This window comes from Pseudomonas sp. P7779 (assembly GCF_013386315.1).
Lineage (GTDB): Bacteria > Pseudomonadota > Gammaproteobacteria > Pseudomonadales > Pseudomonadaceae > Aquipseudomonas.
Genome location: NZ_JACARZ010000049.1, coordinates 1 through 47,353, shown reverse-complemented (window position 1 = coordinate 47,353; position 47,353 = coordinate 1). Strand labels below are relative to the sequence as shown.

Sequence of the window (47,353 nt, the reverse complement as noted above, 5' to 3'; positions counted from 1 at the left end):
CGCGTCCAGGCAAATGGCAGCACACCCTCCAACGAGCCATCCGTGAGGGTCAGCAGTTCCTCACCAGTAACCATCGAAACCGGGCAGCCATTGGTACAGGTATTCGCCGAACAGACCGAAGCATCACCATTGGGGGTTTTCGCCGAAGCCGGGGCATCATCCACATGTTCTTGCTTCACCAGCGCCGTGCGCGCCGCTTTAGGCTTTCGGACCAGCGCTGCCGGATTCGAAACCTCGTTTACACCGGCCTTCAACGGCACGGCCGCTGCCTTGATCGACACTGGGTCATTTTTAAGCGACACCGGCTTAAGCACACTGGGGTGCCAGTCCAGCCGTGGTGCCTCGCCCAACTTGGCCATCTGCTCGAGTAACACCCGTGCCCGGCCGGACCTGACCTTGCCCAGCACCTGCGGGCCCAAACGCACCGCCACACCCATGCCACCGGTAGCCCACAGCAACAGCAGGTTGAGCAGTACCTCGGAAGTCATTTCCCCCAGCAGCTCGTTCATGTCCGGCGGCGGAAGCAATTGCGCCCAACTGACCATCGCCGACAGATAGATGAACAACAGCGGTTCATCGCTCAGCACCAGAAGACCGTTGGCAATGGCCTCATTGCTGAGCTTCAACAGCTCTTCAAGCTCGCCTTGGGAGAGGTACTGCAGCAACTTTTCGCTATTGGGTTTGATGTCCGCCAGCCAGTCGTACAGGTTTGGAATACCGTCCCAAAGGCTGTACAGCGTGTTCGTAATCCCTCGCACAAACGCGGCGTCCATCAACTTGCGACGGTCGAGGGCGCTGGCGTTTGAGTACTGTTTCCACTGCTCTTCGAAGGTGCTCGTCCATTCACTGCGCAAGCTGCTTTCCAGTGAGCTGATCACCGACTGATAGGAGGCGTAGAGCGCCTTGACGTGATCCTTGGAAACATCGGGGTAGAAGCTGACCTGATACTGCTGGTCGCGCGTGCAGTCGGTGATTTCGAGGATGCCGCTGGGGCCGATGGTTTTATGAATGCGGGGACCGATCAGGCTGCCGTCCTCGGCGATGGCCTGGAGCATGACCGGCGTGTTGCCGATCGGCACAAACCGCTTGCTCTCAAACATATGCACCAGGGTCAGCGCACCATTGGGTTTGCACATTGCAACGGTGGTACTGGGGGCTCTAGAGGAAACAGGCGCGACCAGCGCGACCTCATCCCCAACCTTGAACACCTGCTCGACTTCCAGCGACGAAAAGCTCCAGAAGCTCTCAGCCCAATCGTCAAACGTGTTAAGGCACTCCCTGAAGTTACGAAAGACCGCTTCAACGTCCTTCGTCTCCACATCCATGGGAGCCAGGGCCAACCTGCCTATGGCGGGATTCAAGAGGCAGCCCCATCGGGCAGGGCATTAATCGAAAAAAACATCGGCGTTCCCTCGCGCTGTGTGATCAGGCGAGGGACTTTGCAGAGGTTTGTAAGAGAAAGAAGTCAGAGCTATCCACTGCTACTGATAGGACGTTTCGCCAAATCCCCGGCTAAACCGACCCGTTTTCGTAAGCCAAATCTCCGACAAAAATAAATCCCACAAAACCCACATACGCAACAAATCCAACTTGACAGCTTCCATTCCCTTGGCGTCTATTGACGTACCCGCTGGATCATTTCGCAGATGTCCCAGGATGCTCAATGAAGACTGATACCTCACTGACCCACATGCCCAGCGTCCTGCACGCAGCCGAAAGCATCCGCCAAGGCACACTGACCCCTGTGCAACTGGTCGAGCAAAGCCTCGAAGCCATCAAAACCCACAATCCCACACTGAATGCCTTCGGCGACGTCTACACCGAATCCGCGCGGGAGCAGGCTGAAATCCTGACCGCAGAAGCGCAGGCCAACCAATTTCGTGGCCCGCTCCACGGCATCCCCTTCGGCATCAAAGACCTGTTCTCCACCGCCAATCTGCGCACCACCCGCGGTTCGCTGACCGGCCTGGACAACGTCCCCACCCAGGACGCCCCGATCATCCGCCGCCTCAAGGAGGCCGGCGCGATCATCCTCGGCAAGACCGCCACCACCGAATTCGGCTGGACCGGCGCCAGCACCTCCCGGGTTTTCGGCAATGGCCGCAACCCCTGGAACCCCCAGCTCACCAGCGGAGGATCCAGTTCCGGCTCGGCCATTGCGGTGGCCGCACGCATGGTCCCGGCCACGCTGGGTTCCGACGGCGGCGGTTCGGTGCGCATTCCCGGCGCCTTTTGCGGTGCATTCGCTCTTAAAGGCTCTCTGGGGCGCATCCCCACCTGGCCCTGGTCCGCCACTGAAATGCTCAGCCACGCCGGCCCGATCACCCGTACCGTGCGCGACAGCGCGTTGCTCTTCGATATCCTCTCCGGGCCCGATCCGCTGGATCACCAGGCCTTGCCCGCGCCCACCGAGTCCTACCTGGCGCGCTGCGACCAACCGCTGGGCCCTGTGCGTGTGGCGTATTGCCCGACCTTGTTCGATACGCCGGTGGACCCGGTCATCGCCGCCACGGTCGAAGCGGCGGTGCATTACCTTGCGGATGAGCTGCCGGTCACCGTCACCACCCTGACCCTGGACTGGCAAGACCCGCTGGCCACCTTCGAAACCCTGTGGGTCGGCGGGCGCGGGATCGCCTATGGCAAATCCCTGGCCGATCGCCTCGACCAACTGGACCCGGGTTTCGCTGCGCTGATCAAGCGCTCCGCTGATTACGATCTGGCGGCCTACCTCAAGGCTGTGCAGCAACGTGCACTGTTCGCCAATCAGGTACACGCGCTGTTTAATGACTACGACGTACTGCTGATGCCGACGATGCCGATCCTGCCGTTCGCCGCCGACCGGGTTGCCCCCGAGGGCTGGCCGGGCGAGGAGGGCGCGGTGCCCTGGGCCCGCTGGACGCCGTTTACCTATCCGTTCAATATCACCGGCAACCCCGCTGCCAGCCTGCCCTGCGGCTTCAGCCCGAGCGGTTTGCCGATTGGCCTGCAGGTGATCGGCCCACGTTTTGCCGACGCCCAGGTGCTGCAATTCTGCGCGGCCGTCGAAGCCATCGCCCCCTGGGATCAGCACCTCCCCCCGATGCTGATGCCCTGATTGATTGCACCCGGAGTGGGCTCAAAAGAAGCCCGCCCGTGATAAACGCTTTGTGTTGTCCTGCCCTTTCACACCCTGATGAGTGAGAGGTACCCGTGACCCTGTCCATGGCTGTATTACGTTCTATGCTCCCCGCTGGACCGGCTCGCGCCGCGTTTCGCCGTGGGGCGCGCAATACCGGCCGCCTGAACCTGCCCTGGAATACCTCTTTTATGCTCAACCAGCCACGTCTCGACGAAATCATGCTCCTGCTCACCCAACACCAGCGCGTCAAGGCGTCGGACCTGGCGCAGGCGCTGTTCGTCTCCGAAGAAACCATCCGCCGCGACTTCAAGTACCTGGAAGAAGCCGGCAAGCTGCGGCGCATCCACGGCGGCGCGATCCTGCCGCGGCTCAACGAAGAACAGCCGCTGCAAGTGCGCAGCCGCATCAAGCCCCAGGCCAAGACGCGCATTGCAGTGTGTGCGGCGAAGCTGGTGAGCGAAGGTATGGTGCTGTTTCTCGACACCGGCACCTCGACCCTGGCCCTGGCCCAGCAACTGACCGCGTTCAGCCAGTTGCGCATCATCACCAACTCCCTGGACATCGCCCGCCTGATCACCGAACAAAGCGCCAACCAGGTGCTGGTGGTGCCTGGCGATGTGCGCCGCAACGACAACGCGCTGATTGGCGCCCACACCCTGGAATTCGTCCGACAGTTTCACTACGACATTGCCTTCATGGGTATCGGCGCTGTCGACCTGGAGCTGGGGTTCATGGACTACCAGGAGCCCGAGGCGCTGCTGCGCCGGGAACTGACCAAACACAGCCTGCGCAGCGTGATCCTGGCCGATGACGCCAAGTTCGGCCACCGCACCTTTATCAATACGCTGCCGTTCAGCGCCATCACGACCCTGGTCACCAATCGTGCGCCGTCCAACGACTTTGCGACCCGCCTGGAGCAAGCCCATGTCGATATCCTTTACCCCTGAGTTGCTGGTGCCCAGTGAACAGGACCTTGAAACCTTCGAGGCGCTGTTCCGCGACACCTCGGCCATCGGCGCGACCAAGGCCGGTGGGCTGCATCGCCTCGCCGCCTCGGCCGAAGACGGCGCCGTGCGCGACCTGTTCGCGGCCTGGCTGACTGAACGCGGTTTTGACGTGCGTGTGGATGCAGTGGGTAACATGTTCGGTTTGATCACCTTTAATCCAGAAGCGCCCTACGTGCTGTGTGGTTCGCATCTGGACAGCCAGCCGAGTGCCGGGCGTTTCGATGGGGTCTATGGCGTACTGGCCGGCGCAGTCGCGGTGGCCAGCCTGGCTCGCCAACTGCGCGAGCGCGGCGAAGTACCGGCGTGCAACCTGGCGGTGGTGAACTGGACCAACGAGGAGGGCGCGCGTTTCCAGCCCAGCCTGATCGGCAGCAGCGTGTTCACCGGTGACCTGGCCCTGCAGGACGCCTGGGCCTGCCGCGATGGCGATGGCATCAGCCTCAAGCATGCGCTGCAGCAGATTGGTTATCTGGGGGAGGGCCGCGTCGAGCTGGACGTCGCCGGTTATGTGGAAATCCACGTCGAACAAGGTGATGGCCTTGAGCGCGACGGGCTGGCCATCGGTGTGGTGCGCGACACCTGGGCCGCCCTCAAGCAACGGATTCGGTTCATCGGTGAACAGAACCACACCGGTCCTACACCCATGGCTGCACGCAAGGATGCCTTGCTGGCCGCCGCCCACGCGATCACTGCGGTGCGGGCCGAGGCCGACCTGCACGGCGTGCAACTGCACAGCTCGGTGGGGCGCCTGGAGATCTATCCCAATTCCCCCAACGTGGTGCCTTCCAGCGTGACGTTGCATGTCGAGTACCGCTCGCCCGACACCGAATTACTGGCCGCAGCCGGTGCGCGCCTGGACGCCAGCCTCAAGGCCACCGCCAGCGCCACGTCGACTGACTACAGCATCGAAAGCCGCGCCCTGCGTGAGCCGAGCCACCTGCATCACGGTTTTGCCGAGCTGGCCTACGGCGTCGGCCAGCAACTGCGCTTGCCCATCGGCAACAGCGTCACCGTGTCAGGCCACGACGCCATCAGCCTGAGCCGGCATTACCCGGTGTGCCTGCTGTTTATCCCGAGCAGCAATGGCGTGTCCCACAACGAAGCGGAATTCACCAGCGAACAGGACATGCGCAACGGCCTGCACATGCTGACCGCGTTGCTGCACCGCGCCTGTTCCACCCCCAACGCCTACCGATGAGGTCTGCCATGTCGAGTCGTTTGCAAGCAAAGTCACGGCTGCTGGGCGCCCTGGAGGCCGCCGGCTTGTCCGCCCATGTGGTGGTCGAAGAGGGCACCGCCGGGATTGCCTCGCCGGTACGCCTGGCCACCGAGTGGGCCGGTTTTACCGTCAGCGCACCGTGGGGCCAGTGTTACGCCAAAGTCTTGCATGACGACATGCGCGCGCTGATCGACATTGAACGCACTGCCCGCGCCACCCAACTGGCAGCTGATTGCGACGTGACGCCGGGTGTGCGCCTGGTGGATGCCACGGCCGGCGTGTTGCTGCTGGATGCGTTGCCCACCAGCGAGTGGCGTTGGGCCCGCCTCGACGAATTGATGCAGCCCCAGCGCCTGCAAGCGCTCTGGGCCCTGAAGAAACAATTGCACCAAGGCACCTCGCCGGGCTTCGCCCGCTCGCCGCTGCAAGACATCCAGCACCTGCGCGAATTATGCGTGCGCTACAGCGTGGCCTTGCCCATCGACCACGCCTGGATCAGTACCTGCATTGACCTGGCCTGGACCTCGCTGCAACTGAACGCCAGCGACTCGGTGCCGCTGCACGGCGACGGCGTGGCGAGCAACGTGATGATCGGCCCGGACGGCGCCTTGCAACTGATCGACTTCGATTACGCCGGCAGTGGTGATCCCTGGTACGACGTGGCCATCAGCCTTAATGAGTTGTACGTCTTCGAAAACGACTGGCGCGAAGGCATCCATGCCTGGGCCGGCGAGTGCCGTGAAAGCGACTATGCGCGCTGCCGCTTGTACGCCTTGATCAACGATTGGTACTGGACGCTCTGGGGCCTGTGGGTCGGCGCTACCTCGGCGCGGCCGCTGGAGTTTTCCAAGGTCGGGCAGTGGACGCTGTTGCGCTGCCGCCAAAGTCTGCAAGACCCGCGGTTTGAAGGTTGGCTACGTCAGGTACAGGAGGGGCAGGCATGAAAGCGTTAGGTGAGGCGTGTACGCCACAAGAGTGTCAGCTGGAAGCGGCGGTGCGCGGGGTTGCCAGTTGGGGCGGCACCGGCATTCGTTATGAACCGGTCAGCGGCGGGATTTCCAACACCAACTGGCGGGTGGAAGTGGCCGGGATCGACACTGCGTATTTCTTCAAGGTGCCGGGCGTGGGCACCGAGATGTTCATCGACCGCCGCACGGCCCACGACGCCAGCCTCAAGGCGGCGCAAACCGGCTATGGCGCGCCGGTGTTCGCATTCCTTGAAGAGTTCGGCGTGGAAGTCTTCGAGTTCATGGAGGGCTGGCGCGCCTCCTCCAACCACGACTTCCTCGACCGCGACGTGCGCCACAACGCGCTGCACGCCCTCAAGGCGTTCAACGACCAGCCGCCACTGGTGCAGACCAAGACCGTGTTCGACATGATTGCCGAGCACCAGCGGCAGGTGGAGCAACTCAACGGCTGCAAGCCCGCCGACGACGCCTGGCTGCGCCGCCAATGCGACCGCGCCCGGGGTGTGCTGCAAGCTTCCGGCATCGACCTGGCTCCCTGCATGAATGACACCCTGGCGGGTAATTTCATGCTCAACGACCGTCGGCAAATTCGTCTGGTGGACTTCGAATACGCCTCCAACAACGACCGGCATTACGAACTGGCGCTGTGGTTCGGCGAGATGTTTTTCACTGATGAAATGGAACTGGCCCTGATCGAGGATTACTTCGGCCAGGTCACCCCGCAGAACCTCGCGCGCATCAAGTTGCACAAGGCCCTGGCGGACATCAAATGGTCGACCTGGGCGATGGTGCAGCACGCGGTGTCGCAGCTGGATTTCGACTTCTATAAATACGGCACCTGGAAGCACATGCGTGCCCGCAGCATCATCAACGATTCGCAATGGGAAACCTGGCTAAGACAGGCTTGAGCCTGCGCCAGACAACAATAATGCATTGAATGAAGTCACTTGGGCGCTGATTGGTGCCTGCGTTTTCACTGCTTGATTTTTGTTTGATCACACAAAAAAACGATCCACAAATTCAAGGAGCACCCGACTCATGAAATCTGATAGCGCACCACCCGGACGCCTGAAAAGCCAACTCTTCGGCGTGTACTTTTTCCTGTTGCTGATGCTCGCCTTATTCCCGCCGTTCTATTTGAGCGTGAGCGGCAGTACCGCGTTGGTACTGGGCATACCGTTGCCGATCTTCTACTGGATCGCCATTGCAGTCCTCGCAGGCCTGGGCCTGTGGGCGTTGTACGTCGCCGAATTGAAGGCCGGCGAAATACCCGAAGAGGGGGATGCGCAATGATCAGCACCGCCAGCGATGCCAACCTCTTTATCACCTTCGGCGTCATCGGCCTGTTCCTGGCCGGGATGATCGCCGTGCTGTACGCCACCAACCGCGAGAGCACGAGTTTTTCCGATTACGCCGTAGGCGGGCGCTCCTATGGGCCGTGGTACATCGCCATGTGTTACACCAACTCGTGGTGGCCGGGCTCGACCTTTACCGCGTTTTTCGCCCTGACCATCGGCGGCGCCCTGGGCTTCTACGGCATGGTCTACGCCACCCTTGGCGTGACGGCAATGTACCTGATGGCCCGCCGCGCGTGGACCTGGGGCCAGCGTTTCAACCTGCGCACCCAGCCGGACTTGCTCGGCATGCGCTTCAACAGCCCGGTGGTCAAGCGCGTGGCCTCGATCATCGGCATCATCTCGGTATTCCCGTGGGTGGTGATGGGCATCCAGGCGTTGGCGATGTTGTTCCAGTTCGCCAGCTTCGGCCGCTGGGGCGTCACCACCTGCCTGGTCGCCGGCGTGGTGGTGGTGCTGGTACGCCAGTACTGGACCGTGAGCATGGGCATGCGCGGGCTGATCATGACCGACATGTTCCAGGGCCTGATCGCCTATGTCGTGTGTGCGGCGCTGTGTGTGTTCCTGCTGTTCGGCGACCAGGCGTCGTTCTCCAACCTGGCGCACCTGCCGGCGAAAATGTTGCTGATTCCCGGCGCCAGCGGCACCGGTTACGGCCCGCTGTACATGTTCAGCCTGATCTTCACCGGCGTGATCGGCTCGATGTGCTGGCCCATGAGCTTCCAGCGCATCTACACCGCCAGCGGCGTCAAGGCGGTGAAGAAAGGCACGCTGTACACGATCCTGTTGGTGGGTGGTTTCTACGGGATTCTGATGCTGTTTGCCGCGGCCATCAGTCAGGACCCGAACGTCATCGCGCACCCGCAACAAGGCTGGTTCCTCTCGCTGTTCGACATCGGCGGGCCGTGGATGCTGGCGCTGGCGATCGTCATCGTGCTGGCGGCGAGCATCGGCCACGTCGACGGCTGCGTGCAGGTCTGCGGCACCCAGTTCGCCAACGACCTTGCCACCTGGAACACCCCGCGTACCGACCGGCAACTGACGCTGCTGGCCAAGTCCGGGATGGTGGTGTTTATCGTTGCCGCCTCGGTGCTGGCATACCTGACCTTTGATTACGCGCGACTGCAATTGCTGGCGCAGATTTCCTACCAGGGGATTATCCAGTTGGCGGTGCCGCTGTTCTTCGGCATTTTCAGCCGCCGCGGCAACAAGGAAGGCGCGATTGCCGGGATGCTGGCGGGGATCGTGGTGGCGATTGTGCTGACGACGATGTACCCGGACGACATTCCCGGGCTGGGGTCGTTGACCAGCGGGATTGTGGGGCTGGTGGTCAATGCGGGGATTTTTGTGGCGTGTGCATGGGCGATCAAGCCGAGTGAGGAGGAGAGTGCTCGGGTGGAGCAGTTGTTTGAAATGGCGGCGCCAGGGCGCAAAGTGCCAATGGGGGCAAGGCCGGTCCTGAACTGAACCCACTTCTCAAACCCAATGTAGTTCCAATGTGGGAGCGGGCTTGCTCGCGAATGCAGACTGTCAGTTAAAGCATCAGCGACTGATACAGCGCATTCGCGAGCAAGCCCGCTCCCACATTTTTGATTGTGTTTCTACACAGAATTCCCGTTTTGTCGCAGGCGTTTGTAGAGGGTATTGCGGCTGACGCCAAGCTCTCTGGCCAGGTGAGAGATATTCCCGCCCACCGCCTTCAGTCGCTCATTCAGGTCCAGACTGTCATCCACTGCATCACACACCGGCACCACCCCATTCAAATCCACAAAAAAATCATCCGGCAAATGTTCCGCCCGAATCGGCTGCTCTTCCGCCATGGCCAGTGCCACCTGCAACACGCTGCTCACCTGGCGTAGATTCCCCGGCCACGGATGCTGTTCAAACAAGGCCAGCACCTCGTTACTCAACCCGGCCCACTGCGTCGGCTCGCGATGCTGTTGCCACAGCTGCTTGAACAGCGCCTGTTTATCCGTGCGCTCCCGTAGCGGCGGGAGCTCCAGGGTCAGGCCGCCGATGCGGTAATACAGGTCTTCGCGAAAACGCCCGAGCTGTACCTGTTCGCGCAGCGAGCGGTTGGTGGCGGAGATGATCCGCAAATCCACCGGGTACAACTCGCTGCTGCCTACAGGCTGCACACAGCGTTCCTGCAATACCCGCAACAGCCGGGCCTGGGTCGGCAGGGGCATGTCGCCGATCTCGTCGAGGAACAGCGTGCCTTTGTCTGCCTTGCGGATCAGCCCGATGCTGCCTTTCTGGTTGGCGCCGGTGAACGCGCCTTTTTCATAGCCGAACAGTTCCGACTCCACCAGTTCGGCGGGGATCGCTGCGCAGTTGACCGCGATAAACGCTTGTTGGCTGCGAGAGCTGGCCTGGTGCAGGGCTTTGACGAACACTTCCTTGCCGACACCGGTTTCACCGTGGATCAGCAACGGAATATCCTTTTCCAGCAGGCGTTCGGCCTGACGCACGGCCTTTTCCACGCGGGTATCGCCGAAGTGCAGGGTCTTGAGACTGATGGCCGTGGGGCCAGGTTCGCGGGGCTTTTTCGTTTCCACAAACACGCGAGCCTGCACTGGCGCCTGTTTCGGCCGTTTCAGCAGGCACTGGAAACGGTTGCGTCCGGCGGCTTGCAGCGAGAAGGGCAGGCCTTCGGGCTGGTTGAGCAGTTCCAGCAGCGAGACCTTGAACAGGCTGTCGATCAACACCCGCGACAGGCTGATGCCCAGCAGGTTGTCGGCCCGGCGATTGGCCGACAGTACCTGGCCGCTTTCATCAAAAATCAGCAGCCCGGCCCATTGGCTGTCGAGATTGTTCAACCCGGTATTGAACGTCAGCTGGAAATGCTCACCGCGAAACAGGTTGAGGATCAGCCGGTTCTCGACGGTCTGGCTCATCATCTTGACCATGCCGAGGGTGTGGGAGGGCGGCAGGTAGCTGTCGCTGGACACATCCAGCACCGCGATGATTTCCCGCTGCGCATCGAAGATCGGCGCTGCCGAGCCGGTCATGAAACGGTTGGCCTTGAGGAAGTGTTCGTCATGTTCGATATGCACTGCCTGGGCACAGGCCAGGGCGGTGCCGATGGCGTTGGTGCCGCTGGAGCGCTCCATCCAGCTGGCGCCGGCGCTGAAACCACGGGCCAGCTTGGGGTCGATAAAGCGTTGGGTGCCCCACGAAGTCAGCACCTGGCCCTGGTTGTCGGCAAGCATGATCAGGCAGTTGGAATTGCTGAGGATGTTTTCGTAGTAGGGCAGCACTTCCTGGTGGGTGGTCTGCACAAGGGAATGCTGGCTTTCCAGCAACTGGCTGACGCCGTCTGCGGGCAGTTGGTCGAAGCTCGGTGTGCTCTGGTGATCCAGGCCATAGGCCCGGCAGCGGCGCCAGGAGTCCTGGATGATGGCATCGTGCGCCAGCGGTGTGCTCATGGCGGTGACCCTTGCTTTATTGTTGTTCTGGGGTGCGGAAGGCCCGTTCAGTGTTGTTCAGAACTGTTCATTGTCAACCCGCCGATTGTTCAGTTGTTCAGCCTGACCTGTTCATTTCTGTTCAGAGGCGAATCGCTGTTTTGCCTAACTCGTTGACCGGCCTGAGGTTTGGGTTGTTGGCACGGAACTCGCTCTGTGCTCCTGCCAGAACCATTCCAATAATAAAAAGGTCGTGTCATGTCATTGACCCTGGAGCACGTCACTCGCGTTGTCGAAGGCCAAACCTGGATCGACGACGCCAACCTGCGTTTCGAAGCCGGTTCCTTCAATGTATTGCTGGGCCGCACGCTCTCCGGCAAGACCAGCCTGATGCGCCTGATGGCCGGCCTGGACAAGCCTGACAGCGGGCGCATCCTGATGAATGGCGTGGACGTCACCCAGAAGCCGGTGCGCCTGCGCAATGTGTCGATGGTCTATCAGCAGTTCATCAACTACCCGACCATGACCGTGTTCGAGAACATCGCCTCGCCGCTGCGCCAGGCCGGAGTCTCTGCCGAGCAGATCCAGAGCAAAGTCCTCGAAACCGCGAAAATGTTGCGCATCGAGAAATTCCTCCAGCGTCACCCCCTGGAACTCTCCGGCGGCCAGCAGCAACGCACCGCCATGGCCCGGGCGCTGGTCAAGGATGCCGAGCTGATTCTGTTCGATGAGCCCCTGGTGAACCTGGACTACAAACTGCGCGAAGAACTGCGCCAGGAAATGCGCGAGCTGTTCAAGGCGCGTCACACCATCGCCATCTACGCCACCACCGAACCCAACGAAGCCCTGGCCCTGGGCGGTACCACCACGATTCTCCACGAGGGCCGGGTGATCCAGAGCGGCAAGGCCGCCGAGGTCTATCACCAGCCGCAAACCGTGCTGGCGGCCGAGCTGTTTTCCGAGCCGCCGATCAACCTGATGCCCGGGCGCATCAGTGGCAATGAAGTGAGCTTCGCCAACTTCGTGCACTTCCCGCTGAACGTCGACCTGCGGCCCATCGGCGAAGGCGAGTTTCGCTTTGGCGTGCGTCCCAGCCATATCAGCCTGGTGCCGAGCAACGATGATGACCTGGAGCTGGCAGTGACCGTGGAAGTCGCCGAGATCAGCGGCTCGGAAACCTTCCTGCACGTACGCAGCGAACACTTCCTGCTGGTGCTGCACTTGCCCGGGGTGCATGAGTACGACGTCGACGCGCCGATCCGCATCTATATCCCCACCCACAAACTGTTTGTGTTCGATGGCCAGGGACGGCTGGTCCAGGCCCCCGGCCGACGTGTCGCGAGGGTTGCCTGATGGCCGAGATCCATTTGCAGAACCTGGCCCACAGCTACAGCTCAAAGCCAAACGGCCCCGAGGACTACGCGATTCGCGAGATGAATCACGTCTGGGAGCAGGGCGGCGCCTACGCGTTGTTGGGGCCGTCGGGCTGCGGCAAGTCGACCTTGCTCAACATCATCTCCGGCCTGCTCAGCCCGTCCGAAGGCCAGGTGCTGTTCGACGCCAAGGTGGTCAACGAGCTGACCCCGGAAAAACGCAACATCGCCCAGGTGTTCCAGTTCCCGGTGGTGTACGACACCATGACCGTGTTCGATAACCTGGCTTTTCCCCTGCGAAACCAGGGCATGGCCGAGGCGAAGATTCACAGCAAGGTGCAGGAAATTGCCGAGGTGCTCGACCTGCAAAACCTGCTGGACAAAAAGGCCCGCAACCTCACTGCCGATGAAAAGCAGAAAGTCTCCATGGGCCGCGGCCTGGTGCGGGATGACGTGTCGGCGATCCTGTTCGACGAACCGCTGACGGTGATCGACCCGCACCTGAAATGGAAGCTGCGGCGCAAGCTCAAGCAGATCCACGAGCAGTTCAACATCACCATGGTCTACGTGACCCACGACCAACTGGAAGCCTCGACCTTCGCCGACAAGATCGCGGTGATGTACGGCGGGCAGATCGTGCAGTTCGGCACGCCCCGGGAGTTGTTCGAGCGGCCCAGCCACACCTTTGTCGGCTATTTCATCGGCAGCCCTGGGATGAATCTGATTGAGGTGCAGGCAGAGGCGGGCGGTGTGCGCTTTGCCGGGACACATCTGGCGTTGCCCGAGGCGTTGCAGCAGCGCATTGGCGAAACGCCTTACAAAAGGCTGCAGGTCGGCATCCGCCCTGAATTTATCCATGTGTGGGATGAGCACAATCCCGACGCGCTACAGGCGCAAGTCACCCATGTGGAAGACCTCGGCACCTACAAGATCATGACCCTCAACCTCGATGGCGCACCGTTGAAAGTGCGCCTGGCCGAAGACAAACCGGTGCCCGAGGGCCAGGCGTCCATCAGCTTTCCGGGGCAGTGGCTGATGGTGTATGCCGATGACTACTTGCTTGAGGTGCAGCCATGAACAAGGTGCAGAACAACAAGGCCTGGTGGCTGGTATTGCCGGTGTTCCTGCTGGTGGCCTTCAGCGCGGTGATCCCGATGATGACCGTGGTCAACTACTCGGTGCAGGACATCTTCGACCAATCCAGCCGCTACTTCGTCGGCGCCGACTGGTACAAACAGGTGCTGCTGGACCCGCGCCTGCATGACTCGCTGCTGCGTCAGTTCATCTACTCGGCGTGTGTGCTGTTGATCGAGATTCCGCTGGGCATCGCGATTGCCCTGACGATGCCCACCAAGGGCCGATGGTCGTCGCTGGTGTTGATCGTAATGGCGATTCCGCTGCTGATTCCGTGGAACGTGGTCGGCACCATCTGGCAGATCTTTGGCCGTGCCGACATTGGCCTGATGGGTTCCACGCTCAACGCGATGGGCATCAGCTACAACTACGCCGCCAACACCATGGACGCCTGGGTCACGGTGCTGGTGATGGACGTGTGGCACTGGACGTCCCTGGTGGCGCTGCTGTGTTTCTCGGGGCTGCGGGCGATCCCGGATGTGTACTACCAGGCGGCGCGGATTGATCGGGCGTCCAGCTGGGCGGTGTTCCGACATATCCAGCTGCCAAAACTGAAGAGCGTGCTGTTGATCGCGGTGATGCTGCGCTTCATGGACAGTTTCATGATCTACACCGAACCGTTTGTGCTGACGGGCGGCGGGCCAGGGAACGCCACCACCTTCCTCAGCCAGACGCTTACCCAGATGGCCGTAGGCCAATTCGACCTGGGCCCGGCGGCGGCGTTTTCGCTGGTGTACTTCCTGATCATCCTGTTGGTGTCCTGGCTGTTCTACACCGCCATGACCCACTCCGACGCCAACCGCTGAGGCCGCCAACATGAGCAAGCGCAAGCTGATCCCGCTGCTGGTCTACATCCTGTTCCTGCTGGTGCCGATCTACTGGCTGCTGAACATGTCCTTCAAGAGCAACACCGAAATCCTCGGCGGCCTGACCCTGTTTCCGCAGGACTTCACCTTCGCCAACTACAAGGTGATCTTCACCGACCCGAGCTGGTACACCGGCTACCTCAACTCTCTGTACTACGTCAGCCTCAACACCGTGATTTCCCTGAGCGTGGCGCTGCCGGCGGCCTACGCGTTCTCCCGCTACCGCTTCCTCGGCGACAAGCACTTGTTCTTCTGGTTGCTGACCAACCGCATGGCGCCGCCGGCGGTGTTTTTGCTGCCGTTCTTCCAGCTGTATTCGTCCATTGGCTTGTTCGATACGCATATCGCGGTGGCCTTGGCCCATTGCCTGTTCAACGTGCCGCTGGCGGTGTGGATTCTCGAAGGTTTCATGTCGGGCGTGCCCAAGGAAATCGACGAAACGGCCTACATCGACGGGTATAGCTTCCCCAAGTTTTTCGTGAAGATCTTCATCCCGCTGATTGGCTCGGGGATCGGCGTCACGGCGTTTTTCTGCTTCATGTTTTCCTGGGTCGAGCTCCTGCTGGCACGCACGCTGACGTCGGTGAACGCCAAACCCATCGCCGCAGTGATGACCCGTACGGTTTCGGCCTCCGGCATCGACTGGGGCGTGCTGGCGGCGGCGGGGGTGTTGACCATTTTGCCGGGCATGCTGGTGATCTGGTTCGTTCGCAACCATGTGGCCAAGGGCTTTGCCCTGGGCCGGGTCTGAGGAGTCGATGATGGAATGGATGGCCTGGACCACCCCGACTGCACTGTTCTTTGCCGCGATCGGCCTGCTGCTGGTGGGCATGACGACGTGGGAATTGCGCTCGCCGAGTATCCCCCGGCGCGGCTTTTTACCGATCAGCACCACCCGTGGTGATCGTTTGTTTATCGGTCTTCTCGGCAGCGCCTACCTGCATTTGTTGGTGATCGGCGTAACCGGCTGGAGCATCTGGGTGGCGTCCGCGCTGTCTCTGGTGTGGCTGTTGTCTGTGATGCGCTGGGGCTAGCTGCCCCTTTTGAACCCCAAAACCAGGAGGTCTCTATGTTCGATAAAAACAATAAGCTGCGACATAGCATTTCATTGGCGGCCGTGCTGGCGCTCAGCGGGCTCAGTGCTGCGGCCTGGGCGGATGCTTATGAAGACGCTGCGAAAAAATGGATCGGCAGTGAGTTCAAACCGTCGACCCTCACCGAAGCCCAGCAGCTTGAAGAGCTGAAGTGGTTTATCAAGGCCGCGGAGCCGTTTCGTGGGATGAAGATCAACGTGGTGTCGGAAACCCTCACCACCCACGAGTATGAATCCAAGGTGCTGGCCAAGGCCTTCAGCGAAATCACCGGGATCAAGCTGACCCACGACTTGCTGCAGGAAGGCGACGTGGTGGAAAAGCTGCAAACCCAGATGCAGTCCGACAAGAATATCTATGACGGCTGGGTCAACGATTCCGACTTGATCGGTACGCACTTTCGCTATGGCAAGACAGAATCCATCACCGACCTGATGGCCAACGAAGGCAAGAACTTCACTTCACCCACCCTGGACATCAAGGACTTCATCGGTATTTCGTTCACCACTGCGCCCGACGGCAAGATCTACCAACTGCCCGACCAACAGTTCGCCAACCTGTACTGGTTCCGCGCCGATTGGTTCGAACGGGCAGACCTGAAAGCCAAGTTCAAGGAGAAGTACGGCTATGAACTCGGCGTGCCGGTGAACTGGTCGGCCTACGAAGACATCGCCAAATTCTTCAGCGAAGACGTCAAGGAAATCGACGGCAAGCGCGTCTACGGGCACATGGACTACGGCAAGAAAGACCCGTCCCTGGGCTGGCGCTTCACCGATGCGTGGTTCTCCATGGCCGGTGGCGGCGACAAGGGCCTGCCCAACGGTTTGCCGGTGGACGAATGGGGCATTCGCGTGGAGGATTGCCACCCGGTGGGCTCCAGCGTCACCCGTGGTGGCGACACCAACGGCCCGGCGGCGGTGTATGCCACGCAGAAATACGTGGACTGGATGAAAGCCTATGCACCACCGGAAGCGGCGGGCATGACCTTCTCCGAATCCGGTCCGGTGCCGTCCCAGGGCAACATCGCCCAGCAGATCTTCTGGTACACCGCGTTTACCGCCGACATGACCAAGCCGGGCCTGCCGGTGGTCAACGCCGACGGCACGCCGAAATGGCGCATGGCGCCATCGCCCGTCGGGCCTTACTGGGAAAAGGGCATGAAGAAGGGCTATCAGGACGTAGGTTCCTGGACGTTCCTCAAGTCGACGCCCGAGAAGCAGAAACTGGCGGCCTGGCTGTACGCGCAGTTCGTGACCTCGAAAACCGTGTCGCTGAAGAAAACCATCGTTGGCCTGACGCCGATTCGTGAGTCCGACATCAACTCCCAGGCCATGACCGACCTGGCGCCGAAACTCGGTGGGTTGGTGGAGTTCTACCGCAGCCCGGCCCGGGTGGAGTGGACCCCGACCGGCACCAACGTGCCGGACTATCCACGGTTGGCGCAATTGTGGTGGAGCCATATTTCGGAAGCGGCCAGCGGAGAAAAGACGCCGCAGCAGGCGCTGGACGGGTTGGCCAAGGATCAGGACGCGATCATGACGCGCCTGGAACGCTCCAAGGTGCAGCCGATTTGCGGGCCGAAAATGAACGAAGAACGGGATGCGCAATACTGGTTTGACCAGCCGGGTGCGCCGAAACCGAAGCTGGCGAATGAGAAGCCGCAGGGTGAGACGGTCAGTTATAACGAGTTGCTGAAGTCGTGGGAGGCGGCGCGCAAGTAACCCAGACGCCGCAGATCAAAAATGTGGGAGCGGGCTTGCTCGCGAAGGCGGTAGATCAGTCAGCAGATATGTGACTGACAGACCGCTTTCGCGAGCAAGCCCGCTCCCACATTGGGTTTGCGGTGTTTCTGCAAGGGGGGGCTATTTGGGATACAGCGGCGGCAAGCTGGTGCTGTCCCCCGCAGGGTCCTGCTCGCGCTCCGCCATCGGAATCGCCTTCACCGCCCGCCACAATTCCTCTCCCTGCCAATACTGCCCACTCTCGCTGTACAGCGCGCCGTTCAACCCATCCAGCGCATCCGACAACGGCACAAACCGCGCCGCCATATCCGCCAGGGTCTCCGGCTGCTGTCGCGCCCAGGCATCCAGCGCCTGACGCGTAGCCTGCGGGTCATTCGCCTGGCTCGCCCGCTTGAGGTCGTCCAGCAAAGTTCGCGGGCTCGGGCCGGTTTGCGCGGCACGCAAAATCGCCGGCTGCCAGCGTGCACGCCACCACAAACCGAAGCCCAGCAGGGTGGTGCAGGCCAGGATCAGGCTGGTCAGTTGCCAGATCCACAGGCTGTCGTTGTCCGGCGCGGTGATCACGGTCGGGCTGGCCGGCGTGTCCACGATCAGGCTCGGGTTGGTCGCCACCTGCAGGGTGCGCGCCGGCAGGCTGGTGCGTTCCAGATGGTCTTCGTGGGTGTTCCACCACACCACTTCCACCGCCGGCAGTTCAAGCGCGCCAACGCGGTTGGGCACCAGCGCTTCGCGGTCTTCACGGCTGCCGATCAGGCCACGGTCGTTGTTCTGGTTGCTCAGCACCGGCTGGTCCGGGTAGCGGCGCAGGCCGGGGATGTCGCTCAGTGCCAGCGGTGGCAGTTGCGCGCCGGCCAGGCCTTCGGCTTTCAAGGTCAGGCTGCGGGTCAGGGAGTCGCCCACCTGTACGTGATCGGGCTCGGGGTTCCAGCTTTCCGTGAGGGTCAGGCTGCGGGCCGGCAGCCAGGGAGCATCCGCCGGGTACAGCGCAGGCTTGGCCTTGACCGTCAACGACAGCTCCGGCGAACTGACGTGAATCAGCTTGCCGGGCTTGGAACCCTGGGGGTTGTTGTCCTGGGCGGGCCGTGGCTCTACCAGGGTGGCGCTGAACGTCTGCGTCGGAATGGTCAGCGTGCCGCTGTGCTGCGGGTAGATGGCATAGCGGGTTTCGATCACACCGTGGCGGATGCCGTTGATGACTTTCTCGTAGGTGCGCGACTCGCCCAACTGCTCGATGCGCGTATCGGCGATCTGCAACGGCGTGAGGCTGCTGTCGTCATACAGCGACACCGAGTGGTAGACGCGCACGGTCAGCAACGCCTGGGCCTGGACGTAGACGCTGTCCTGGTCGAGGTTGGTTTCGATGAACACCGGGGCCAGTTGAGCCTCGGTGTTCTGGCTGACGGTCTCCACCACTTGCAGGGTGATCGGCTGGGTCTTGAGTTCGCCGATCTGCAACGGCGGAATCACCACGGTGCCGTTCTCCTTGGGCAGCAAGGTGATGATCCAGCGGGTTGTGGCATGGTTATCGCCACCCAGGGTGGTGAGCTGGTTGATCTGGCGCGTGCCGCTCACTTCAAACAGCGGGTCCAGCGGCGCCAGGTCCGGTTTGCCGAACAGCGTGACGTCGTTGGATTCCACCGTCAGTTCCACCGTCTCCCCGGAATTGATGCGGCTGCGGTCGACACTGGCCACCAGGCCGGCGGCCTGGGCCTGGCTGGACCACAACGCGAGGGTGAGAAGAAGGGCGGTGCAGCGGTTCATCGAGTCTTGTCCTGATGTTGTTGCTGTTCGTACCAGAATTTGCGTCGCAGCAACTCGCCGGGGTTGTCCGGGATCTGCCGCAGCCATTGTTCCAGGGCCTGGCGCTGCTCGCCTTCAAGCGTGCCGTCGACCGGGCGCAGGGGCGGGGTGGTGGTTTGTTCATCACCCAACTCGCTGCCGGGTACCTCGTTGCTGCCGGCGTGGGGCGTGGCCCCGGTTTGTGTATCGGTAGCGCCGGGCTGGCCCTGGCCTTGGGACGTCTGCTCGCCACCGGTGGCGGTCTGGCTGCTGGCGCCCGGTTGCGCAGTCTGGCCGGGTTGGGTGGTTTCGTCATCCTCGTTTTTTGCAGGCTTGGCCGGCTCGGTTTTTTCCGGTTCCTGTTGCATCAGGCTTTCCACCAGCGCCTTGTTCTTCAGCGCCGGCTGCAAGTCTGGCTGGGCTTCGAGGGCTTGTTCGTAGGCATCGATCGCCGCTTCCAGCTCGCCACTTTTGGCCAGGGCATTGCCTCGATTGTAGTGGGAGTAGGCGTCGCTGCCTTCGGCAAACCGCTTGGCGGCTTCGGCATAGTTGCCCGCTTCATACAGTGCGACGCCTTGCCATTGCGGGTCTTCGAAATGTTCGGCTGCTTCGGCCGGGCGTTTTTTCTTCAGCAGCAGTTGGCCCTGTTGGTCGGGGCGCAGCCACAGGTCCTGGAAGTCGAAGGCATAGCTGGGCTGCGGCGCGCCCAACAGCAGCAACGGCAGGAAGAACAGCCAGCCCCGGCGCCCGGCGCAGGCAGCGAGCAGCAGCAGTGGCAAGAGCAACCAATAACCCTGGTCGGCCCAGGTGTCGAGGTGCAGCAGTTGGCCGTCATTGCGCAGGCTTTGCGGGCCGTCCAGCATCCCGAGGTGGCGCAGGTCCTTGTCGTCCAGGCGTGCCTGGCGGTAGCGGCCGCCCATTTCGCTGGCGAAGGCCTTGAGGGTCGGGCTGTCGAGACGCGGTACGAGGATTGCGCCTTGGGCGTCCTTGAGGAATTCGCCGCTTTCCTGGGTCACCGGCGTGCCTTCACGGCTGCCGATGCCAAGGATCGACAAGCTCGGCGCCTGGTTGCCTTGCAGCTGCAGGCGGATCCCCTGGCGTTCCTGCTTGGACAGCGACGAGCCGATCAGCAGCAGCCGACCCTGGCCGAGGCCGCCATGCTTGAGCAGGCTCAGGGCCTTCTCCACGGCCAGGTCGGCGCGGTGGCCGGGCTCGGGCATGATCGAGGGGCGCAGGGCTTCCAGCAGGTTATGGCTGGTGGCCAGGTCGTCGGACAGCGGCACCAGCGTGTGCGCGCTGCCGGCGTAGACCACGATGGCGGTCTGCGCATCGCTGCGGGCCTGAAGCAGGTCGAACAGCTTGCGCCGTGCCTGTTCGAGGCGGCTGGGCGGGCTGTCGGTGGCGAGCATCTCCGGGGTCAGTTCCAGCAGCACCACCAGCGGGTCGGCGGGTTTCTGGCTGGACTGTTCGACGCGTTCCCAGCTCGGGCCCAGCAACGCCAGCACGGCCAGCAGCCAGGCGATGCCGAGCACCACCCATGGCGACTTGCTTTCGCGGCCACTGCCGCCGCTGAGCAGCGCGGCATGGAACGCCGGCGGCAGAATCATCTGCCAGCGCCCGGCGCGTTTCTGGCGGTGCCACAACTGCCACAGCAACCAGCCGAGCAGCGGCAGCAGCAACAGCCACCAGGGACGGAACCAGTGCGGCCACAGGGCGATCATCGACGCCTCCGCAAACGCAGGCGTTTGAGGCGTTCACGCCATTCAGGATTGGGTTGCAGGAAACGGCCCTTGCTTGAGAGTTTGCTGAACAGGCGTTGCAGGGCGTTATCCGGCCAGCGTTCCTGGATCACCAGCAGCATGCTGAGGATCAGCGCCAACGCCAGCGGCGCGCTGTACAGCGCCTGGGCGGGGCGGGCCTGGGTGGGTTGCTGGGCCACGGGTTCGAGCTGGTCGAGGGTTTCCTTGATCTTCAGCAGTTCGTTGCCGTCGCGGGCGCGGAAGTAGCGGCCGCCGGTGGCCTCGGCGATGGCCTTGAGGGCCGGTTCGTCGAGGTCGAGGCTCGGGTTGACGCCGAGGATGCCCAGGGAGCCGGTTTGCTCGGGGTCTGCGCCGATGCCGATCGGGTAGATTTTCACGCCTTCTTCGGCGGCCAGGCGGGCGGCGGTCAGCGGGTCGATTTCGCCGGCATTGTTGGCGCCGTCGGTGACCAGGATCAGCACCCGGCTTTGCGCCGGACGCTGGCGCAGGCGCTTGAGGGCCAGGCCGATGGCGTCGCCAATCGCGGTGTTTTTACCGGCGATGCCAATCCGTGCCTCATCCAGCCAGGTGCGCACGGTGCGCCGGTCAAAGGTGAGAGGCGCTTGCAGATAGGCCTGGCTGCCGAACAGGATCAATCCCACGCGATCACCTTCGCGGCCCTCCAGGAAATCTCCCAGCAGGTGCTTGACCAGGCTCAGGCGGCTGACGTCTTCGTCTTGCCATTGCATGTCGGGGAAGTCCATCGAGCCGGAAACGTCCACCGCCACCAGCAAGTCGCGGCCGCTGGCTGCAATCGGCAAGGGTTCGCCGAGCCATTCCGGGCGGGCGGCGGCGGTCAACAGCAGCAGCCACAGGAACACAAACGGCGCTTGCTGGCGCCATCCCGGCAGGTTGACCCGCGCGCGGCGGCGGGCCAGGCCTTCGAGGTCGCTGAGGAAGCTGACTTTCAGCGCCGGTTCGCCGCTGTCGGCCACCGGCAGGATGAGGCGCAGCAACCAGGGCAATGGCAACAGGGCAAAGATCCACGGCCAGGCGAACTCAAACATGTTTGCGAATCCAGGTGTCGACGGCCTGGGTCAGCCCGGCGATGGCTTTGTCGTCGAGTTTGCATTCGGGCTTGTAGGCGCCTTCCACCAGCACCATCCAGCGGGTCAGGCCGGCAGCGGGGCAACGGTTGTCGAGGAACGCCAGCCACTTGCGGCCGTTGAGGGTGTGGCTCTGGCTGTAGGGGTAGTCGTTGCGGCACAGGCGCTTGAGCAGGCCGTTGAGTTGTTGCAGCCAGGCACCGGCCGGTGCGCCGTCGTAGGGTTTGGGCATCAGCGCCAGTTCGGCGAGGGCGGCGATGCGCAGCGGGTCCAGGGGTTGTTCGGCACGGGCCAATGGGCGCTTGGCTGGCAGGAAACGGCGTAGCCACCACAGGCCCCAGCCCGTCAACGGGATGATCAGCAGCAACAGCCACCAACCCGGCGCCGGCGGCCAGAAGCCGATCACTGGCGGGGCGATCAGGGGTTGCAGTTGGTCGAGGCTGCTCATTGCTTTTTAACCGGGCGTTGCGGGTTCAGGTATTCGCGCAGTTGCTCGACCATTTCACCCTGGGTACTCAAGGGCATCAACAGCACCCGCAGCTTTTGCGCGAGCAGTTCCCAGCGTGCGCTGCGGGCTTCGGCCTGGGCCTTGTAGGCCTGGCGCAGATCAAAATTCAGAGTGTCCAGTTCCAGCTGTGCGCCGCGCTCGGCGAAGCGCAGCAGGCCGGCGGCGGGCAGGGCGTGGTCCAGCGGGTCGGAAACCGGCAACAGCAGCAGGTCGCAATGCCGCGACAACAGGCTCAGCTGTTGCTCGGCGCCTTCGGTCAGGGCGCGCTCGTCACAGATCACAATCACCAGGCTGCCCGGGCGCAATACTTCCCGGGCTCGGCGCAAGGCCATGCCGAGGGCGTCGGCTTCGGGGCGGCGTTCGGTGTTGAGGCTCTGGTTGACCCGTACCAACCGGTTGAGCAATTGCAGCAGGCTTTGCTTGCTGCGCCGGGGTTTGATTTCGTAGTGCTCGCTGTCACCGAACACCAGCCCGCCGACCCGGTCGTTATGGCCCAGCGCCGCCCAGCCGATCAGGCTCGCCGCCTGAGCCGCCAGCACCGACTTGAACATCTGCCCCGAGCCGAAAAACAAGCGGCAGCTTTGCTCCACCATGATGAAGATCGGCCGTTCGCGCTCTTCATGAAACAGCTTGGTGTGTGGCTCCTGGGTGCGTGCGGTGACGCGCCAGTCGATGGTGCGCACATCGTCGCCGGCCTGATACACCCGCACCTGGTCGAAGTCGACCCCGCGCCCGCGCAGTTTCGAGTGGTGCAGGCCGATCAGCGGGCTGCGCTGGCTCGGCGTGGAAAACAGCTGCACTTCCCGCACGCGATGACGCATCTCGATCAATTCGCTCAGGGTGACACGGGTTCCATCGCCAGCGTTCATAGGCGTCAAGCGACGGCAACGACGTCGAGAATGCGTTGCACCACGCGGTCCTGGTCGATGCCGGCCGCTTCGGCCTCGAACGACAGAATGATGCGGTGGCGCAGCACGTCGAACAGCACCGCCTGGATGTCTTCCGGGCTGACGAAATCGCGGCCGGCCAGCCAGGCGTGGGCCCGGGCGCAGCGGTCCAGGGCAATCGAGCCACGAGGGCTGGCGCCATAGGCAATCCATTCGGCCATTTCCGGATCGAACTTGGCCGGGGTGCGAGTGGCCATGACCAGTTGCACCAGGTATTCCTCCACCGCATCGGCCATGTACAGGCCGAGGATTTCCTTGCGCGCGGCGAAGATCGCCTGCTGGCTGACGCGCCGCTCGGGCTTGGTTTCACCGTTGAGGGCTTCGCCACGGGCCTGCTGCAGGATGCGGCGCTCGACGGCGGCATCGGGGAAGCCGATTTTCACGTGCATCAGGAAACGGTCGAGCTGGGCTTCGGGCAGCGGGTAGGTGCCTTCCTGCTCGATCGGGTTTTGCGTGGCCATCACCAGGAACAATGGCGACAACTCGTAAGTGCTGCGCCCCACGCTGACCTGGCGCTCGGCCATGGCTTCGAGCAATGCCGACTGCACCTTGGCCGGGGCACGGTTGATTTCGTCCGCCAGCACCAGGTTGTGGAAGATCGGGCCTTGCTGGAACACGAAACTGCCGGTTTCCGGGCGATAGATCTCGGTGCCGGTGATGTCGGCGGGCAGCAGGTCGGGGGTGAACTGGATGCGATGGAACTGGGCCTCGATCCCTTCTGCAAGCTCCTTGATGGCCTTGGTCTTGGCCAGCCCGGGAGCGCCTTCAACCAGCATATGGCCATCGGCGAGCAGGGCAATGAGCAAGCGCTCGATGAGTTTTTCCTGGCCGAGAATCTGCGTTGAAAGAAAGGTTCGCAGCGCAAGCAGCGCTTCACGATGTTCCATCGATGACGGTTCCTGGAGAGGTGAGACTGGGCATTGCGAAAAATGCCAGGCCTGGGGGCGTTACTTTAATGCATCGGAGGGGGTGGAGACTAACGGCGCGGGGGGTATTTTTCGGGAAATGTGGGAAATGTCTGAGGTTTTTTCCGATAGGCGCCTGCCTTTGTGGCGAGGGAGCTTGCTCCCGCTGGGTTGCGCAGCAGCCCCAGCAAGGCTGCCGAGTTTTTCCAGGCAGAACGCAGTTGGCTGGATTGGGGCCGCTTCGCAGCCCAGCGGGAGCAAGCTCCCTCGCCACATTGTGCGGGTTTGGCAACTAGGCCCGGATATAGGTCCCGGTGCCCTTGAGAATGTTCTGCAGGGTTTCTTCCACTTCGGCCAGATCCGACTCGGCGGTGCCGTGGGTGATTGCCAATTGATCGTGGCCGCCCAATGCATCGGCATCCGCCGCGCCAATCTCCACCAACAGTGTCGTGGCACTCAGGGTGATCTTCAGCCCGTCCAGGGTCGACGGCTCGTAATCCCAGGTGACTTCCACCTCGTCCTCGTCCGGATAACGGGTCACCATGAACATCTCGCCCTTGTCGCCGTGGCAGCAGAGCATGGCCATGTTGTCTTCTTCGTCATCGCACGGGTTGACGATCAGGTGGGCGGTGGTGAGTTGCAATGGCATGGTTAATCCTGTCTGGGGGAGGGCGAAGCAGGGCAATTGTGCCATTGCGGCGAATTTTGTGCTGCATCGTGTATGAGGGGCTCCTAGCTGTTGCCGGTTTGGTTTTCCAGATCAAAGTCACTTAACAGCGTCAAGATCGACGTTTTGTTAGCCAACTCGCTCCAAGGGCCTTGATCAATGATTGCTCCGTTTGACATGACAATAACCTGATCAAAACGGTGCAGGTGGCGGACATCATGTGTGACGCATATCAATCCGCGTTTGCCGAAGATATCGAACAGCAGATCCCACACAGGCGTGGCCAGTTTTTGTTCAATGGACGCGCTGGGTTCATCGAATAAATTGAATTCCCCGGGCCTGTTGACGAGGCGCAGCAGGGACAGACGCTTTGCTTCGCCTCCTGAAATATTGGACGCGTTTTCGCTGAGGCTGCGGTTTAAAACGATTTCTTCCAGGTTCAGTTGCTCAATTGCGTGGTTCAAGTGTGGGGAGGGGGGGATTCCAAACAGTACGGAGTGATCAAAGTAGCCTTCCAGGAACTGGGGCGACTGGGGGCAATACCTCAGGTACCTCAAATGCGCTTGGGCACTCAGTTCGCAAATGGGCTTGTCGTCGATAAGCAACCTGCTTGTCAGTGAGGGGTTCAAGCCTGCCAGCACTTCCAGCAAGGTAGATTTCCCCGCTCCACTTGGCCCAGTGATGGCAACTGACTGACTTTGGGTAAATTCGATGGCTGTCTTGATGGTCAAGCGGATGGAGCTGGTGTCAGTCACGATGCAGGGATTAAGTATTAACGTTGATTTGGGCTTTAGCGGTATTTCGAGTTGGCCGTTGTCGTCGCCAAAATTTGGTAACGACAGTAGGTGCAGGAGTCGGCGCTGGTCTGCGAGAAATTGATCCAGTACCCGGTAGCCTTCTGTAAGCGCAGTAATGTTGATTAAGAAGCTGCCAGCGATTGAGAATGTCGCAACTAATTGCCCAAGACTAATAACGGGTTGTCCTGAAAGCTGATCCAATACCCCCCAGCCAAGTAGCCCTCCGGTGGCAAGGCTGATGAATAGGATCTTTATACCGTTTAAAAAACCGCCGGAGCTTGTAACTGTTACCGCGGCATTGGCGTATTGGGTGAAAGCTTCATTCAAAGGGTGTGTGGCAGTATGTTCTGCTCCTTCCAGTTTTATAGACTTCCCCGATTTTAAAGTGTTGAACAGAATGGCACCCAGCTCATCTTCTTGTTCGTTGATCCTGTCAATGTGCTTTCTCCGCCATCTTATGATTTTGTGGGCTGTAAAAAGATAGATAGCACTCAGGCCGATCACAGCGAGGAACACTCCGCTACCACCCATATACAAAAAGGCTCCCCCAACAATTAGCAACTCCAGGCACATAGGAAATGCGACAGTGACGAAAAACGTAAGCAATTTTTCGTGAGCCGTGATTCCGCGTTCCACAGACTTTATGAAGTGGCCAATGCGCCATGAGCTAAAGTGATGAAAGTCTTTGTGCAGTAATTGCCCAATCCAATTGATCGAAGCATCTCTTACGATTTGTTGGATTAGCTTGGATAATAGGAATATTTGCGCAGGGTTTACTAAGGCCTGAATGCATCCGGCCAGAATGAAGCCTGCAATCAGTATGAATAAGGTGTTCATTGTTGGCTGGTTGTTGCTAAGTGCGTCTACGACTTCTCCTAGCAGTAAAGGTGGCGCGAGCGCTATAAGTTTAAGCCCTATTGTGGTAAGGACGGTAGACGTAAGCAGAGCTGTATGCTGTTTGCATGCTATTTTAACAAGTGTTTGCATTTGGTCGCCTATAGGCATTCTTCGCTGCATTCATACTTATAGTGTAGGGGTGGGGCAGCTGAGTAGAGTGTGCTGGGGCGCTACCAAGTTTCCACTTCTAATAATGTTGAAGCGCTCAAGGCTGGGGATGTAGATTTGTATAACGCTACAGCCGTTGGCAAACTTGGTGAGTGTTCTGAAGAATATTTTCTTTCCGTCATTGGAAAGGCTGTTTTGTAATATTTGCAGCTGATGCGGGACGCTTGCTGAGAATTGTTTGTGTTGATGTTTAATGAGGGGCAGTCTCAAGTTCTTTATTGAGGAGAACTCAATGAGAGGTTTGAGCTTTTCTGAGCTAGACAGCAGCTCCAGGGTTTTCTTGTCCAGCTCCTCTCCTGCAGAGTCATACAGTTCGTTTGCTTGGAATTGCTCCGTCACCGCTCGCTGCAAAGCTACGTTAACGTCCAGCGAGCAACCTGAGCCAACAGATGCAATATGTAGATCGCCTGCGCCCGCTCTGGGGAAAGCTGCTGCAAAATAAACGCCTAAAAAATCTTTAATGACCACGATCTGGAGACGTTGGGCAGATTTTATTGCATACGGATTGTTATGTAGTGCCATCGCAAGGAGGGATGTGGACGGGGAGTATAAATTTATGGGTGGGCCGATTTTGCAAATTGCCATATAAAAAAGCGATAGAATGTGTCGCTCAATGACTTCGAGAATGCCGTGCAAGAGGGCCTCGTCTTCCGTACATCCGAATGCCATACCTGAATTGGATGAGTAGCGGGCTAGAAAATTTAAGTGAGAGTTTCCTTTGGGATGTTTGTTTTTGGCGATGGCTGGGCAGAGGAGCGCGTGTGGGACTAATAATTTTTCCTTTTTATCAAGGGTTGTGAGCGTTAAGCATTCAAGAGGCTCCTTGATTTGAGAGCAGTTGAAGAGTAAGCCATCGATTTTTGCTGGCGCTTGTGCAGCAACTGCCTTGCAGTGACACGTCGTAATACCAAGGGCGATTGGTTGGCCCGCGATAAGGTGTTCTAAGCTTTCAGCGAGTGCTCCAATAAGTGATTCGGGCCCTTTGCCTGCGCCCGATGCGACTAGTTGGCTATTTGCGTCGTACAGTTCCGTTGTCGCTACTAGGTTTTCTTTGTTTGCATACTGCGTAATCGCAGTTAGGCCAAGGCTATGAATGGTCTCTTTTATTTTTGATAGAGCATTGGTTGGGCTTAGTTCTCGCTCTGACATGCTTGCCTCGTTATTTTTGAATGCCGAAAGGATTTCCTTTCGGCATTTTTTAGCGGGTGCTTCATTTGTATGGAATGTCAGTTTGTGAGTGTGGCGAAGAAGTGGACCTCGGTCGCTAGTAAGCTTTCGGATGCGCCTGCGTTTTGCGGAAAGCCAGTCGGGATGGTTATTTCGGAGCGTTTATTACCCATTTCAATCACCTCGTTTCTATTTTGAATGAGAGGCACTCGATAGTGAGTTCCCCACTTGCGCGTAATTTCGCAAGTGATCAATTAATAGCAGTGGCCCTACCTCGATTCAATTGGTGTGAAGGCGCGAGCGTCCTGTGTTTGTGTAGGAATTATCTCGTCGGGGCGTGGGATGATAGTTGTCTATGTTTGATTTTTTGGCTTAGCTGCGGTTGTACGCAGCTGTTTCAATGGTTTGTGATGTTTATGGTTTTGTGAGAGGTAGGCAAACTAAGAGCGGTTCGACAAATCACTCATTTAGCTTTTGATGTGATTGGGAGTTCAGCCTCTCTATTGGGAAGGGGGCGACCACCGAGAATTTACCCTGATGATTCACTTTCTCAGGAGGCGTGCGGCATGCTGGCGAAAATGCGGCGAATTTTGTGCTGCATCGTGTGTCAGACCTTGAGGCATGACCTGGCGGGCAATATCAGTCATTTCCGGTACTCGGCGCCCCGGGATTTCTCCGAAAACACCCGGTTGCCCAAGTCGCAACCCGCCGGCAGCGTGCCGATGACCGAATATGTCGCAGCGTCGCAAGCAGCTTGCTTCCTACACTCGTTAAGCTGCGCAACGGATGTGCCTCGCCAGGAGTCTGACCTGCCCGTCGTACCGTCACCTGGCAAGGTGCGCATCTTATGGAAGTTGAATGTGACCTCATTGTCTTGTCCAGCTTCACCCACCTGTCACTCTGAATTCGTTACTGTAGACCGCGAACAGAGCTGACGGTCTCCCCGCAAGGGGATAACACGCGACGCTTCCATCAATAACAAGCCCAAGCGGAGTACCACAGATGGCGTTCTTCACCGCAGCCAGCAAAGCCGACTTCCAGCACCAACTGCAAGCGGCACTGGCGCAGCACATCAGTGAACAGGCACTGCCACAAGTGGCGCTGTTCGCTGAACAATTCTTCGGCATCATTTCCCTGGATGAACTGACCCAGCGTCGCTTGTCCGACCTGGCCGGTTGCACCCTGTCTGCCTGGCGCCTGCTTGAGCGCTTTGATCACAACCAACCGCAAGTGCGGGTCTACAACCCCGATTACGAACGTCATGGCTGGCAATCGACCCACACCGCGGTCGAAGTGCTGCACCACGACCTGCCATTCCTGGTGGACTCGGTGCGTACCGAGCTGAACCGCCGTGGCTACAGCATCCACACCCTGCAAACCACCGTACTCAGCGTGCGTCGTGGCAAGAAGGGCGAACTGCTGGAAATCCTGCCCAAAGGCACCCAGGGCGAAGACGTTCAGCAAGAATCGCTGATGTACCTGGAAATCGACCGTTGCGCCAACGCCGCCGAGCTGAGTGTCCTGAGCAAGGAACTTGAGCAGGTACTGGGCGAAGTGCGCGTTGCAGTCGCCGATTTCGAACCGATGAAAGCCAAGGTCCAGGAGCTGCTGGCCGGTATCGACGCCAGCCCGTACGTGATCGACGGCGAAGAAAAAGCCGAGATCAAGAGCTTCCTGGAATGGCTGGTGGGCAACCACTTCACCTTCCTCGGCTACGAAGAGTTCGTGGTACGTGACGAGGCGGACGGCGGTCATATCGAATATGACGCCAACTCGTTCCTCGGTCTGACCAAACTGCTGCGCCCGGGCCTGACGGCCGACGAGCTGCGCATCGAAGACTACGCGGTGAACTACCTGCGTGAGCCGGCCGTGCTGTCGTTCGCCAAGGCTGCACACCCAAGCCGCGTGCACCGCCCGGCCTACCCGGACTACGTGTCGATCCGCCAGATCGACGCCGACGGCAAGGTCATCAAGGAATGCCGCTTCATGGGCCTCTACACCTCCTCGGTGTACGGCGAAAGCGTGCGGGTGATTCCTTACATCCGTCGCAAGGTGACGGAAATCGAGCGTCGCTCGGGCTTCCAGGCCAAGGCGCACTTGGGCAAGGAACTGGCCCAGGTGGTCGAGGTGCTGCCCCGTGATGACCTGTTCCAGACCCCGGTGGACGAGCTGTTCAGCACCGTGATGTCGATCGTGCAGATCCAGGAACGCAACAAGATCCGCGTGTTCCTGCGCAAAGACCCGTACGGTCGCTTCTGCTACTGCCTGGCCTACGTGCCGCGGGACATCTATTCCACCGAGGTGCGCCAGAAGATCCAGCAAGTGCTGATGGATCGCCTGAAAGCCTCGGACTGCGAGTTCTGGACGTTCTTCTCCGAGTCCGTACTGGCTCGCGTGCAGTTGATCCTGCGGGTAGACCCGAAGAACCGCCTGGACATCGACCCGCTGCAACTGGAAAAAGAAGTGGTGCAGGCCTGCCGCAGTTGGCAGGACGACTACTCCAGCCTGGTGGTGGAAAGCTTCGGCGAAGCCCATGGCACCAACGTGCTGGCTGATTTCCCGAAAGGTTTCCCGGCCGGCTACCGCGAGCGTTTCGCCGCGCATTCGGCCGTGGTCGACATGCAGCACTTGCTCAGCCTGACCGAAGCCAACCCGCTGGTGATGAGCTTCTACCAGCCGCTGGGCCAGGTTTCCGGCCAGCGCGAGCTGCATTGCAAGCTGTATCACGCCGATACGCCGCTGGCGCTGTCCGATGTGCTGCCGATCCTGGAAAACCTTGGCCTGCGTGTCCTGGGTGAATTCCCGTACCGCCTGCGTCATGCCAATGGCCGCGAGTTCTGGATTCACGATTTCGCGTTCATCGCCGCCGAAGGTGTGAACCTCGATATCCAGCAATTGAACGACACCCTGCAGGACGCATTCGTGCATATCGTGCACGGCGATGCCGAAAACGATGCGTTCAACCGCCTGGTGCTGACGGCCGGCCTGCCATGGCGCGACGTGGCGCTGCTGCGTGCCTACGCCCGTTACCTGAAGCAGATTCGCCTGGGCTTCGACCTGGGTTACATCGCCAGTACCCTGAACAACCACACCGACATCGCCCGCGAGTTGACCCGGTTGTTCAAGACCCGTTTCTACCTGGCGCGCAAGCTCACCGCCGAAGACCTCGAAGACAAGCAGCAACGCCTGGAACAAGCGATCCTCACGGCCCTGGACGACGTTCAGGTGCTCAACGAAGACCGCATCCTGCGTCGCTACCTGGACCTGATCAAGGCTACCCTGCGGACCAACTTCTACCAGGCTGACGCCAACGGCCAGAACAAGTCGTACTTCAGCTTCAAGTTCAACCCGCACGCTATTCCTGAGCTGCCCAAGCCGGTGCCGAAGTTTGAAATCTTCGTCTACTCGCCTCGGGTTGAAGGCGTGCACCTGCGCTTTGGCAACGTCGCTCGCGGCGGCCTGCGCTGGTCCGACCGTGAAGAAGACTTCCGCACTGAAGTGCTGGGCCTGGTAAAAGCCCAGCAAGTGAAGAACTCGGTGATCGTGCCGGTGGGCGCCAAGGGCGGTTTCCTGCCGCGTCGCCTGCCGTTGGGCGGCAGCCGGGACGAGATCGCGGCCGAGGGCATCGCCTGCTACCGCATCTTCATTTCCGGCCTGTTGGACATTACCGACAACCTGAAAGACGGCGCCCTGGTGCCACCGTTGAACGTGGTACGCCACGACAACGATGACCCGTACCTGGTAGTAGCAGCGGACAAGGGCACTGCGACCTTCTCCGACATCGCCAACGGCATCGCCATCGACTACGGCTTCTGGCTGGGTGACGCGTTCGCTTCCGGCGGTTCTGCCGGTTACGACCACAAGAAAATGGGCATCACCGCCAAGGGCGCGTGGGTGGGGGTGCAGCGTCACTTCCGTGAGCGCGGCATCAACGTCCAGCAAGACAGCATCACCGTGGTGGGCGTGGGCGACATGGCCGGCGACGTGTTCGGCAATGGCCTGTTGATGTCCGACAAGCTGCAACTGGTCGCGGCCTTCAACCACCTGCACATCTTCATCGATCCAAACCCGAACCCGGCCAACAGCTTCGCTGAACGTCAGCGCCTGTTCGACCTGCCGCGCTCGGCCTGGACCGACTACGACACCAGCATCATGTCCGAAGGCGGCGGTATCTTCTCGCGCAGCGCGAAGAGCATTGCCATTTCGCCGCAGATGAAAGAACGCTTCGACATCCAGGCTGACAAGCTGACCCCGACCGAACTGCTGAACGCCTTGCTCAAGGCGCCGGTGGACCTGTTGTGGAACGGCGGTATCGGCACCTACGTCAAGGCCAGCACCGAGAGCCACGCCGATGTGGGCGACAAGGCCAACGACGCCCTGCGCGTCAATGGCAACGAGCTGCGCTGCAAGGTGGTGGGCGAGGGCGGTAACCTCGGCATGACGCAGCTGGGTCGTGTGGAATTCGGCCTCAATGGCGGCGGTTCCAACACCGACTTCATCGACAACGCCGGTGGTGTGGACTGCTCCGACCACGAAGTGAACATCAAGATCCTGCTCAACGAAGTGGTGCAGGCCGGTGACATGACCGACAAGCAGCGCAACCAGTTGCTGGCGAGCATGACCGACGAAGTCGGCAGCCTGGTGTTGGGCAACAACTACAAGCAAACCCAGGCCCTGTCCCTGGCTGCCCGCAAAGCCTTCGAGCGCGTGGCCGAGTACAAGCGCCTGATGAGCGATCTGGAAGGCCGTGGCAAGCTGGACCGCGCCATCGAGTACCTGCCGACCGAGGAGCAGCTCAACGAGCGCGCCGCTGCGGGCAAGGGCCTGACCCGTCCGGAGCTGTCGGTACTGATCTCCTACAGCAAGATCGACCTCAAGGAAGCGTTGCTCAAATCCCTGGTGCCGGATGACGACTACCTGACCCGTGACATGGAGACCGCTTTCCCGCCGAGCCTGGTGGCGAAGTTCTCCGAAGCCATGCGTCGCCACCGTCTGAAGCGCGAGATCGTCAGCACCCAGATCGCCAACGACCTGGTCAACCACATGGGCATCACCTTCGTTCAGCGCCTCAAAGAGTCCACCGGCATGAGCCCGGCGAACGTGGCGGGCGCCTACGTGATCGTGCGTGACATCTTCCACCTCCCGCACTGGTTCCGTCAGATCGAAGCCCTGGACCACCAGGTCTCGGCCGACGTGCAACTGGAGCTGATGGACGAGCTGATGCGCCTGGGCCGCCGTGCCACGCGCTGGTTCCTGCGCAGCCGTCGCAACGAACAGGATGCCGGACGTGATGTTGCGCACTTCGGTCCGCACCTTGCCGCGCTGGGCCTCAAGCTCGACGAACTGCTGGAAGGCCCGACCCGCGAAGGTTGGCAGAACCGTTACCAGGCTTACGTCGAAGCCGGTGTGCCGGAGTTGTTGGCGCGCATGGTTGCAGGCACTACCCACCTGTACACCCTGCTGCCAATCATCGAAGCCGCCGACGTGACAGGCCAAAGTGCGGCAGACGTCGCGAAGGCTTACTTCGCCGTCGGCAGCGCCCTGGACTTGCCGTGGTACCTGCAGCAGATCAGCAGCCTGCCCGTGGGCAACAACTGGCAGGCCCAGGCCCGCGAGGCCTTCCGCGATGACGTGGATTGGCAGCAACGGGCGATCACCATTTCCGTACTGCAAATGGCCGATGCGCCAGAAGACATGGAAGCCCGCGTGGCCCTGTGGCTTGAGCAGCACCAGGACATGGCTGATCGCTGGCGCACCATGATGGTGGAGATTCGTGCTGCAGTCGGCACGGACTACGCCATGTACGCGGTGGCCAACCGTGAGTTGCTGGACCTGGCGATGAGCGGTCAATCGGTGCTGTAACTGGCTTGATTGAGCGGTAAAACCAAAAGCCCGGTATCGAAAGATATCGGGCTTTTTTGCATTTGATTATCGGCGTGTTATCTCAACTTGTGGCGAGGGAGCTTGCTCCCGTTGGGCTGCGCAGCAGTCCCGTTTTTGGGGCCGCTGCGCGTCCCAGCGGGAGCAAGCTCCCTCGCCACAGTTTAAAACAGTGTGATCAATTGCTGCGTAGTAGCTTGGCTTCCAGATGATCCAGATGCCGGGTCATCAAGTTGACGGCTTTGCCGGCATCGCCATGCTCCACCGCATCCACAATCGCCCTATGTTCCTGCCATGCGCAATACGTGCAAGCCTTGGCCTCAAACTGCGCAATCGCCAATGAGGTCAGCGGCACCAGGCTGTTGAGAAACTGTGCCAGCGGCGCGTTGCCCGCAATTGCCGCCAATTGCAGGTGAAATTCCCCGGAAAGGCGAATCGCCGGGCCACGTTCGTCACGCTCGATGCAGTCGCGCTCCCGTGCGATCAACTCCCGCAGTTGGCGGATCTGCGCCGGTTTCGCCTGGGCACACGCCAACTGCACCACGGTGATTTCCGTCAGGCGCCGCGCCTCGAGAATCTGCTGGGTCTGTTGTGCATCCGGTGCCGCCACCTGGGCGCGGTGGTTGGGCCGCAGGATGATCACTTGCTGGTGCGACAGCCGCGCCAGCACCCGGCGAATCACGCTGCGGCTGACGCCAAAACTTTGCCCGAGGCTCTCCTCGGTAAAACGGCTGGCGGGGGCGATGCGTTGCTCGAGAATGGCGTCGAACAGTGCCGGGTAGATGTCGTCCACCGAGAGTTTCGGCTTGCCCACCAGGCGCAACGGCGTAAAGGGGAAAGGGGTGTGCAGGGCGTGAGCGGTCATGCGCGGTCTCCTGGAAGTCAGCTACCCAGATGGTCATCCGGGATGTTCAAGCGAATGCCCATGCGCAAGCCTTCCTGCAGGATATGCCGGCGCATTTCGGCGCTGGCCAGGGCGCTGTTCTTGTTGCGGATCGCCCGCACCACGGCGTCGTTTTCCTGCAGGCGTTCCGCCAGGTGTTCGGAGGAGTTGCGCAGCACCTGGGCGCTTTGCTTGAGGGCGTTGCTGGTTTGTTGCACCACGTTCTGGAAGATCGGGTTGGAGGTCAGGGCGAACAGTTCTTCGTGGAACGCGATGTAGGCATTCATCCCGGCTTCGCTGTCGCCGGCGTCGAGGGCTTCGCGCATGTCCATCAGGGTCAGGCGCAGTTGCCCGACTTCCTTGCTGCTGATGGATTGCGCTACTAAACCTACGATAAAGGGCTCGAGGGTGTAGCGCAGTTGCAGGATGTCTTCGAGGCTGGCGTCCGCCACGCCGCTGTCCTGGGCCTGGGATTCGCTGAGGGTGGTTTCCAGCACCACCACGCCCTTGCCGGGCATGGAACGTACCAGGCCGAGGGTTTCCAGCACGATCACCGCTTCGCGCAGGCTCGGGCGGCTGATGCCCATTTGCTCGGCCAGTTCACGCTGGCCGGGCAGCATCTCGCCGCGCCGCCACTGACCCCTCGCCAGGGCGGCGCGCAGTTTTTCTACCACTGAATTGACGACGGTTGACGAGGTGATCACGTGTGGCTCCCTTTAAATTGAACTGTCTGCTTGGTGTGGCGAGAGAGCTTGCTCCCGCTGGACTGCGCAGCAGGCCCATTTTTTGGGGCCGCTTCGCGCCCCAGCGGGAGCAAGCTCCCTCGCCACAGGGGGTGAGTCTGTCTCATCAGAACTCTTGGTGGGCGGGCAGCACCGGTTTCTTGGCCTGGAAGGCATACCCTTGTTGACCGTCCAGCACCTTGTTGGCGCGCTGGATATCGATGTCTTTTTCCCAGCGGGCGATGGCCACGGTGGCGACGCAGTTGCCGATCAGGTTGGTCAGCGCCCGGCCAATGCCCATGAACCAGTCCACCGCCAGCACCAGCACCAGGCCCACCACCGGAATCGCCGGGATTGCGGTGAGTGTCGCCGCCAGAATCACCAGTGCCGAACCCGGAATCCCGTGGGCGCCCTTGGAGGTGATCAGCGACACCAGCAGGATGGTCAGCAGGTCGGTCATCGACAGCGGTGTGCCGGTGGCATTGGCGATAAACACGATGGCCAGGGTCAGGTAGATCGAGAAACCGTCGAGGTTGAACGAGTACCCGGTCGGAATCACCAGGCCCACGGTGGAGCTGCCAATGCCAAGGTGTTCCAGTTTACGCATGATCTGTGGCAACACGGCATCGGAGGACGCGGTGCCCATCACGATCAACAGTTCTTCCCGCAGGTACTTGAGCAGCGGCATCATCCGCAGGCCCGACAGGCGCATCACCAGCCCCAGAATCACCGCGACGAACAGGAAGCACGTAAGGTAGAACAGGCCCACCAGGCTGCCCAGGTGTTGCAGGGAATCCAGGCCGTAGGTGCTGGTGGTGAAGGCGATGGCGCCGAACACGCCGATGGGCGCCAGGCGCACGATCATGCCCATGATGCGGAAGATCACGTGGCTCAGCTCGTTGATCAACCGAGAGATGCCGGAAGCGGCTTCGCCCACCAGGTTCAGCGCGCTGCCGAACAACACCGAGAACAACAGCACTTGCAGCACGTTGTTATCCGCGAAGGCGCCGATCACCGAGTTGGGGATCAGGTCCATCAGGAACTGGCTGGTGCCCTTGATGTGCTGGCCACGGTCTGCCAGTTCATTCAGGCCGGCAGACGACAGTTGCTCCAGGTGGATATTGGCGCCGGTGCCGATCCCGGTGCTGAAGGCCATGATCAGGCCGATCACCAGGGCCACGGTGGTCAGTGCTTCGAAGTAGATCACCGACTTGAGGCCGATGCGCCCGACTTTCTTCAAGTCGCCGGCACCGGAAATACCGCTGACCACCACGCAGAAGACGATCAGGCCAATCAGCATTTTGATCAGCTTGATGAAGCCGTCACCCAGGGGTTTGAGTTGCGAGGAGAATTCAGGGAGGGCGAGGCCGCAGATTATGCCGATCACCAGGCCAATCACGACTTGCAGGAAAATCGAACGCGAGCACCATCTGAGCATGGGAAGGATCTCTATTCGGTGCCCTGGTGGGTCCAGGGCTTAATTGTTGTGGTCTGACCGGTATGTCCAGTGCGGGGCCAGTCTACGCTCGGTTTTTTTCAAGTCGCAAGTAAATATTACGCGGATGGCAGGTCCCGGTCTGACCAGTTGGTTCGCAAGGTTCGTGCTTGAGCGGTTGGCGGCCCGGAATTTTTTTCGCTTATCATCCCGGGCTTGGTTCACAGGGTGAGTTATGGATATTCCAGGATTGATCACGGACGCGGCGGGCGTCACCAGCTGTACGTGGCGCACGGCGGCGCCGGAGTACCCGGATTACCACGACCACGAATGGGGCGTGCCGGTGGCCGATGACATTGCGCTGTACGAGAAGATTTGCCTGGAAGGTTTTCAGGCGGGCATGGCGTGGATCACCATCCTGCGCAAGCGCGAGGCGTTTCGGCGGGCGTTCGAGGGCTTTGATTTTCGCCGGGTGGCGCAGTACACCGAACGGGATATCGAGCGCTTGATGGCCGACCCGGGCATTGTGCGTAATCGCGCCAAGATCGTCTCCACCATCAACAACGCCCGGCGCGCTTGTGAGCTGGTGGATGAAACCGGTTCGCTGGCGGCGTGGCTGTGGTCGTTTGAACCGGCCGCCGATGAGCGTCCGGCGGTGGTGGACATGGCGTACTGGACGGCCAACCCCACGTCAGCCGCGTCAACACGTTTGTCCAAGGCCCTGAAAAAGCGTGGCTGGAGCTATGTGGGACCGACCACGATGTATGCGTTCATGCAGGCGATGGGCATGGTCAACGACCACCTTGAAGGCTGTACCTGCCGGCCTCGAATCGAACAGCTGCGCCACCACTTCAAACGACCCTGAGCCACTGACTGTGCTCGGTTAAGACTGTGGGAGCGGTGGCGCGGGTTAGTGGGGCAGCGGCGTGAGCACGTCGGCCTTGTCATCCATCACCATCACTACCAGCAGTTTCGCCGGTTGGGTCTGGCTGGCATTGCTGGATTCAAAGTGCCGCGAGCCGGCAGGTTCATAGAACGACTGGCCGACCTTGTAGGTGATCGCCTTTTCATCGTTGACCCGCGAGGTGATTGCACCTTCCAGCACATAGGCCACGGCCGTGCCGGTGTGGCTATGGGGCACGGTGGCCTGGCCCGGGGCGTAGTCCACGGTGAGCATCACGGTTTTCTTGCCGGGGACGTTGGCCAGGGCGTGTTCCTGCAACACGTTGATCTTTTCCTGGTTGTACACCGGGTCGTGGGCAAAGGCGCTTAACGAGGCCAGCAGCAGGGTGGTGCCGAGCAGTACTTTCATGGTGAGGCTCCGAGTGAGTCGAGACCCGTTCACCCTAGGCCCCGATCCGGATTTGACCAATAGCCAATCCGGCGGAAATTCCCTCAGCCAATCTGTCGCAGGATATCCCGCACCACGTCCAGCGCCGGGTCAATGTCCAGGGTTTCGATCGCGCCAAACCCGATCTTCAGTCCCTCGCGTACCGGTGTGTCGTGGAAAAACACGCTCAGCGGATAGAGCCCCACGTCAGCCTCCCGTGCCAATTGGGTGAGCTGCGGAATATTCACCGGCACCTTGCACAGTGCGGCCAGATGGAACCCGGCCACGGTGGGCACCACGTCGAACCACGGCGAGAGGTCCCCCGCCAGGCGCTGCAGAATCCGTTCCCGGCGCCCGGTATATACCCCATGGCAGCGCCGAATGTGCTTGAGCAGGTAGCCTTCGCTGATGAACTTGGCCAGGGCCCATTGCGGCAGGGTGGAGCTGTGCTGGTCGGTGAGTTGCTTGGCCTTGAGCACCGCGCCGAAAATTGCCGGCGGCAACACCGTGTAGCCCAGGCGCAACTCCGGCAGCAGGGTTTTCGAGAAGGTCCCGACGTAGGCGACCACGCCGCGGGTGTCCATGCTTTGCAGGGAGTCGGTGGGGCGGCCCTCGTAGCGGAATTCGCTGTCGTAGTCATCCTCGATCACGATGGCGCCCAACGCCAGCGCACGTGCCAGCAACGCCTCACGGCGCGGCACGCTCATGGGCATGCCCAGGGGGAACTGATGGGACGGTGTCACGTAGATCAGCCGCGTGCCGTCGGGAATCAAGTCGACCCGCAGGCCGTGTTCGTCCACCGGCACGCCCACCACGGTCGCCCCCATGGCGTCGAACATCAGTCGCACCGGGGTGTAGCCGGGGTCTTCCATGGCGACGACGGTGCCCGGTTCCAGCACCACGCGGGCGATCAGGTCGAGCGCCTGCTGGGCGCCGTTGGTGACTACGATGTCGTCTTCGCTGCACCTGACCCCACGGGAAAATGCGATATGCCCGGCGATTGCACTGCGCAGGGCCGGCAAGCCTTCCGGCCGGCTGTAGAAGCCGCTGTCCTGTGAGATACGGCGCAAGGCATCGAGGGTGCAGCGCCGCCATTCATCCTGGGGGAACTGGCTGCGGGCGGTGGCACCGCCGATAAAGTCCCGGCTCGGGCGGGTTTCACGGTTGGGGTGACCCATGGGCGCGGGAAGGGCCTGCCACTTGGCCAGGTTGGCGGCGCAGGCAAGGTCGGCGGCACTTTGCAGGTGTTCGCGGCGCGTGGCCCAGGCGTTGACGAACGTGCCACGGCCGATCCTGCCGACCAACAACCCTTCGTAGGTCAGCGCCGCGTAGGTGTCTGAGACTGTCTTGCGCGACACGCCCAGTTGCAGGGCCAGCAAGCGGCTGGGAGGCAATTGCGACCCGGCCACCAGTTGTCCCGACTCAATGGCCGTGCGCAGTTGCTGGTAAAGCTGTTCGGCCAGGTCCTTGCGGCCTTTGATAACGACGTGCAGTTCCATGTTTCATCCAGAGGCAAGCAATCACCCGCAAGATTACCGCAAGTCACCCGCCAGCCGAATCAGGACAGGAAACCACCGTCTACATTCAGCGATACACCGGTGGTGTAGCTCGACGCGTCGCTGGCCAGGTACAGCACCGCGCCGGCCATCTCGCTCGGGTCGGCCACGCGCTTGAGGGGGATCTGCGCCAGGGCCATTTTCAGGATCGAGTCGTTCTTCACCAGCGCGGAGGCGAACTTGGTGTCGGTCAGGCCCGGCAGCAGCGCGTTGCAGCGAATGCCGAACGGCGCGCATTCCTTGGCGAAGACTTTGGTCATGTTGATCACGGCGGCCTTGGTCACCGAGTAGATGCCCTGGAATACGCCCGGCGAAATCCCGTTGATCGAGGCCACGTTGATGATGCTGCCGCCACCGTTCTCGCGCATCAGCTTGCCGGCTTCCACCGACATGAAGAAGTAGCCGCGGATGTTCACGTCGACGGTCTTCTGGAATGCGCCCAGGTCGGTGTCCAGCACGTTGCAGAACTGCGGGTTGGTGGCGGCGTTGTTGACCAGGATGTCCAGGCGGCCGAACTGTTCGCGGATCGCGGCAAACACGTGGGTGATCTGTTCCATTTCGCCGATATGGCAGGCAATGGCCGTGGCCTTGCCGCCGTCAGCGATGATCGCGTCGGCCACGTGCTGGCAGCCATCGATCTTGCGGCTCGACACGATCACGTGGGCGCCTTGTTGGGCCAGCAACTTGGCGATAGCCTCACCGATACCGCGGCTGGCGCCGGAAACGAAAGCGATCTTGCCGTCGAGGTCGAACAGTTGAGTCTTGGACATGGTTTTTCCTTGAAGAGGGTCAGAGGGAAGACTGTTTGATGACATTCAGGCTCATCTGCTCAAGCAGCTTGTTCATGTGAATGAACTGCGCAAAGCGTTTGTCCTGGGTCTGGCCATGGAAGAAGCGGTAGTAGATCTGCTGCACGATGCCGGCCAGGCGGAACAGGCCGTAGGTGTAGTAGAAGTCGAAATTGTCGATCTGGATCCCGGAACGTTCGGCGTAGTAGTCGACGAACTGGCGGCGGGTAAGCATGCCGGGGGCGTTGCTCGGCTGGCGGCGCATCAGTTGCACCGGAGCCGGGTCGGCCGCTTCGATCCAGTAGGCGAGGGTGTTGCCCAGGTCCATCAGCGGGTCGCCGAGGGTGGTCAGTTCCCAGTCCAGCACACCGATGATCTGCATCGGGTTATGCGGGTCGAGGATCACGTTGTCGAAGCGATAGTCGTTGTGGACGATGCTCGAGGTGGGGTGGTCGGCCGGCATCTTGTCGTTGAGCCAGGCACGTACCGCTTCCCAGCTGGGGGCGTCGGGGGTCAGGGCTTTTTCGTAGCGGTCGCTCCAGCCGCGAATCTGCCGCTCCACGTAACCTTCGGGCTTGCCCAGGTCGGCCAGGCCGCAGGCGCTGTAGTCGACCTGGTGCAGTTCGACGAACTTGTCGATAAAGCTTTTGCACAAGGCTTCGGTTTTCGCCGCGTCCAGGCCCAGTTCCGGCGGCAGGTCCGAGCGCAGGATGATCCCGTTGACCCGCTCCATCACGTAGAACTCGGCACCGATCACCGATTCATCGGTGCAGTGCACGTAGGCCTTGGGGCAGTACGGGAAACCGTCCTTGAGCTGGTTGAGAATCCGGTATTCGCGGCCCATGTCGTGGGCGGACTTGGCCTTGTGGCCAAAGGGCGGGCGGCGCAGCACGAATTCCTGGCCGGGGTATTCCAGCAGGTACGTCAGGTTGGAGGCACCCCCGGGGAACTGGCTGATTTTGACGCTGCCGCTCAAGCCCGGGATATGGGCCTTGAGGTAGGGATCGATGAGGCTGGCATCAAGTTCTTCGCCGGGGCGAATCTGGGTCGATTGGTCATTAAGCGCCATGCTTATCCCTTCTGCTTATTCTTAAGGCCTTGGACTATTGGCTAATCTAATGCGCGCGGCCGCCAAGCCACAAGGTTGGGGCGGCTTAATAGGTTAGCGTGTTGGCCGATGATCAGCGGGCTTGATGTGCTCAGATCACCAGAACTGCGCGCCCGCCGGGGTTGCAGGACAGGTTGGCACCGATTTCGACTTTTGCCAGGTCGATGCCCAGGCCGGCGAGCAGGTTATTGACCAGCGGGTCGAGGAGCGGGCTGAGCAGTCCGGAGATGATGCCGCTGAGCAGATTCAGTACGCCGGTGATCAGGCCGACCACCAGGTTCAGCACCAGCCCAATCAGTCCGCCCTGTGTCGGTGGATGGTTGATCAACTGGATGCCATTGAGGGTGTTGCTCAAGCTGCCCACCACGTTGTTGGAACTGAAACTGAAGTAATCCGGGGGGCTTTTCACCTCGGGCGGCGACAGGTAAGTGTGGTTCCGGACGGTCTTGGCCACGCTGCTGTCGATCTTCAGGCTGATGCCACCCACGCCATACGGTTGCCGGGGATCGCAGACACCGTTGCTACAGGTCTTCACCCCAAGGTCGAGTAATGGGAATTCGTCAACGTTCAGTGGTGCTGTGGAGGAAAACAGGTTTTTTGGGTCGATCTGGCCCACCATCAGCCTAACCGCCGAGGTGGTACCGAGCACCGACAAGGCTTTGTCCGCAGGCCCGTTGCAACGATATCCGGTGACCGTGCTGCTGCCGCTGGCGGCTTCCAGTGCTACATCGATTTGCTGGCCGATTTTGGGGTCAAAGGAGCTGCCTAACAAGAGGCCCACCAGCGCCGTTACCCCGCCCAGTAAATCGTTCACCGCGCCGATTGCCGGCAGTTTCACCGAGATCAACGTCCTGACTTGCGCGGTCCTGACGTAGATCGGCTGGGTGGCGATCAGCTTGGGGTTACCTATGGCGGAAACCTGCGCCGGTTCAATGACCTTGGTCTTGACCGTGATATTCAGCAGTCCCAGCACATCCACCGGCAACTCCACCGCGACCGCGTTGTACTTGTTCGACAGTTGCACAAACCCCTGGATCAGGTTGAACAGTTGCAGGTTAACGTCCAGGGCGCTCTTGTCGGTGCCGTTCTGGATGGTCAGCAGGTCGCCCAGGTGCAGGATCTTGGTGCCGGGTGCAATCAGCTTGATCGCTTCCAGGTTATTGATCACCACCTTGACCGCATCGCCCCCCAGCTTGAGTACATCTATCGCGGCCTGGATCAGATCGCCGACGCTGGCGTCGGTCTTGAGCAACTCGTCGTAGTTGCCGGCGCTGACCTTCAATTGAATCGCCAGCGCGTCCAGGTAACTGAGCAGGTTGATATCGGTATTGATCAGGCCCTTCCAGCCCACCGCATCGAGTTGCAATTTGCCCCCCAGCAGTCCGCCGATCAACGCATTGAGTGCCGCGGACTTGGTGCTGTCCACGGTCAGCAAGGTGCTGCGGATGGTCAGTACGGCCACCGGTGGCGCGGGCACGGCGGCCACGGCCACTGCCTGCAACCGGATGGTCGGCTCGAAAGGGCCGGTGGAGAGCAGCATGAACAGGCGGTTGGCGATACTGGTGACGACGCGGTGGGTGGCGATGACCTGGATCGCATCGGACCTTGAGGGATTGGGGCTGAAGGCGCGCATGAAGTCAGCCCCGGTGACCAGGGTGCCACAGGTGGTCGCCAGGGTACGGTCTGCGTTGAGCGGGAAATCATTGCGGGCTGCGCTTTGGATCGCGAATTGCGCGGCGTTGGTATTCGGCGTCACGCAGGCGCCGCCGCGGGTGACCACTTCCAGCGCCGCGGTGTCGGCAACCCGTTGCAGCTTGCGCTTTTCCAGGTACAGCCGGCCGCTGTCGACCACCAGCAACAGGAACAACAGTGCGATCCCCAGGGTCATCGCACCCATCAGTCCTATTGCGCCGCGTTGGCGGGCCGAGCCGGGTCCTTGGCAAACCATCCTGCGTTCCTTCGCCGGTCCAGTACCGGCATCCTGAGTATCCCCTCAGGCAGTGTAGTCAGGTTTTGCAAGGATTCATGGCTATTGGCCATTATTTTCGCGGAGGCAGTGCTACGGGCGTCAGCACAGGGCGGCCGGCAAAGTATTCCAGCAGGTTGTCCGCCACGCGCTGCACGGTGTCATGGGCGGCTTCCGGCGACAGGCCGGCGACGTGGGGCGTGAGCACGGTATTGCTGAGGCGCTTGAGCGCGTCGGGCACGTTGGGTTCATCGTCGAACACGTCCAGTGCCGCGCCGCCGATGCGCCGTTGCTCCAGGGCGGTAATCAGGTCGGCGGTGACCACCACGCTGCCACGGCCGATGTTCACCAGGAAACCGTTGGGCCCCAGTGCGTCGAGGGCCTGGCGGTCGATCAAATGTCGCGTGCTGGCGCCGCCCGGGGTGGCCAGGATCAGGAAGTCCGAGGCCCGCGCCAGTTCCACGGCGGTGGCGCAGTAGGTGTAGTCCACATCTTCGCGGGGCTGGCGGTTGTGATAACTCACCTCCATGCCAAAACCCAGGGCAGCCCGCTTGGCGATTTCCAGGCCCACGGCCCCCAGGCCGAGAATGCCCAGCTGTTTGCCGGCCAGGGAAGGGCGCATTATCTTGGGCCATTCGCTGCGCCGTACTGCTGCGTCCGCCCGGGGAATGTCCCGCACCAGGCACAGCAACAACGCCATGGCGTGGTCGGCCACCGACGGCGCATTCACCCCGGCGCCATTGGTGACCACGACTCCACGGTTGCTGGCGGCTTGCAGGTCCACGTGTTCATACCCGGCGCCGATCACGCAGATGATCTCCAACAGCGGCAGCGCGGCGATTTCCTCGGCGTACAGGCCCAGCGGGCCACGGGTCAGCACCGCCTGGACCTGCCCGCCGTGGGTCTTGATGGCCTTGGCGCGTTCGGCCGGGGTGGGCGCAAGAATCACGTGAAAGCCATTGCCTTCGATGATCGGCAGGTAGTCGTTGATGGTTTCAACCAGGACCAGAACGGTGACGGGCATCGGAAGGTTCTTCCTGAAGGATTAGAGGCTTGGATTATGCGGGATTTGTAGTCCCGATCGTTTCTTTACCGCAGAAAAATTTCATTTCTCACCAGCCTAATCTGATTTTCCGGACCGCTCGTCCCAGGCCTTTTTACTGCCGCAGACTTCGACGACTTTCCTTAGCAGAGACGTCATGGATGCATGTTCCTGCCACCCCCGAAATCGTCGAGTGGACCCCTTATGGCTACAAGCACAGCCCATCAAAAAACCTCGCTTGGGAAGATATTGTCAGCAGCACCCGATACGGCCCGGCCAAATACAAGCCCGGTATAAATATTGAAAAGCTTGAGCGAGAAGCCTATAAAAATGGAGTGCCAAGCACTCATGCAAAACCCTGGAAACTCAGGGAGTATCCGCAAGTCATAGGTGCCAGTGATGGCAAGCCCAGTTACTGGGTTCGAATTGAGTCAAGCGCGGGCGTCATACATGGTCATCCGATTTCCGAGCAGGAATTCAGGAGGTTAACAAGTTGATCTCACTAGGCTTTATTGACGGAAACGTCACCCATGATGATCTCTCCATCTTGCAGGATGGGGCGATGGAGAGTCAGGTTCACCTGTTGAAAGAGGACATGCTTCAGGTTGAATACGCCGGTGGGCTTATATTGGATGTCGGCTGGTACCCCTCCTTCGATATCCATGGTGGGTTCCGCATCAATGTAATAAGAAATTACGACTGGGACCGCCCAGTGATTGCGTTAACGGCGCACGCAGCCGGTGATCTGGTGGAGCAACTGGCTGTTGCGCAGAGCGCGATCAATGGCGAACTGCGCAACGTATTGAGAACCTCGGCTTAGGTAAAGCTCCAGGCTTTAGAAGCAGATATCGTCAGCTTTCACACGCTGCACAAATGCCCCGGCCAAGGTTGCGTTATGGTGCTCGATAATCGATGCGGCCGATAACGCCGGAGTGTCCATACAAGTATGGGCATCCTCCGGCAGCAGCACCGAGAACCCCAGCTCCACGGCCACTCGGCACGTCGTGTCGATGCAGTACTGGGTTTTCATCCCGACGATCACCAGTTCATTCACCTGTGCCGCCGCCAGTTGCTGCGACAGCTCGGTGCCGAGAAAACAGCTGGGCCGGGTTTTATTGAAAACCGTGTCGCGAGCTTCATCAACCTCCAGTGCTGGCCATAGTTGCCAAAACGGGCTGCCCACCTCGATGGGCGAACCCGCAGGGCCGGTGTGACGTGCAGCGAAAACCGGCACGCCAACGTGTCGGGCGCGCTGAATCAGCTGGTTGATGTTGTCGAGTACGCGCTGGCGTTCGTAGGGTTTTTCCGGACCATCGTACAGACCGGTCTGCATGTCGATGATCAGCAGGGCGGGGCGCTTGTTGTCAGGCATGGTGCTGCTCCTTGTGTTTGCCAGATGGCGGAGCAATAAAAAGGCCCCGTCCATTGCTGGCGGGGCCTTGGGTAAATCCGGGTGGCTTAGTTTGCGCGCCACTCACCGCTACCACACGACCCGCCGGAAGCGGTCGTGGTGGTGGTGCGGGTGAGGGCCAGCTGGAAAATGTTCATGGGCCGATCATGCTGGCGCTGGTGTTTGCCTGTCAACGCGTCAGCCGAGGTTTTTTTCCGGGATCAGGAGATTCCTGGCGGCAGCGAGGAATTCATCAGACAGGCCGTTGCCTTTGGTCGCACGGGCCAGGGTGAGGGCGCCGACCATCGTCGCGTACTGGGCAATGGCGGCCTGCCGGTCACCTTCGGGGGTTCCGGTGGCCTGGGTAGCGGCCAGGATGCCCATGGACGCTTCAAAGCCCCGGATAAAGCTGCGTTGCAACGCGCTGTCGGCGGCTTCATGGCACATCTCCCCGGCAAACGCCGCAACCGGGCAACTGTCCCCGGGGTTGTCACGATTGGCCGCCGACAGATACGGATCAATCAACGCCAGGCGCGCAGCCTCGGGATCAGGGCTTTGCTCGACCCTGGCCTGCCAGCGCTCGCTCGATTGCTCGAATGCCCGGTTGCAGGCTTCCGTGGCCAGCGCCTCGCGGGACTCGAAGTGCCCGTAGAAACCGCCATGGGTCAGCCCGGCGGCGGCCATCACGTCCGACACGCTGATGCCATGGATGCCCCGTTCACGAAACAGCCGCGTGGCGGCCTCGACGATGATTTCGCGGTTGAGTTCGGCTTGTTTGCGGGACACGCGTGGCATCGAGGGCTCTCAGGATCAGGTGGTGGCAGGGATGGGTGGCATCATAAAACGTTTAGCTGGCGTACTGCGCGATCCCGTTGCCGAACGACCAGTTTTCCTTCTTGACCTCCACCAGGCTGATAAACACATCTTCCAGGCGCACCGCCAGTTCACGGTGCAAGCTCTCGGCAATGGTTTTGTACAGCAGCTTTTTCTGCTCGGTACTGCGGCCTTCGTTCAGAGTGATCTGGATGATCACCAGGTTGTCGGTGCGCTGGATGCCCAGGTACTCCGGGTCATAGATGAAGTGGTGTTCATCGTGCTCGGTGAGGATCTGGAAGTTGTCGTGCTCAGGCACGCCGATAGCCGTGTGCATGGCGTTGTAGATCAATACGCCGACGCGCTTGGCGTAGGTGACGTCGGGGTTTTTCCGAAGGTCGATGCGCACGATTGGCATGGCAGGTAGTCCAGTGAGGGGCGTGCTTTAACAATACATGACGTGATGACTTTATAACATAG

The 47,353-nt window shown here is 60.8% G+C and carries 40 protein-coding genes; 17 read left to right on the top strand and 23 right to left on the bottom strand.

Features of this window, described 5'->3' with window-relative positions:
- On the bottom strand, nucleotides 1–1,325 hold a 1,325-nt coding region (locus HX869_RS15765), incomplete at its 3' end, for a DUF6531 domain-containing protein (protein ID WP_256736770.1).
- A gap of 365 nt (nucleotides 1,326–1,690) precedes the next feature.
- On the opposite strand from HX869_RS15765, the gene HX869_RS15760 reads away from it, so the two are divergent.
- The 7 genes from HX869_RS15760 to HX869_RS15730 all read left to right on the top strand — a co-directional run bounded on the left by HX869_RS15760 (nucleotide 1,691) and on the right by HX869_RS15730 (nucleotide 9,134).
- Entirely contained in the window at nucleotides 1,691–3,094 is a 1,404-nt protein-coding gene (locus HX869_RS15760) for an amidase (RefSeq protein WP_177069681.1), read from the top strand.
- 212 nt (nucleotides 3,095–3,306) lie between these two features.
- Nucleotides 3,307–4,065 (top strand): DeoR/GlpR family DNA-binding transcription regulator, encoded by a 759-nt coding sequence (locus HX869_RS15755; protein WP_008433061.1) that lies wholly within the window; start codon nucleotides 3,307–3,309, stop codon nucleotides 4,063–4,065.
- Nucleotides 4,043–5,323, top strand: coding sequence for a M20 family metallo-hydrolase (locus tag HX869_RS15750; RefSeq protein WP_177035933.1), 1,281 nt, complete (start codon nucleotides 4,043–4,045; stop codon nucleotides 5,321–5,323). The genes HX869_RS15755 and HX869_RS15750 overlap by 23 nt, the downstream gene beginning before the upstream one ends.
- An 8-nt stretch (nucleotides 5,324–5,331) precedes the next feature.
- Nucleotides 5,332–6,288, top strand: coding sequence for an aminoglycoside phosphotransferase family protein (locus HX869_RS15745; protein ID WP_177021418.1), 957 nt, complete (start codon nucleotides 5,332–5,334; stop codon nucleotides 6,286–6,288).
- Complete coding sequence (locus tag HX869_RS15740) at nucleotides 6,285–7,220, top strand: choline kinase family protein (RefSeq protein ID WP_003218516.1); 936 nt, start codon at nucleotides 6,285–6,287, stop codon at nucleotides 7,218–7,220. The genes HX869_RS15745 and HX869_RS15740 overlap by 4 nt, the downstream gene beginning before the upstream one ends.
- Before the next feature lie 130 nt (nucleotides 7,221–7,350).
- Nucleotides 7,351–7,605, top strand: coding sequence for a hypothetical protein (locus tag HX869_RS15735; protein WP_003218518.1), 255 nt, complete (start codon nucleotides 7,351–7,353; stop codon nucleotides 7,603–7,605).
- A complete protein-coding gene (locus tag HX869_RS15730) occupies nucleotides 7,602–9,134 on the top strand; it encodes a sodium:solute symporter (RefSeq protein ID WP_177054983.1) in 1,533 nt (510 codons plus the stop codon). The genes HX869_RS15735 and HX869_RS15730 overlap by 4 nt, the downstream gene beginning before the upstream one ends.
- Before the next feature lie 134 nt (nucleotides 9,135–9,268).
- Here the strand turns inward: HX869_RS15730 and HX869_RS15725 are convergent, their stop codons facing one another.
- Nucleotides 9,269–11,095, bottom strand: coding sequence for a sigma-54-dependent Fis family transcriptional regulator (locus HX869_RS15725; RefSeq protein ID WP_178903309.1), 1,827 nt, complete (start codon nucleotides 11,093–11,095; stop codon nucleotides 9,269–9,271).
- Between the two features lie 237 nt (nucleotides 11,096–11,332).
- On the opposite strand from HX869_RS15725, the gene HX869_RS15720 reads away from it, so the two are divergent.
- Genes HX869_RS15720 through HX869_RS15695 form a run of 6 tightly spaced genes read left to right on the top strand, consistent with a single transcriptional unit; the run spans nucleotide 11,333 to nucleotide 17,259 of the window.
- Nucleotides 11,333–12,427, top strand: coding sequence for an ABC transporter ATP-binding protein (locus HX869_RS15720; RefSeq protein ID WP_003218524.1), 1,095 nt, complete (start codon nucleotides 11,333–11,335; stop codon nucleotides 12,425–12,427).
- Entirely contained in the window at nucleotides 12,427–13,524 is a 1,098-nt protein-coding gene (locus HX869_RS15715) for an ABC transporter ATP-binding protein (protein ID WP_102369282.1), read from the top strand. Before HX869_RS15720 ends, HX869_RS15715 begins: the two co-directional genes overlap by 1 nt.
- Nucleotides 13,521–14,387, top strand: a complete 867-nt coding sequence (locus HX869_RS15710) for a carbohydrate ABC transporter permease (RefSeq protein WP_003218527.1) — start codon at nucleotides 13,521–13,523, stop codon at nucleotides 14,385–14,387. The genes HX869_RS15715 and HX869_RS15710 overlap by 4 nt, the downstream gene beginning before the upstream one ends.
- 10 nt (nucleotides 14,388–14,397) lie before the next feature.
- Nucleotides 14,398–15,198 carry a carbohydrate ABC transporter permease gene (locus HX869_RS15705; RefSeq protein WP_003218530.1) on the top strand — a complete coding sequence of 267 codons (801 nt, stop codon included), beginning with the start codon at nucleotides 14,398–14,400 and terminating at the stop codon, nucleotides 15,196–15,198.
- Nucleotides 15,199–15,208: 10 nt separating this feature from the next.
- Nucleotides 15,209–15,481: a DUF2160 domain-containing protein gene (locus HX869_RS15700; protein ID WP_003218532.1), complete on the top strand. Its 273-nt coding sequence runs from the start codon at nucleotides 15,209–15,211 to the stop codon at nucleotides 15,479–15,481.
- Between the two features lie 35 nt (nucleotides 15,482–15,516).
- A complete protein-coding gene (locus HX869_RS15695) occupies nucleotides 15,517–17,259 on the top strand; it encodes an ABC transporter substrate-binding protein (RefSeq protein ID WP_003218534.1) in 1,743 nt (580 codons plus the stop codon).
- 141 nt (nucleotides 17,260–17,400) lie between these two features.
- Here the strand turns inward: HX869_RS15695 and HX869_RS15690 are convergent, their stop codons facing one another.
- The 9 genes from HX869_RS15690 to HX869_RS15650 form a co-directional block, all read right to left on the bottom strand.
- Complete coding sequence (locus HX869_RS15690) at nucleotides 17,401–19,041, bottom strand: BatD family protein (RefSeq protein ID WP_178903308.1); 1,641 nt, start codon at nucleotides 19,039–19,041, stop codon at nucleotides 17,401–17,403.
- Complete coding sequence (locus HX869_RS15685; RefSeq protein ID WP_178903307.1) at nucleotides 19,038–20,780, bottom strand: tetratricopeptide repeat protein; 1,743 nt, start codon at nucleotides 20,778–20,780, stop codon at nucleotides 19,038–19,040. Before HX869_RS15685 ends, HX869_RS15690 begins: the two co-directional genes overlap by 4 nt.
- Nucleotides 20,777–21,865, bottom strand: coding sequence for a VWA domain-containing protein (locus tag HX869_RS15680; RefSeq protein ID WP_008433043.1), 1,089 nt, complete (start codon nucleotides 21,863–21,865; stop codon nucleotides 20,777–20,779). The genes HX869_RS15685 and HX869_RS15680 overlap by 4 nt, the downstream gene beginning before the upstream one ends.
- Nucleotides 21,858–22,352 carry a DUF4381 domain-containing protein gene (locus HX869_RS15675; RefSeq protein ID WP_178903306.1) on the bottom strand — a complete coding sequence of 165 codons (495 nt, stop codon included), beginning with the start codon at nucleotides 22,350–22,352 and terminating at the stop codon, nucleotides 21,858–21,860. Before HX869_RS15675 ends, HX869_RS15680 begins: the two co-directional genes overlap by 8 nt.
- A complete protein-coding gene (locus HX869_RS15670) occupies nucleotides 22,349–23,281 on the bottom strand; it encodes a DUF58 domain-containing protein (RefSeq protein WP_003218540.1) in 933 nt (310 codons plus the stop codon). Before HX869_RS15670 ends, HX869_RS15675 begins: the two co-directional genes overlap by 4 nt.
- A 5-nt stretch (nucleotides 23,282–23,286) precedes the next feature.
- A complete protein-coding gene (locus tag HX869_RS15665; protein ID WP_003218556.1) occupies nucleotides 23,287–24,246 on the bottom strand; it encodes a MoxR family ATPase in 960 nt (319 codons plus the stop codon).
- Between the two features lie 310 nt (nucleotides 24,247–24,556).
- Nucleotides 24,557–24,913, bottom strand: coding sequence for a hypothetical protein (locus tag HX869_RS15660; RefSeq protein ID WP_003212949.1), 357 nt, complete (start codon nucleotides 24,911–24,913; stop codon nucleotides 24,557–24,559).
- Between the two features lie 83 nt (nucleotides 24,914–24,996).
- Entirely contained in the window at nucleotides 24,997–26,715 is a 1,719-nt protein-coding gene (locus tag HX869_RS15655) for an ATP-binding cassette domain-containing protein (RefSeq protein ID WP_256345119.1), read from the bottom strand.
- A 36-nt stretch (nucleotides 26,716–26,751) separates the two neighbouring features.
- A complete protein-coding gene (locus HX869_RS15650) occupies nucleotides 26,752–27,942 on the bottom strand; it encodes a YcaO-like family protein (protein WP_256344656.1) in 1,191 nt (396 codons plus the stop codon).
- 1,020 nt (nucleotides 27,943–28,962) lie between these two features.
- Between HX869_RS15650 and HX869_RS15645 the strand changes: the two genes are divergently transcribed.
- On the top strand, nucleotides 28,963–33,822 hold the full coding sequence (locus HX869_RS15645) for an NAD-glutamate dehydrogenase (RefSeq protein WP_003212956.1): 4,860 nt from the start codon (nucleotides 28,963–28,965) through the stop codon (nucleotides 33,820–33,822).
- A gap of 196 nt (nucleotides 33,823–34,018) precedes the next feature.
- Here HX869_RS15645 and HX869_RS15640 read toward each other — a convergent pair whose 3' ends face one another.
- The 3 genes from HX869_RS15640 to HX869_RS15630 form a co-directional block, all read right to left on the bottom strand.
- Nucleotides 34,019–34,705, bottom strand: coding sequence for a GntR family transcriptional regulator (locus HX869_RS15640; RefSeq protein ID WP_102369279.1), 687 nt, complete (start codon nucleotides 34,703–34,705; stop codon nucleotides 34,019–34,021).
- Between the two features lie 17 nt (nucleotides 34,706–34,722).
- On the bottom strand, nucleotides 34,723–35,427 hold the full coding sequence (locus HX869_RS15635; RefSeq protein ID WP_178903305.1) for an FCD domain-containing protein: 705 nt from the start codon (nucleotides 35,425–35,427) through the stop codon (nucleotides 34,723–34,725).
- A 145-nt stretch (nucleotides 35,428–35,572) separates the two neighbouring features.
- Nucleotides 35,573–36,883, bottom strand: a complete 1,311-nt coding sequence (locus HX869_RS15630; protein ID WP_008433031.1) for a C4-dicarboxylate transporter DctA — start codon at nucleotides 36,881–36,883, stop codon at nucleotides 35,573–35,575.
- A 232-nt stretch (nucleotides 36,884–37,115) separates the two neighbouring features.
- Between HX869_RS15630 and HX869_RS15625 the strand changes: the two genes are divergently transcribed.
- Nucleotides 37,116–37,745: a DNA-3-methyladenine glycosylase I gene (locus HX869_RS15625; protein WP_177081003.1), complete on the top strand. Its 630-nt coding sequence runs from the start codon at nucleotides 37,116–37,118 to the stop codon at nucleotides 37,743–37,745.
- Nucleotides 37,746–37,790: 45 nt separating this feature from the next.
- On the opposite strand, the gene HX869_RS15620 is transcribed toward HX869_RS15625, so the two are convergent.
- The 6 genes from HX869_RS15620 to HX869_RS15595 form a co-directional block, all read right to left on the bottom strand.
- Nucleotides 37,791–38,192 carry a cupin domain-containing protein gene (locus HX869_RS15620; protein ID WP_003210770.1) on the bottom strand — a complete coding sequence of 134 codons (402 nt, stop codon included), beginning with the start codon at nucleotides 38,190–38,192 and terminating at the stop codon, nucleotides 37,791–37,793.
- An 83-nt stretch (nucleotides 38,193–38,275) separates the two neighbouring features.
- Nucleotides 38,276–39,709, bottom strand: coding sequence for a PLP-dependent aminotransferase family protein (locus HX869_RS15615; RefSeq protein ID WP_087692884.1), 1,434 nt, complete (start codon nucleotides 39,707–39,709; stop codon nucleotides 38,276–38,278).
- 59 nt (nucleotides 39,710–39,768) lie between these two features.
- Nucleotides 39,769–40,536 carry an SDR family oxidoreductase gene (locus HX869_RS15610; protein WP_178903304.1) on the bottom strand — a complete coding sequence of 256 codons (768 nt, stop codon included), beginning with the start codon at nucleotides 40,534–40,536 and terminating at the stop codon, nucleotides 39,769–39,771.
- A 19-nt stretch (nucleotides 40,537–40,555) separates the two neighbouring features.
- Entirely contained in the window at nucleotides 40,556–41,623 is a 1,068-nt protein-coding gene (locus HX869_RS15605) for a phosphotransferase family protein (protein WP_003210778.1), read from the bottom strand.
- Nucleotides 41,624–41,753: 130 nt separating this feature from the next.
- Nucleotides 41,754–43,610, bottom strand: coding sequence for a pilus assembly protein TadG-related protein (locus HX869_RS15600; RefSeq protein WP_178903303.1), 1,857 nt, complete (start codon nucleotides 43,608–43,610; stop codon nucleotides 41,754–41,756).
- A gap of 91 nt (nucleotides 43,611–43,701) precedes the next feature.
- Nucleotides 43,702–44,652 carry a 2-hydroxyacid dehydrogenase gene (locus HX869_RS15595; RefSeq protein WP_178903302.1) on the bottom strand — a complete coding sequence of 317 codons (951 nt, stop codon included), beginning with the start codon at nucleotides 44,650–44,652 and terminating at the stop codon, nucleotides 43,702–43,704.
- A gap of 179 nt (nucleotides 44,653–44,831) precedes the next feature.
- On the opposite strand from HX869_RS15595, the gene HX869_RS15590 reads away from it, so the two are divergent.
- Both HX869_RS15590 and HX869_RS15585 read left to right on the top strand, forming a co-directional pair.
- Nucleotides 44,832–45,167: a hypothetical protein gene (locus HX869_RS15590; RefSeq protein ID WP_178903301.1), complete on the top strand. Its 336-nt coding sequence runs from the start codon at nucleotides 44,832–44,834 to the stop codon at nucleotides 45,165–45,167.
- The gene (locus tag HX869_RS15585; RefSeq protein WP_177040642.1) at nucleotides 45,164–45,490 is read left to right on the top strand and encodes a hypothetical protein; all 327 of its coding nucleotides are present in this window, start codon (nucleotides 45,164–45,166) and stop codon (nucleotides 45,488–45,490) included. Before HX869_RS15590 ends, HX869_RS15585 begins: the two co-directional genes overlap by 4 nt.
- 15 nt (nucleotides 45,491–45,505) lie before the next feature.
- Here HX869_RS15585 and HX869_RS15580 read toward each other — a convergent pair whose 3' ends face one another.
- From HX869_RS15580 to HX869_RS15570, 3 genes are all read right to left on the bottom strand, one after another.
- Nucleotides 45,506–46,042 carry a cysteine hydrolase family protein gene (locus HX869_RS15580; protein WP_003210786.1) on the bottom strand — a complete coding sequence of 179 codons (537 nt, stop codon included), beginning with the start codon at nucleotides 46,040–46,042 and terminating at the stop codon, nucleotides 45,506–45,508.
- Between the two features lie 216 nt (nucleotides 46,043–46,258).
- Nucleotides 46,259–46,855 (bottom strand): TetR/AcrR family transcriptional regulator, encoded by a 597-nt coding sequence (locus HX869_RS15575; RefSeq protein ID WP_102369272.1) that lies wholly within the window; start codon nucleotides 46,853–46,855, stop codon nucleotides 46,259–46,261.
- 52 nt (nucleotides 46,856–46,907) lie between these two features.
- On the bottom strand, nucleotides 46,908–47,291 hold the full coding sequence (locus HX869_RS15570; protein WP_102369271.1) for a tautomerase family protein: 384 nt from the start codon (nucleotides 47,289–47,291) through the stop codon (nucleotides 46,908–46,910).
- Nucleotides 47,292–47,353: the final 62 nt, after the last annotated feature.

Coding starts and splice junctions, on each gene's coding strand:
- HX869_RS15590 (WP_178903301.1), top strand. CDS start 44,832: ATGCATGTTCCTGCCACCCCCGAAATCGTCGAGTGGACCCCTTATGGC.
- HX869_RS15570 (WP_102369271.1), bottom strand. CDS start 47,291: ATGCCAATCGTGCGCATCGACCTTCGGAAAAACCCCGACGTCACCTAC.
- HX869_RS15675 (WP_178903306.1), bottom strand. CDS start 22,352: ATGAGCAGCCTCGACCAACTGCAACCCCTGATCGCCCCGCCAGTGATC.
- HX869_RS15745 (WP_177021418.1), top strand. CDS start 5,332: ATGTCGAGTCGTTTGCAAGCAAAGTCACGGCTGCTGGGCGCCCTGGAG.
- HX869_RS15655 (WP_256345119.1), bottom strand. CDS start 26,715: ATGCAAACACTTGTTAAAATAGCATGCAAACAGCATACAGCTCTGCTT.
- HX869_RS15760 (WP_177069681.1), top strand. CDS start 1,691: ATGCCCAGCGTCCTGCACGCAGCCGAAAGCATCCGCCAAGGCACACTG.
- HX869_RS15670 (WP_003218540.1), bottom strand. CDS start 23,281: ATGAACGCTGGCGATGGAACCCGTGTCACCCTGAGCGAATTGATCGAG.
- HX869_RS15710 (WP_003218527.1), top strand. CDS start 13,521: ATGAACAAGGTGCAGAACAACAAGGCCTGGTGGCTGGTATTGCCGGTG.
- HX869_RS15755 (WP_008433061.1), top strand. CDS start 3,307: ATGCTCAACCAGCCACGTCTCGACGAAATCATGCTCCTGCTCACCCAA.
- HX869_RS15730 (WP_177054983.1), top strand. CDS start 7,602: ATGATCAGCACCGCCAGCGATGCCAACCTCTTTATCACCTTCGGCGTC.
- HX869_RS15610 (WP_178903304.1), bottom strand. CDS start 40,536: ATGTCCAAGACTCAACTGTTCGACCTCGACGGCAAGATCGCTTTCGTT.
- HX869_RS15720 (WP_003218524.1), top strand. CDS start 11,333: ATGTCATTGACCCTGGAGCACGTCACTCGCGTTGTCGAAGGCCAAACC.
- HX869_RS15680 (WP_008433043.1), bottom strand. CDS start 21,865: ATGTTTGAGTTCGCCTGGCCGTGGATCTTTGCCCTGTTGCCATTGCCC.
- HX869_RS15750 (WP_177035933.1), top strand. CDS start 4,043: ATGTCGATATCCTTTACCCCTGAGTTGCTGGTGCCCAGTGAACAGGAC.
- HX869_RS15640 (WP_102369279.1), bottom strand. CDS start 34,705: ATGACCGCTCACGCCCTGCACACCCCTTTCCCCTTTACGCCGTTGCGC.
- HX869_RS15715 (WP_102369282.1), top strand. CDS start 12,427: ATGGCCGAGATCCATTTGCAGAACCTGGCCCACAGCTACAGCTCAAAG.
- HX869_RS15665 (WP_003218556.1), bottom strand. CDS start 24,246: ATGGAACATCGTGAAGCGCTGCTTGCGCTGCGAACCTTTCTTTCAACG.
- HX869_RS15735 (WP_003218518.1), top strand. CDS start 7,351: ATGAAATCTGATAGCGCACCACCCGGACGCCTGAAAAGCCAACTCTTC.
- HX869_RS15605 (WP_003210778.1), bottom strand. CDS start 41,623: ATGGCGCTTAATGACCAATCGACCCAGATTCGCCCCGGCGAAGAACTT.
- HX869_RS15700 (WP_003218532.1), top strand. CDS start 15,209: ATGGAATGGATGGCCTGGACCACCCCGACTGCACTGTTCTTTGCCGCG.
- HX869_RS15600 (WP_178903303.1), bottom strand. CDS start 43,610: ATGGTTTGCCAAGGACCCGGCTCGGCCCGCCAACGCGGCGCAATAGGA.
- HX869_RS15620 (WP_003210770.1), bottom strand. CDS start 38,192: ATGAAAGTACTGCTCGGCACCACCCTGCTGCTGGCCTCGTTAAGCGCC.
- HX869_RS15595 (WP_178903302.1), bottom strand. CDS start 44,652: ATGCCCGTCACCGTTCTGGTCCTGGTTGAAACCATCAACGACTACCTG.
- HX869_RS15705 (WP_003218530.1), top strand. CDS start 14,398: ATGAGCAAGCGCAAGCTGATCCCGCTGCTGGTCTACATCCTGTTCCTG.
- HX869_RS15630 (WP_008433031.1), bottom strand. CDS start 36,883: ATGCTCAGATGGTGCTCGCGTTCGATTTTCCTGCAAGTCGTGATTGGC.
- HX869_RS15650 (WP_256344656.1), bottom strand. CDS start 27,942: ATGTCAGAGCGAGAACTAAGCCCAACCAATGCTCTATCAAAAATAAAA.
- HX869_RS15625 (WP_177081003.1), top strand. CDS start 37,116: ATGGATATTCCAGGATTGATCACGGACGCGGCGGGCGTCACCAGCTGT.
- HX869_RS15660 (WP_003212949.1), bottom strand. CDS start 24,913: ATGCCATTGCAACTCACCACCGCCCACCTGATCGTCAACCCGTGCGAT.
- HX869_RS15740 (WP_003218516.1), top strand. CDS start 6,285: ATGAAAGCGTTAGGTGAGGCGTGTACGCCACAAGAGTGTCAGCTGGAA.
- HX869_RS15685 (WP_178903307.1), bottom strand. CDS start 20,780: ATGATCGCCCTGTGGCCGCACTGGTTCCGTCCCTGGTGGCTGTTGCTG.
- HX869_RS15690 (WP_178903308.1), bottom strand. CDS start 19,041: ATGAACCGCTGCACCGCCCTTCTTCTCACCCTCGCGTTGTGGTCCAGC.
- HX869_RS15580 (WP_003210786.1), bottom strand. CDS start 46,042: ATGCCTGACAACAAGCGCCCCGCCCTGCTGATCATCGACATGCAGACC.
- HX869_RS15695 (WP_003218534.1), top strand. CDS start 15,517: ATGTTCGATAAAAACAATAAGCTGCGACATAGCATTTCATTGGCGGCC.
- HX869_RS15615 (WP_087692884.1), bottom strand. CDS start 39,709: ATGGAACTGCACGTCGTTATCAAAGGCCGCAAGGACCTGGCCGAACAG.
- HX869_RS15725 (WP_178903309.1), bottom strand. CDS start 11,095: ATGAGCACACCGCTGGCGCACGATGCCATCATCCAGGACTCCTGGCGC.
- HX869_RS15575 (WP_102369272.1), bottom strand. CDS start 46,855: ATGCCACGCGTGTCCCGCAAACAAGCCGAACTCAACCGCGAAATCATC.
- HX869_RS15645 (WP_003212956.1), top strand. CDS start 28,963: ATGGCGTTCTTCACCGCAGCCAGCAAAGCCGACTTCCAGCACCAACTG.